Below are 45,360 nucleotides of genomic sequence, written 5' to 3' on the forward strand. Positions count from 1 at the left end.
GTTTCCCCCACTACCCCTTTCCTGATAATCTGCGCTCACCATTAAAGCCCCTCGAAGACTATGGAGAACAAGATGCCCCAATGGCTACAGTGGAGCCTAATCATTGCCGGCGCTATCGCCATCATTTTGCTGCTGGGCTTTATTCGGCGACAAATGGTAATGCTGTCTGAGAGTCGCAAGCGCCAGCAAAAAGCTGAGGCTTTTCAGGCGAAACGGCGCAAAGATATGATCGACAGCATCCGTGTTATCGCTATGGCCATCGAGGAAGATCAAGTGGAATACTCGGAGGGCTGCCTGCGCATCAAGGGCTTGCTTGATCATGTTGCGCCAGAATTAATGGAGCAACCGCCCTTTCGGGTGTTTATGGAGGTATATGAGCAGCTTCGCCATATGCCCACTCACCAGGCTCGCCAAGATACCGAAGCGCGGTTTGTAGCGAAAATGGACAAGGAGCGGTTTGCGGTAGAAAAGCGCCATGCAGATGAAATTCGCCGTGCCGCAACGGCCATCCGAAATCACAGATTTTAATCAGCTCTGAATTTGTATCTTTTTGTAACCAAAAAAACGCAAAAGACAACTTTATCAATTCAATATCAGAAGCTTGCTAAAAGCTCGAAATCTGACGGGGCGCTCAAGTTTGGCTAACTGCCTAAATTGCCTTTTCTTTTTTCAGCCCTTGTCTAAATTAATAGCAGGACGGTAAGTTTCTACTGCATCGATTACCGCCCTGCGTTGTTTCTCCTGGTACGTTCGGACGACTCTGCTATGAGCGGAAACTTGCCGGCCCTTATGGCCGGCTTTTTTGCTACTGGCTCATCATGCCGGCCATGGCCATAACGTTGTCCTTGCTGCCAACCAGCTCATCAAACTGTTCTTCTACCTGCTCGCGGTTCAGGCCAAGCTCGTCATAAATTCCCGGTTCAACGTCTGCGCCGGCACCCATTGCCACACCTCTTGCGGTCAGTAGCTGGCGGCCCAACCAAAGAAGCCTGGCGTAAACACTGTGGGCGCCCTGGTAATCGCTGTTCTTCTGGTACCTTATAGCCAGAGTAACTTCATCTGGCATCCCCCAGTTTTCCATAAGCTGGGCCGCAATCTGTTCACGGGTTATTCCTAGGAGATAGTGCTCTGTTACAGAGGAATCGATAACAGAATTGATCTCCAAAGAGCGGCACACCAGCTTAAAATGAGGTGGGAAAACCTGAGCCAGCAGAAGATAACCAAAGTTATGCAAAAGACCTGCAAGGTAAGCCAGCCCGAACGTGGGGCGCTCACCACGCGGCATCATGCTCGCCAGAATACCCGCCGACTGGGCCTGCCAAATAGCCTGCTGCCAGTAGTCTACATAACCATCTGGGTGGTCCTGGGGCTGGTTTAGCGCACGCCCAAGCGACAGCCCCATGGCCAAGTTCATCACCATATCAAACCCAAGTACTCTCGATACGGCATCGTGTACCGAGCGTACTTGCCCAGCGGCTGCGTAGAAGGATGAGGATGCCCAACTCACAATCTGGGCTGCCAGACTGGGATCACTTTCAACGATATCTACCAAATCGCCCATAACGGCATTTGGGTTTACTCGCAAGTGAATAATTCGCTGGGCGGTTTCGGGTAATGGCGGAAGTTCCAGAGTGTCTTCCAAACGCTGTTGAATGCGCAGGCTGGTGAACTTTTTGATAGCAGAGTTCAACTGGCTGCGGTCGTTGCCTGCGTCGTTCAGGTTTACCGCGATGGTTTCAGGATCTACCGCAAAAGACTGGCGAGCTGCTTTTTCAGTGAGTGTTCGAAAATCCTCAGCAGGCATCACCATGGCTAGGTTTTGCTCGCCTAGCTCCAGAGCTACGGAGGGCAAATCATCTACTCGGCTATCCACCAAGGTGGGCCAGCCGGTTAAAGAAGGCAGCGCGGGCAGTTCCCGCAACCCCGCGCGCTCTTTCACGCGAACCTGCTCCCGAGGCTTCATCAGATGGAAATTACGTTGCTGCTGCTTGTTGAGCACCTCTAGATCAATCAAATCGTCCTTGCGGCAAACGATCTGGAGATTGTCTGGTCCATCATTGAGCAACACCATTCGCAGCAGTTCGTGTCTACTGGCTTGGCCTACGTCTCTCAGCGACACGCCATTAGCAACATCACCCAAAGCCTGCTGAACCGTGACAGGTAATTCCATCATCTTCTCCCAAATATTTCTGCTTGCCATTCAGCCATTAAAAGCCACCACCGGCGTTCAGTATAGGGCAACGTGTAGGTGCAATCGTTGATATAGAGCTAATTCTTGTAGGTGCTTTTATTGCCTAACTAGACACTGACTCTACTTATACATCTCCGTAGCGTGTTTTTTCTCCAAGCCAGCGGCGGATCAGCGCTTGCGCCAGCCGCGGCTGTTTCATAAGCCCTGGCGCCATCTCTCGCACCGGCTCAATCCAGCCTTTATCTCGCTCAAAGTCTGCCAGTCTGAATTGCATCACGCCAGTCTGGCGAGTGCCCAGCACTTCACCCGGCCCGCGTATTTCAAGATCTTTTTCTGCAATCACAAACCCATCCTGGCTATCACGCAGGGCCTGCAGCCGCGCCTTACCGTTAGCCGACAGCGGTGGATGGTACATAAGCACACAGAAGCTAGCCTGTTCACCCCTACCTACCCTGCCCCGGAGCTGGTGAAGCTGGGCAAGGCCCAGGCGCTCAGGGTTTTCAATAATGATTAGCGAAGCATTGGGAACATCCACGCCAACTTCGATCACGGTAGTGGCAACCAACAAGTCCAGCTCGCCCTGTTTGAACTGCTCCATCACCGCAACTTTTTCTGCCGACTTGAGCCGCCCGTGAACCAGCCCAATTTTCAGGTTTGGCAACCGTTTGGTCAGCTCTTGTTCTGTTACCTCGGCCGCTTGGCACTGCAGGGCTTCCGATTCCTCAATTAGGGTACACACCCAATAGGCCTGGCGCCCGTCGGTACAGGCACTGCGAACTCGTTCAATAACGTCTTCCCGGCGGTTGTCGGGAATTACAATGGTTTCAATGGGCTTGCGACCCGGTGGTAGCTCGTCAATCACCGAGGTATCAAGATCTGCGTAGGCACTCATGGCAAGAGTACGCGGGATGGGGGTAGCCGTCATGATCAGTTGGTGCGGTGCAAGGGTTCCACCTACACCTTTTTCGCGCAGGGCCAAGCGTTGATGAACGCCAAACCGGTGCTGTTCATCAACAATAACCAGCGCCAACCGGTGAAACAGCACATCATCTTGAAACAGTGCGTGAGTTCCTATTACTACACTAGCAGCCCCCGTATGAACGGCGCCCAATGCTTCTTTTCGGGCTTTTCCTTTTACCTTTCCAGATAGCCAAGCGACCTGAACGCCCAAGGGCTCAAGCCAGCCACAGAAGTTTTGATAGTGCTGTTCAGCCAGTATTTCTGTCGGGGCCATCAGTGCCACCTGAGCACCCGCGCCTATGGTTTGAAGCGCGGCCAACGCAGCCACCACGGTTTTACCAGAACCCACATCACCCTGAACCAATCGCAGCATAGGCAGTGGCTGACTGAGATCCTGTCGAATCTCGCTCGCAACGTGACGCTGGGCGCCTGTGAGCGCAAACGGCAATTCTTCCAGAAAGCGTTCAGATAACTCGCCTGCAGGCAGCAAGGCCAACGCTTGCCGAGCCTGAATCTGCTCACGAACCTGTAGCATGCTCAACTGGTGCGCGAGCAACTCTTCCATAACCAATCGCTGTTGCGCTGGATGAAGCCCCTCCATCAACAGATGAACCGGGGCATTGGCCGGGGGAGAATGTACCAACTGGACAGCTTCAGTAATGCCCGGCAGCTGGTAGCCTGCCAGCAGCTCGGCTGGCAACCAATCGCGTATAGGGTGGCGCTGAAGATATCCCAGCGCTTGCTGGCACAACCCCCTTACACGGGGTTGCTGTATGCCTTCGGTTAGCGGGTAGACCGGCGTAAGGGTTGCCTGATCAGCTGCAGCCATAGGTGGCGGGTTTACTTGGTATTCTGGGTGATAGAACTCATATCCGGCACGACCTGGGCGCACTTCGCCGAAACAACGAACCCGAGTGCCTTCCGCCAGCTGGTTTTTCTGGGCTGCGTTAAAATGGAAGAACCGCATCACGAGAAACCCGCTGCTGTCTTTCAGAGTAACCTGCAGGCTGCGGCGGCGGCCCATCATCAGATCCGTCTTCATCACCTCCCCTTCCACAACAGCCACATCGCCTACCCTTAAACTGCCCATGGGGATAATGCGAGTGCGGTCTTCGTAGCGATGAGGGAGATGAAACAGCAAGTCTTGCATCGAAGCGATGCCAAGCCGCGCGAGCTTCTCAGCTAGGGCGCTTCCTACGCCCTTAAGTTCTGTGACGGGGATATCATCCAAAGACGCCATGATTGAGCTCAGTCCGTTTCGGCAGCAACCGGAGTGTCCACTTTCGCTTTTTCAATCACTCGGCACTGGTTGGCCGCAAGAGAGAGGACATCAATGGCTTTAGGTCTTGGGAAGGTTACCCGCCAGGCAAGAGCTACCGTACGGGAAGGCACTGGCGGCGCAAAAGGCCGGGTTACCAGCACATCTTTGCGATACTGCATCGCGGTAGCTGCCGAAAGCGGAAGCACGGTAATCCCTAGGCCAGAAGCCACCATGTGGCGAATGGTTTCCAGAGAACTGCCTTCGGTAACCAGCGACGGCGAGCCAGTATCAGCACGGCGGGTAACCGCATCCACCAACGGTGGGCAGGATTCAAGTATTTGATCCCGAAAGCAGTGCCCCGGGCCAAGCAGGAGCAATTGCTCGCGGGAGAGCTCTTCGCCGGTGATCTGATCTTTTTTCGCCAATGGGTGGCCTGCAGGTAGAAGCACCACAAAGGGCTCATCGTAGAGCGGCAGCGTTAGCACTTCTGCCTCTTCAAACGGCAGAGCTATAATAATGGCGTCCAGTTCTGACTGGCGCAGCTTCTGCCGCAAACTGGCGGTGTAGTTTTCTTCGATATAGAGCGGCATGTCCGGTGCCGCACGGCGCAACTCCGGCAATAAATGCGGGAACAGATAGGGCCCAATGGTGTATATCGCCCCGACTTTCAGCGGCGAATTCAGCTGGCTTTTGCCATCTTGAGCCATATCACGGATCACACCCACCTGATCCAAGACACGCTGGGCCTGCTCTACAATACGCTGGCCGGTTTCCGTAACGCGGATGCTGCTTTTGCTGCGTTCAAATAGAGGAACGCCCAACTCATCTTCCAGCTTTTTGACCGCAACGCTGAGTGTTGGTTGGCTAACATGGCAGCGTTCTGCAGCCCGGCCAAAATGCCTTTCGCGGGCGAGCGTAACGACGTATCGTAACTCGGTAAGAGTCATGGTGATCTCCGGTCAAAAGGATACGGGTCGAAGTTTCATTGATTTATGAGTTAAAGGATAAGGATTGATATTGTCTATGGCAATCGCTGATCGCAATAGTATGCCCGGAATTCTCATAGCCGGTTGCGGCAATCTCGGTGGCGCCATCGCCAGCATGCTAAAAGAGTCTGCACAGGTTTACGGGTTACGGCGCACCCCCGAGAACGTGCCAGCAGGCGTTGAGGGTGTGGGTGCAGATCTAACCCTCCCAGAAACGCTGACCGGCAAGCTACCCGAGAATCTGGATACCGTTATCTATTGCCTAACCCCTTCCAGCTACGACGAACAGGGATACCGCGATGCGTACGTTAACGGCCTGTCTAATCTCCTTGGTGCATTAGGTAAGCAACGGCTCAAGCGACTCTTTTTTATCAGCAGCACCAGCGTTTATTCCCAGAATGACGACAGCTTGGTGGATGAATCCAGCCCCACTTCTCCCTCTCGGGTCACGGGCCAGCAGATACTGGCGGGTGAACAGGTGGCACTGGATAGCGGCCACCCCACAACGATTGTCCGGTTCAGCGGCATTTACGGGCCTTCAAGAAGGCGTTTTCTCGAGGAGGTTATTGCCGGCCGCATGAACCCAATAACGCCCGCGCCGTTCAGCAACCGCATTCATGAGGCGGACGCAGCAGCGGTTGTGAACTACCTTAACGGATTAGCGCTTTCAGGAAAGCCGCTGGATAATTGCTATGTCGCCAGCGATTGTGAGCCGGTTCGCCTTGACGAGGTGGTTGACTGGGTTCGCCAGCAGATTCCCTGCGCCGAGCCAGTAGCAGAGGCCAGAAAAGGCGGCCGCGCGGGCAGCAAGCGGTGTAATAATCAGCGATTGCTGCAAACCGGGTTTAGCTTTCGCTACCCGGATTTTCGCGCCGGGTACCGTGAAATGATCGAGAAGGGCTAGGCCTAGAACGAACAAAGGCGACCCAAGGCCGCCTTTGTTCTATAGTCCTTGCTGTTCATTGCTGAATTAACTCAGCACCATCACAGCTTCCACCTCTACCGGGACACCTTTGGGCAAAGCTGAAACCTCTACAGCGGCCCGTGCTGGGTATGGCTCTGGAAAATACGTCGCCATGATTTCGTTAACCGTAGCAAAGTTCGCCAAATCGGTCACGTAAATGTTCACTTTAACAATATCCTTCAGCTCACCGCCGGCGGCTTCGCATACCGCTTTGAGGTTATCGAATACCTGGCGGGTCTTGGCTGAAAAATCCCCGGCTACCACTTCCATGGTTTCAGGAACCAGCGGAATTTGACCAGAAATATAGACCGTGTCACCTGCCTTTACAGCTTGGGAGTAGGGACCAATTGCCTGCGGTGCGTGTTCAGTCTGGATTACGGATTTGTTGGCCATACCGTGTAATTTCCTCTCGTCCAAAACACTAATCGTCGCCGTTCCACACGGGAGCTGTCAACTACCCGGCCCTGACTGGGCTCAGTATTTCACACGATTGATTGAGGTAACTGCTTTGATGTTGCGAACCCGTCGCATTACGCGAGCCAAATGCTTGCGGCCGTGCACCTTAACCACAACGCTGACCACGCCAAAACGGGCATCTTGCTCGTCCACATTGATACGCTCGATATTACCATCCGCCATGGCCACCGCGTTAGCCACCTCGGCGATCACGCCGCGCTGTCGCTCCAGCTCAACACGTAGCTCTACAGAGAACTCATCGGTAATATCCTTGGCCCAGGTGAGATGGGTCAAGCGAGAGCGGCCTTCGTTGTCTTCAGGCAAACGGGAGCAGGTGTCGGAGTGAATAACCATGCCACTGCCGGAATCCATCACCCCAACAACCGGATCCCCAGGGATTGGTTTGCAGCAGGCGGCAAAGTGAACCAGCATACCTTCGGTTCCTTTTATGGTTACCGGTGCATCATCGCCACCCTGAATGTCCTTGGCGGCCCGATTGGGGCCTTCGCTTTCAGCGCCGCTGACCAACTGACGCGCAACCAAGTACGCCATTCGATTGCCTAGGCCAATATCACTAATCAGATCATTAAAGCTGTTTACTTGGTTGTGATTGACCACGGCTTGCTTCTGAATATCATCAATATCAGACAAACGGGCACCAAACCCGTTGAGGGACTTTTTCAGCAGCGTACGCCCCAGCTCCAGCGACTCGGTATGCTTTTGACTCTTAAGAGTATGGCGAATACTGCTACTCGCCTTGCCGGTGACCACAAAACCGAGCCAGGCCGGATTCGGTCGAGCGCCAGGCGCCGTAATAATTTCTACTGTCTGGCCGCTCTGAAGCGGCCTGCTCAGCGAGCCCAGATTTCGGTTAATACGGCAGGCCACGGTCGCATTGCCAATATCCGTATGGATTGCGTATGCAAAATCTACCGGGGTTGCGCCACTGGGCAACTCCATAATTTTGCCCCTTGGGGTAAACACATAGATTTCGTCAGGGAAGAGATCTACCTTTACGTGCTCGATAAACTCGAGGGAGTCATCCGCCCGCTCACGCATTTCCATCAAACCCTTCACCCAGCGGTCTACCCGTGTTTGGTTCACACTGGTAACGCGGCTCGGCTCATTTTTGTACATCCAGTGCGCCGCAATACCATCGTTGGCAATGTTCTCCATTTCCTCAGTGCGGATCTGGATTTCAATGTTCACATGCATACCAAACAAGGTGGTGTGCAGCGACTGGTAACCGTTGGCCTTGGGCATGGCGATGTAATCTTTGAACCTGCCGGGCATCGGCTTATATAGACTGTGAACTGCCCCCAAAATCCGATAGCAGTCGTCCTCCGTACCAGTAATGATGCGAAAGGCGTATACGTCCATAATTTCGTAAAACGACTTCTGTTTGAACTTCATCTTGTTATAGATGCTGTTCAAGTGCTTCTCACGCCCGAGTATGCGACCAGGAAGGCCACGCTCTTCCAATTTTTCCTGCAATCGGCCCCGGATGTCTTCAATTATTTCACGGTGGCTACCACGCAGCTTATCAACGGCCTTGGAGATGTAGCGGGAGCGCATTGGGTGCAGGGATGAGAAACCCAAGTCTTCCAGCTCGGTGGAGATCGCGTGCATACCGAGGCGATTGGCGATGGGGGCGTATATATCGAGGGTTTCTGTGGCAATGCGCTGGCGTTTTTCATAGGGCATGGGCCCTAGAGTGCGCATGTTGTGCAGCCGATCCGCCAATTTCACCAGAATAACTCGGATGTCCCTAGCCATAGCCAAGGTCATTTTCTGGAAGTTTTCTGCCTGAGCTTCCGCGCGGGTGCGGAACTCTATTTGAGTGAGTTTGCTGACGCCGTCTACCAGCTCCGCCACATCCTCGCCGAACTGCTCGGAAAGCGCGTCTTTGGGAATGCCGGTATCTTCTATTACGTCGTGAAGCATAGCGGCCATCAAGCTCTGGTGATCGAGCTTGAGGCCAGCAAGAATATGGGCAACTGCGAGGGGATGGGTTATATAACGATCGCCGCTCTTACGCATCTGGCCTTCATGGGCCTGCTCAGCATAATAGTAGGCTCTTCGCACCTGATTAATGCGATTGGTATCTAAATAGGTACTGAGCTCACTTGCCAGTCCCTCTACCGTAGCCTCAAGCGACACCACACCTCCATCTTATGTCCGCTACGCTTTACTCTTCTTCAATTTCAGTAAGCAGATCGCGGGAAACCAAGCCGCCAGCAATTTCGCGCAGGGCGATAACCGTAGGCTTGTCGTTTTCTTCTGCGACCATCGGCTCGGCACCTTTGGTGGCAAGCTGACGGGAACGTTTAGTAGCTAGCATGACCAACTGGAAACGGTTATCTACATGTTCCAGACAATCTTCAACGGTAACTCGTGCCATAACTTCCCCGACAAAATAAAATGACTGATTTAGCAGACCGCGTAGTTTACCGCCAGCGGCACAATTTGTATACAGCAAAAGCCCGTATCACGCCGGGCTCTCGCCTGCACCAGATAGCCCCGAGAGCAACTGCCTGTGCCGGGCCTGCTGGGCAATCATTCTCAGACGTTGGCTGCGTACAATTGCCAACAGGTCCGCCAGCGCTTCCCGAAAGTCATCATTCACCACCAAGTAGTCAAACATCCCAGCATGGCTGCACTCTTCCCGGGCTTCAGATAACCGGCGCTCCACCACATCTGGCGCATCCGTGCCTCTGCCTTCCAGGCGATCTCGCAGGATTTCAGACGAAGGCGGCACGATGAACACACTCACACACTCTGGAATAAGGTGGCGCACTTGCGCAGCACCCTGCCAATCAATCTCGAGGATGACATCCCGACCACTAACCAGCATTTCCCGGACCCACACTTGAGAGGTCCCGTAGTAATTACCGAAAACATCGGCATGCTCCAGGAAGTCGCCACGGCCAATCATGGTTTCAAATTCGTTACGGCTAACAAAGTGGTAGTTAACGCCGTTTTTCTCACCTTCACGCATGGGGCGAGTGGTGTGGGACACAGACACCCCCAGCTTATGATCTGCACGCAACATTTCTGCTACAAGGCTGGTCTTGCCAGCACCCGATGGCGCAGAAACAACAAACAGCGTACCCGTTTCACCGGCCTGGCTCATGACTCGACAACTCCTGAACTGGATCTGGCCGACATTACTGCTGGCCCGGAAAACCGTCAATTATACGGCCTTTGACCAAACACCGCATCCCAGAGACTCGACAACTGGTAATATCAAGGCAGCGGCATTTGAACACCACGGAATAAAACTCAAGCACAGCAAAATGACGGAAAGGCAGCATGGATAAACTTCTGATTGTCATGGACCCGGCCCACAAGCATCAAAAGGCCCTGGCCCGGGGCATCGAACTGGCGCGCGCCACCGGCGCCCACTTGGAAATCGTGTCCTTCACCCATGAGCATCTTGGCGCTCTACCGTCAGACCCTGTGGTGCAACAGCGTGCCCGAGGCGCCCTCATTGAGCTGCGCCAGCGGTGGCTGGATCAGATGCTGGCGCTTTCGAACTGCAGCGATTTACACGTCACCACGCACACGGTTTGGGAAAAGAACATACATCAATGGATTATCGAACACTGCCACCCCAACCGCTTCAAAGCCGTGATTAAAACCGGGCGCCGATCAGAAACCTTGCTGTATACGCCTACCGATTGGCACCTGATTCGGGAGTGCCCAGTGCCGGTCATGCTGGTTGCAGAGCAGAAGTGGCACCGCGCCCACCCGATACTGGCGGCGGTAGACCTGAGCTCAACCAAGCCGGTAAAAAAAGCGCTCAATGCAAAGATCATCGAGCAGGCCAGTCTTTTAGCTAAAGCTTTAGGGGCCGACGTGCATCTGGTTCACGCACTGCATATTTCTGAAGTGCTGGCGGATCTTGAAATCGTCAATGTAGCCAAACACGAGCAAAAGCGAAAAGAAGCACTGGAGCCAACCATTACGCATCTGTGCAACACTTGGCGCCTGAGTCGCGACCAAATCCACATGACCGCGGGCCCAGCACACAAGGTTATCCCAAGTGTGGCCAGCCAGCTGAAAGCCGATATGGTGGTGATTGGCACCAGCGGTAAAACCGGCCTAAAGGCTAGAGTAATTGGCAACACTGCAGAGAAAGTACTCACTCACTTGAGAACCGACCTGCTTGCCATCAAACCCGGAGATGCCGGCCAGTAATGCGCAAAAAATTCGACATCACGACAGATCAGCCCGTAACTGCTAGTGAAGCACTGAGCCAAGCATCAGGGCTTTCGCGCCAGCGTATCAAAGACGCCATGAACAAAGGCGCTTGCTGGTGGGTGGTAAAAGGCAAGCAAGTACGGCTTCGGCGCGCAACCAAGGAACTCAAGGCAGGCACCCGGTTGCAGCTTTATTATGATGAGAATGTATTAGTGCGAAAACCTGAAGCGGCAACCTTGGTGGCAGATAACAACCGCTACAGTGTTTGGTTCAAGCCTCACGGCTTATTGGCACAAGGCTCACAATGGGGCGATCACTGCAGCTTGTTGCGCTGTGTAGAGCTTAAGCTCAAACGCCCTTGCCACCTTGTTCATCGACTGGATGCCGATGCCGCTGGGCTAATGCTCATCGCTCATGACCCGAAAGCTGCCGGCGCGCTTTCTCAATGCTTTGCCGGGCGCACCATGACCAAGCATTATCTGGCAAGTGTATCGGGCGTTATTAATACACAAGATCAACTGATCGACACACCGGTTGACGGTAAAGCCGCCATCAGTCGCGTATACACTCTACGCATCAATGAAGCGGACAAGACCAGCCTTCTGCAGGTAATCATCGAAACTGGCCGTAAACACCAGATCCGCAAACACCTGGAAAGCATTGGACACCCCATTGTTGGCGACCGACTTTACGGCAAACCGGCGCGAGTGCCCCTGCAACTACTGGCTGTCAGCCTTGAATTTGACTGCCCTCTCAGTCGGCAGCGGGTGATATTGCAGTTGCCGGAGCCGCTACACAATCTGGCGCCGGCCTGATCAGGCCGGCGCTGAATCACTCTATATTCTGCACCTGCACATTGAGCATAAAAATAAAACCCTTTAAAAACATTATAATAACAAAACTCATAACATCTGAAAACGGCACTTACTACCCAATATACTACCCAAATAGCCAGAGCACTTTCTTTCGAGACTTCTAGGGAGGGTCGAAAAAATCTACCATTAGCATCAACCCTTCAGCGACTTGTACAAACATTCAATGAAATAATCTTTAACCGGCTTCTTCCTACCCCCTCGCCCCCTTAGAAGGACCTCTTCCGGCGCCAACTCCGCAACCCTAATCTCAATCATCCTCTCAAATGAAGCAATCAGATCTTCGTCGCTCTTATCACCCCAATCGTAGCAACAGAAACGAGTTACCGTTTCTTCAGCAAGCGCCTTTAGGAGGTTTTCTGACCACTGATTGAATGTACGCTCAGTCGCTCGAGCGTTTCGCTGCTCCTTTTCCAACTCCAGCTGCAGCTTTTCGGCCCGTCGGGCGAATCGTTTGCTTCCCACATCAAAGGCATCCACACCATCGAGAACCATCTGTTCCAGCGTGTGTGTCCTTGACTGCCCTCTATCACGGGCAATTCTGTCAACCTTATCGGCTACATCCTGGGATAGCTGAAAACTAACCTGTTTAACACTTTTTTCTCGATACCTCTTCTGATACCAAGCCCCTCGCATGCGTCCAATAAATTTTTCCGACTGCCAATCACGCTGAATTAGGTCGCGCGATTTACTATCCAGGATTCTCGCCTGCACAACAGACTCTAATGCCCCCTGACCACCTATAACGGCGTGCCGATAATAACCTTCCGCAGAGACACCCTCCCCCTTCAAGTATTGGGCAAGCGCACTGTTGGATTGGGTGCGTAACAGGTAACTCACTATCCAATGCGCTTGATCTTTCTGGGACAAACTAACCCAAGAAAGCAATGTTCCAAATAACTCTCCCTGACGCTCCATTCCAGCTTCTCCAGGAAACAGATTAAACACGAGAAACTTATCAGATTTTTCTCACACTGTAATCTCACAATGTATTATGCTCCGTTCGACGCACCTATAAAATCGATCTAGGGGAGCTGCATGGAACCCAAACTACTTCATACCCCTGACTTAAAACTCAGCCCAGAAGCACGCTGGCTTTTACTCCAATGGTCGGCCTTAGCGGGACTTAAAAATGCGATAGCCAAGCCAAGGCTTAAGCTTTATCGCCAGTTCGGCATGGCTCATCGACACGCAAGATCCGCGCTAGAAGAACTGGAAAACAGGGGCATTGTCTTGGATGAAAAGGTAAGGCAAAAACAAGGTCGCCCTATTTCGCGCCTTCATATTTCAGGCGATTTTCAGCGTTACCTAGGAAACCTTGAGGCAACCCCTCGGTCGCCCCATCAACCAGAAATCGAAGCGCTACTCGAGCGAGGCATCAATACCACCTCCCCCCGAGCAGGCCACTCTCACAACCTGATGACAGGTGACGAGCGCGCAAAAAATATCGCACCGGGCACCTATTGGTTGCTAGCAGTCCTATTAGCGCACGCTAGAACACCAGGCGTCGTCACCGGTCTTGGCTTGAGACAACTGACCGCGTTAACGGGAATGACCCGAGAGAGACTACGAAGCCAGCTATCCAAACTGAAAAAGCTGGGGCTCATTAACCGCATTGTCCCTGGGGCGAGCAGCCATCAGGGCAAGAGCAGCATTCGCTCGGCTTACTTCTTCAACCTGGGTCACGAGCTCTTGATGGGCGAAGAATCGCTGGCTCTAACGACATGGGTGGGGACAGGAGGCGGGAGGAACAGCTACAACGTTATATCTGGAAGCCTCAAAGCCGCAGCTGCAAAGGCAAAGCTAATCAAACATCAAAGCGTAATAACCAAAAAAATAGAGAGTGCTTTTACCTCGTGTGATAGCGGGTATCCATTGCTCAAACCGGAGCTGCGGTCAAAGGGGGCGCTCCCATTTCTAAGGGCACTTGAATATTACCACCAAAACGTACAGTCCCTGCTCCCTCCGCTTACTCAAGAACAAGCCACAAGCTTGATAGAATTACAAAGGGTGGGAATTGAGAGTTCTGTCCATGCCCACCTGTTGGGATATGCCATGGAGTTTCTGTCGACCCACTGGGATGAGGTGACACGCAAACAACTTACTCCCCCCGCTCCAATCATTCCTGTCATTAAAGCTATCGAGCATGACTGCTCCTCTTTGGTCACGGCCGCGAGAAATGGCGAAGGCATCACCACCGGCATCTACCTCTCACTCTATCAATTAGCCTGCCACATCGCGAAAGAGATCCAACACAATTTGAAAATATGCGATAGAGACACCGACTACGCGAAGGGCTATTTCGTGATTGAACCCGCCCACATAGGAGCGCAGACATACTGGCACATCAAAGTGTACTTCCGAAATCCTGCGGGTTTTGGCTATGACGCGCCCTCTAACAGGATCTTAATGATACCGGATGTAAGACTTTCCCTGCCTCCCCTACTCCGAGCCCTGCCTCCAGAAATCACTCGCGAATTAAATTAATACTGGCCTGCGTCATGTCATGAACGAACACAGGAGTCCGTCATGAGCATGAAACTGATCCGCATCAAAGAAGTCATGAGCCGCACAGGTCTCGCCAGATCTACGATCTACAAATACATCAGTGAAGAAGCATTCCCGAAGCCAATCAAACTCGGCGCCCGTGCTGTTGCCTGGGTAGAGAGCGAGATCGATGCTTGGATACGCGGCATAATCGAATTAAGAGATAGCGAAGGCTTTTAAAGCGTTAAGACATTGATTTAATTGCAGAGCTGATATTCCACCACCTACCACCACTGAACATCAACTTCCACGCGCATCTACGATAAACAGATCATCATTTGCGACCACTGTTTAATTATTACTACCAACAATCCTCCAAGTAGGGAGGGACACCAAGCCCCGCTCCTAATCCAAGAAGAAACCTAACCATCAACCATTTGAATCCAGCACACAGCTGGTGGATTCACTGTGACTGAAACAAACGCCCACACCCAGCCATTCATGTGTGCTTACCTACATTACCGGTGATAAAAAATGCCAAAGCGACACCCGTCCAACCGCAACCTCCACCTGCATGCCTTCGACTCATTCGGCGGCATGCCCGTTCAAACAATGTTCTTACCAATGGTGACCGAGTATCTCGGGGCACTCCATACCACGCTGGTGAATGCGGTGTGTGACTACCCTCGAGTGCTAGCAGTCCGCTTTGATCCAGTCATCCCTACCGCGATCAGCGACAGGATGACAGCGGAGGATCACAAGAAACTAATCAAGCGGTTCATCGCATCCCTTAAGGCCACCATCGAGCACGACCGGGAGCGCAAATGCCAAGCAGGCTGGGCACCCGACACCAAGGTGCGCTACGTCTGGTGCCGGGAGGTTGGCACCAACGGAAAGCCTCATTATCATTTTCTTCTGATCCTTAGGCGCGATGTTTACCACATGCTCGGCAAAGCATGTTCGCCTAATGAAAACCTTTTCAATCGCATTTCCCGCTCCTGGCACAGCGCGCTAGGCTTGGAGTGGAGTCGGGAACAGCCGTTGATCTACGTATCGAGTCACCCGGTGTATTGGATCGATAGGGGCAATGACGAGCAATTCAACGAAGCTTTCCATCGCGCTTCCTACATGTGCAAGGCAGATACCAAACAATACGGCAATGGAATGCGGGCTTTTGGAACGAGTCGAAGCTGAAAAAAAATGGGGGGGGGGGGAGTTGATAAGACCTGTCATACAAGCATTTCGGCTCACCTTCGGCATGGATGCCAGGAGAACGCGACACCTGCCTAGTGGTGTGACCGCCAAGGAGAGGCTTGGCTTCGCTTTCGCTCTTCTTTTACACCCTGGAAGCGACCTCCATTCAGGCTCGTCAGTGCTCCCTAGCAACACAAAAATATTTTCAGGGCATAGAGATTTGCATCATAGGTGAAGCACGACTTCTGACGACGCTCGAAATAGGCTACTCTGACACGACAAAATTACGCAAAACCAGATAGTTGCGGATCTAGTTTGACAAGTTCAGAGAACTTCGCAAAAAAAGAGATTCAATATGATAATTTCACGCTCTTCGTTCCTTTACCCGTTGAGCGATACCTTGTGTGACAATCGCGCCGTAAATCGGATGGACCATCAACAATGAAAGCAATCAAAATCAATATTTTTGTAGGGAGCAGAAGCGATGCCTACCGTAAGTAACATTCCTACCTCCACCTCCGAATTAAGTCAGGAATTGCTTTCAAAACTACAAGACTTGATACCTTCAGCCTTTCTTGATGGTGAGATTGACGCTGAGCAGCTCCTTCTTGCACTTGGGATCACCAAACAACCTAACTCTACATTTTCATTCACCTGGCCGGGCATTGAGCAAGCCCGTATCGATGCTCGTGCCGCGACAACTGCAACCCTTGAACCCGATAAAAAAGCCTCACTAAACTGGGATACTGCTCGGGACATTCTGATCGAGGGTGACAACCTCCAGGTACTCAAGCTCTTAAAGTCAGGCTATAGCGGCGCTGCCAAGCTAATCTATATCGACCCGCCCTACAATACTGGCAACACTTTCACCTACGGCGATAACTTTTCCATTCCGGAAAGCGAGTACTTTAGACAATCTGGCCAAGTTGACGAACAGGGCAATGCCCAGACAAGCAAACTTGAGACGGCAGGCAAAAAACACTCACCCTGGCTGAGCATGATGTTTTCGCGCCTTGTCGTTGCACGTCATTTACTCCGTCGCGATGGAGTTTTCCTAGCATCGATTGATAACAATGAAGTCCACCACCTGCGACTACTTCTTGATGCAGTTTTCGGTGCCTCTAACTTCGTTGATATGTTTACGTGGCGGGGTGCACGCAAAGGCGATGCCAAACTTACGGGAGGCGGCCAAGACTACATCCTTGTTTATGCTCGTGATAGGGAGTGGTTAAGGGCCAACGATATTCGTTGGCGTGAGCGTAAGGAAGGCCTCGAGCCGATATATGCTAAGGTCGAGGAGCTTCGGGCTGCCCACGGCACCAACTATAAACTGATGACAACTCAACTTCGTGAGTGGTACAAGTCACTCTCCGACGACGACCCGTCAAAGGCTCACTCTCACTACAATCACATCGACAGCCGAGGTGTTTGGTTTTCGGATAACATATCCAGTCCGAACTACCGCGAGAACCTCGTTTACGATTGGAAAGGGTATAGCCCGCCCAAAAACGGGTGGCGCTACGAGAAGGCTAAAATGGAAGAACTCGACGCTGATGGCCGTTTGGTTTACCCAGAGGACATGTCCAAACGCGTACAAATTAAAGCCTACTTGCATTCTCGCGAGAACTGGGCGCCACCTTCAGTTTTTTATCGTGACCGCCGCGCAGCGTCCGCGAAGCTAGATGAGCTTATGGGTGCCAAGGTTTTTGACGACCCGAAGAGTACAGATGTACTGGCTCGACTCATACACTCACTAACTAACAACGGCGATCTCGTCATTGACTTCTTCGCTGGTTCCGGCTCGACAGGCCACGCCATTTGGGAGCAAAACACCCGCGAAGACCAAACTCGAAACTGGGTCTTAGTGCAGGCTCCGGAGAAACCGAACGAATCAGAGGAGTCGGGGAAAAATGCTATAAAGGCCGGCTACAAAACTATTTTTGATATTACAGCCGAGCGACTCCGTCGTGCCGCTAAGTCGATTGGAGACGACTCGCTGGGATTCCGCGTATTTCGTGCGCGCCCAACCAATCTCATCATAGAAGCGCCTGTCGTCGCCACAGAAAATCTTAGCGGGGAAGCCTATGTTCAAGAGTCATTACTCAACTACCAGATGCCCCCGGTAGTCGATGGGGCTGATGATGATGCGCTTGCATGGGAGCTCGTATTGAAGTCAACCGATACCATGCTTAATTCCCAAGTGAAGGCTCATGACATAAGCGGAGTTAAGGTCTACGAATTCTCCCCTATCGAGGGAGATGATGCTGCCTCAGGTCGCTTGTTCGTGTCGCTCAATGCTTTCACTATCGAGACAGCTGACGAGCTTAAATTAGGGAGCCGTGACACATTGATTTTGCGTGGCGACAAGGTAGAAGACTCTACGACCCTGACACTTGCACCACGCCTACAAAAGAACCTTGTTTTATTGGAGCGTGTTCCCCGTGAAGTTTCACTTTGAGAACCAACCCCATCAAACAGCCGCAATCGATGCGATTACCGAACTTTTCGAGGGAGCTCTAACTCCTCCGAAAAAGACTCTTGTTGGCCAGGCACCCGGGGCAGATGGGCATGCTCTTTACAAGCTTGACCGGGAAACCCTAACCGATCAACTAGCTGCCGTGACCGCTCGTGAGGATGGTGTCGAAAAACAGTCTCACCTCGAACTTCTTGACGTTGAAGGTGACTTGCAGGGAGCCTCCCGCAACTTTCCAAACTTCTCAGTCGAGATGGAAACCGGCACTGGAAAAACATATGTTTACATAGCCACGGCATTACAACTGGCTCAGACACACGGCCTTCGAAAATTCGTTATTCTCACGCACTCCGTGGCAATTCGAGCTGGGGTGATCAAAACCTTCGAGCAAACCGTGGAACACTTTCAACCAAAGTTTCCATCGTTAAAATACCGCTGGGGCGTTCTCGGTGAAAGCTCCGCGCTAGACGACTTTCTGGAACCTAGCAACACCATCCAATTCCTTGTTGCCAGTGTGCAGACTATTGACAAGCCAGATACGGGAGTCATATATCAAGAAGCCGAACAACCAAAACTCTGGGGGGAGTCCGGCAGTGGCATGTCATCTATTTCCGGCACTAATCCTGTAGTCATCGTTGACGAACCACAAAATTTCAAAACTGACCTTCGAAAAAAAGCTATCGCAACGCTCAATCCAATTTTCGTGCTGCGATATAGCGCCACCCATGCCGAGAAGTTTAATTTGGTGCATCGACTTGGACCGAAGGCCGCTACGGAAATGGGCTTAGTAAAGCGCGTTTCGGTGAAAGGCATTGCCGCTGCTGATTCAGGAAAACCGTATCTACGAGTAGACAAGATTCGCTCGAAGGCGAAGAGACTATTCGCCGAAATCATGATTGACATGAACTCGTCCAACGGTCCGAAGAGGACGGAGGCCGTCCTTCAGAACGGAGACGATCTCTTTGAAGTTTCCAACGGCCTTAGTCAGTACCGCGGCATGGTTGTCGATAGATTTGAGCGGAAGCCTGATAGAATTATTTTCGAGAACGGCGTAACTCTCGGTGTAGGCGAAGAAGCCGGCGTCGATCGCATGACTATCTGGCAAGATCAGATCCGTCACACGATTCGCGCTCACCTCCAGCGGCAGACTCACATTTACGATGTCGGCTATGATGTTAAAGTACTTTCTCTTTTCTTCGTGGAGCGGGTCGCTGACTACTGGCCCTCCGAAGCCCAACCAGATCCTATTCTACCAAAGTTGTTCGACAAGATTTATCGTGAAGAATGGGAGCGAGCGGGCAACGTCCCTGAAACATGCCCAGACCCCTCAACACTCAGGGTCCACTACTTCCCGTCTACAAAAACAGGCCTGTACAAAGATGCGAACGGGGCCTCAAAAGAGGCGCAGGAACAGCAAGCTCGAGCATTTGAAGAAATCATTGCCAACAAGGAATTAATTCTGACAAAGGATAATCCGCGCGCGTTCATCTTCTCACACTCTGCTCTTAGGGAGGGCTGGGATAACCCTAACGTATTTCAAGTAGGTTTTTTACGCCACAGTCGATCAGAGATCGAGCGCCGCCAACAAATAGGACGAGGTTTACGCTTGCCTGTAGATGAAAATGGGCGGCGGGTCACCGACTCGTCAATATGTCGCCTGACACTCGTGGTCGACGAAACCTTTAGCGAGTTCCGTGATGGACTTAATAAAGAATACACAGCGTCTGGCTCCGATACTGGCCCTGAGCCGAGTGACGCCGACAATACAATTACGATCAGGCGAAGAGAGGAAAAATTCCTAAGCCCTGAGTTCAAAGAAATTTGGGAGCGTATTCGTTACAAGGCTCGCTACCGAGTGAAAATTGACTCCTCAATTCTACCTTCCGTTGTCGCTGAATCTGAACATTTAGATGACATCAAATTTCTTGCCAAACGCACTAATATCGTCCAGTCGGCGGAGCTGATGTATGACGATGATGGAAAAGTTATCACCAATGATGAGGCGGTAGCTGAAAGCGCCGGAAGTTCAGTTACTATTGTAGGCCAACGACTTCCAAACATTGTTCAATTGGTCGAAGATCAGCTTCTTTCAACAAAGTTCCCCCTTCACCTAACACACCAAACAATCGCCGCAATTATCACCGCAGTTCCAAATAAGCTACAAGCGCGTGCTATTGACGATCCAGAACGGTGGGCTCGAATCCTTTCAAATGCAATTCGAACAGTCACTATTGAGGAAATGGTTAAGCACGTAGGGTACGAACCCGACAGCGAAGAAGACTGGTGGGATGCGAAGGTCGTTTTCCTCGAAGCCGAGGAGCAGAATCCTCCTCAACCTCGAAAGGGTATCGCCTTAAAGAATGGCGTCGTCAAGGCCCCAGAAGACGGGGCAAATCTCTTCGACCATGTTGTTTACGACAGCATCGTTGAACGTGATTTCGCCGCGATGCTTGAAAACAGTACAGACAAAGTGAAATTTTTCACCAAGTTGCCAAGGCGCTTTAAAATTCGCACCCCTGTTGGCGAGTATTCACCCGACTGGGCAATCGTATATGAGGATGACGGTACCGAACGCCTTTACCTAGTACGCGAGACCAAGAGTACTACTAATCTCGATGACCTAGATTGGGATGAGGCCATGAGAATCAGGTTCGCAAAAAAACACTTTGCTGCAGCGCCTGCTGGTAATGTCGACTACTTTTTTACGACCGCAAAAGCGGGTATTCGGATCAATGACGAAGAAACTGGTAGCGATTGATGCTAAGCCAGTTGCTAACCATGCTCCCAGCAAAGGTCCGCACTGTTGTTTACTTCTTATCGGCCCTCATTTCGCGCTCCTCGTGGTCATTAATGCCATCCTACAAAGAAAAACGACAAAAGCCCGCGCTTTGGACGATCAACCAGCAGCCGGGCTTTAAAATCTGGAGCTAACAGTCTTATTCAGAACCAAGCCCCATTGGGAATATGCCGACATTGTGCAGGCTAATACCTTGAAATTTAGAAATTAAAAAAAGTTTCGGAGTGTGGCCTTACAAGGCCACACTCCGAACTTTAAACAGAGGCTGATCGACTGGCATTCAGATCATTTCGTAAATTTGACACCACTGATGAGCTCTCTAAAACACTGTCTTTCGTCACGGGGGGATAAAACTCCTCAATCACCTGCGTCACTTCATCCTCATCGTACTCGAACAACGCATTCCCAAACCCCTTCGCAGCCGCACCATCCAGCGCGGCCTGATCAACTCCCTCCTCTTTCATTTGCCTGGCCTTCTCCTGTGCTTCAGCCACAGCCTCCTGCAATGACACCCCTTCCTTGATAACCAAATCCACATAGTAAATCGGCGTGCGGCGACTTTGTGTCGTGCTTTTTCCTCGTAGCTTTAACTCCAGCGGCATGTATGCCAACAAACCACCAGAGACTGCCTGGTAATAACTCAACCTGGCCGCCAGTGTCCGTATGCTATTGTAGCTCGTGGTGCGGAAGATAAACGTACCCAAGTCATCGTCATCACCCACCTTAACGTTTAAACGACCGTAGGGCTTGCATAGCCCACCTTTACCAAACTCACACAACGTTGGGCCGGGGCATGGTAACGACTGCACTCCCGACTGCGTGAGGCGCCTGCATGTATCGCCATTACCTACACAGATCGGCCGTCCGCTTTTCCGGTCGAACATGGTGTATTCCGCCCGCAGGTTGAGATCCGCTTCGTTGAACAGCATGCGCACCGGAATAGTTCGTAGCTTGCCGTTTGGCGCGTCCTTTCTCAGCTCTTCGTCCATGGGGTGGAGCACCCACCCATCCTTCTCCTGTATCTGCGAGGTGATGGTGAATTGATTGTCTTTTTGCGGAAGCCGGATGCCGTTCTTCTCAACGACTCGACCAATACTGATGCGCCCCAACACGGGCGGCGTAATCGCTAAACCTTTAATCATGATGACTCTCCTGAAAAAGGGCCACGGGGCGCTTGTCATACCCGCGTGGCCAAGGGGGTGTTTATGCTTGGATAAGGAATCGCCGACTTCCCGGCCTGGTGAGTGGATAGCGCTCCAGAAGCTCAGGCTGGTCTTGGAGCAGCTTCTTAGTATTCAGCCCAACGGAATCCTTGCTTCGTTTCCAGCTAACACTGCCGCTTGGGAAGGTGGCCTTTGAGGCCTCGCCCATCTGGCTTTGTATTCGCTGCTTGAGGTGTGATTCTGTGGACTTCAGGGTTTCCATTTCAGACCGAATAGCCAGAAGCTCGCCGAACGCCTGAGACAGCTCGTTGCACTGACTGAAGTCCAAGGTTTCGCCCTGATCTACCGGGTACAAATGACGCAATGCCCTGTCGGCAGAATCGGTTCCGTCTGCAGGTGGTGGAGTATCCGTTTCTACGAACGTCCAGAACTCACGCTCCAGCGCAATCATCGCCTCGATGAGTTCTTCATTCCGTTCAATTCGGAAGATCTTCAGCTCCTGACCACACAACAGAACGCACACATCCGCCGCCTGTTTTCCGGTGACCGCCAACTGATGCTGAACCTGACACTGGATGTAATCCGGCACACCGTCTTTCCATAGCCTTGATCCGAACTCACCTGCTGTTTTGCATTCCAGAATCTGCACTTCGTCGTCGGCGGCGACGGAGTAATCGAGGTTAGCCAGCATCCAATGCTTATCCGGATCTGGGTGCTGCAGCACCGCGTTCACTCGGCGCACCTTTCGGCCTGTCTGCTGGCTGTATTGCTCAGCTACGATGGGTTCAAGCACATGCCCCCAGTAAACCGGAGAACTAGGATCGTCAGGATCCGGTTTCGGCAACCCAGCATCCCTGCCCGTCTTGACCATCCACAGTTCAAGCTGGGATTGATAAGGATTCATGCCAATCGCAGCAGCCGCATCGCTACTGCCAATGCCTTGCTTACGCACCTTCAGCCATTCATCCCGACTGAGATCCTTGGTGGAGACCAGCCTTAATGCTGGACGTTGCTTGTGAATTGCTTTTGCAGTCATGCCCATGGTGTTTCCTCCAGACATAAAAAAAGCCCACCAGAGCGCAATGCTCCGGTGGGCTTTATGACGTTTTGGTTTTAAGTAGTGGGTTTTAGGCTACTAGCGACATGGCCTGTTCAAGCGCCCGATTCTTTACCGAAGCTCCGGTTCCAAACCAGGCAGAGTCCACTCGGTGGTCAACGGTTTTGGCCCGGCGATGGTGATCGATGAATTCCGTCACAGCACTCAGCATTCCGTAGGCTGTGCCATCGGATGACGCCAGGGCCGCGCCCATGCCCTCGCCTTCATACAGCGCCAGTGCTTTAGCCATAGAGCGTTCGTTGGTTTTGCCCACACCGTCCTTAACATCCTCAGTGAACACCTTGAGGAAGTAATTGCGGGCCTCCGTGGCTTTGACCTTGCGCTCGCTCAGCGTTTTGAGACGATACATAAAGTCATCCCAGGCAGAGACAGAGATCCCCAGCTGCTTCTTGACCAGATTCGCATCGAAGGCGGTGTTGTGCTTCACCTTCACTGCGTTTGCAGTCGCACCTTTCAGGGCTACCGCCAGGGTGTTGTTGCACACCACACGAATACTGGTGAACTGTGCCGTTGTGGCCATGGTGCCATCGCAGGCGGTCGCCAAGAGCACGTAGGCATTGGTTTGGTCATTACCCTTCAGCACACCGGATTGACCGGTACGCGCCAATGCCCACATCTTACGACCACCTTTCAGAACACCAGCCGTATCCAGCTCAAAACCGGATATCTCAGTCAGATCCCGATAGAACTCCAGGATCTCTTCTGGCTGCACAACCTTGAAGCGGTTACCGACGACCGAGAGCGGCGCTTTGGTATCCGAGCGATACAGCACTTTGGAATCCGGGTAGGACAGGATCTCGCCCAAGGTGCCTCCGGCATTGGTTACAAACCTGACGGGGCTCTCCTTGATCTGCCAGTCGAGGCCTGCCTGCCTGGCCCAGACTTCCAGCGGTTGATTGGAGGTCAGTTCATTCCCCAGGCCATGCCAAGGGGTTTGGCCAACGTAGGCCATTTGCTCGATGAGATGGGCCATAAGGTTACTCCTTTGGAAACTGGGAAGTGGGGGTACTGGGGCTTTCGTCTTCGGGCTCCGATTCTCTGCTGAAGGAGTGACCGCACTCCAGGCAGCGGTAGTTATCCAGCACCTGCTCATCCAGCACATCACCCAGAATGATGCCAGCGGAGACACCGGTGACACCGCCAAGCAAGCCGCCAATGACTGCACCACCGATCCCCGTTACCGGGCCGGCCACGGCACCAACCATCGCTCCAGTCCGAGCGCCTGCAATGGCGGACGCATAACCGCCATAAGCGCCGGCTGTCGCGCCGACGACACCAGCGGCTTTCTTGCCATAGTTGTTCTTGCCAATACGTTCGGACAGGCACTTGGGGCATTGTTCGTTCATGGGGAAAGACCTCTGTGAATGGGAGGGAAGGCACCGTTGGTGCCTTGGTTCACAGAGGTGATATAGGTTTGAGATTATTTCGAATAACGATGCATGGCCGGGCCACACCGGGGCGGATGAACTGATGATCCTGAACCTCGGACACTCTTGAAAAGCGATCGACCGAGCTCATTGCGGTGCCCTGGTGGCCACATTGGTCGCAAAGCGGACATTCAAACTCGCGGGTAACACTTGCACTGTGTGCACGCAAGAAATGAAGTCGAAGGTGCAATGTAGTGGGCGTCGCCGTTCGTTTAGGGTGACGCTATCAGGCGTCTATTGCATCGGGGGCTTGCCAAGGTTTACCGCAGCAACTCACTCAGGTTACGCTCCCAACGGCTGATAAACCCGTCTTCCGTATACTTCGAAAAGTCGTCCACATGCCAGATCGACACATGCTGAGGAACGTCAGCCAGCTTGCTGTGATCCGGCTCAAGCGTGGTAATCAGCAGCGTCGGTAACTCGCCGGTCAGCACCTGCTCGAATGCCACTTCAGGCAGGTAGCTAGCCTGGCCGAGCGGGGTCAGCTCCTGTCGCCGGACAGCGAACTGCAGGGCCTCCAGCGCGCCGATTTTGCGGTCCAGCTCCAGCTGGATGCCCCGCAACTGCTGGCTCGAGCTGTCGAAACTGCGCTTCAGGGCGTCGGCTTGCCTGGACATGGCGTCCGGGGACAGGCAGCTCTGCTCGACATACGCCAGCAGGTCCCGGTGGATAATCCCCAACATCACCAGTGCGTTGGCCGGGTTCAGCCAGAAGTATCCGGGCTCGCCGCCGGCCATATCGTTCACCGCCACGCGCTCCCCGCCCGGCATCATCGCGGTCGCGGCATCAATCGGGACCACCGAGATATTCTGCATCCGCAGGTAGGGGTAGATATTGATCTGCGGCCAGACCGAGTGAATGCTTAAAACCAGACCCGCCCGGGGGAACTGATCCGCTGGCTGGCGGTCCAGCCAACCGGGTACACGCTTTACGCTGTAACGCGACGGGGCAATGTGCAGGGTCAGAAATGCGGTGTTCCGGGTCAGTGCCGAGGCCATGCAGCGACCAAATGGGCGGGAGTTTGTCAGAGACCATGATTCAGCAAAGCATTTACCAGGCTGGTATAGGGCGCCTCCACCTCCAGAGCATCACACCGTCTGAGAACAGCTCCAGCGATACTTTCCAACTCCAATGGACGGCCTTTTTCCCGGTCAATCAGCATGGATGTTTTAATCGCGTTAAAACTACTGATCAACTCAAACATTTCTTCCAAATCTTTACGGGTCAGGTTTACACCATCCGCTTTCGATGCCTCTACCGTTTCACTCATCATCCCAAATACAACGTGCCGGAACTGGGGGTGGTGAGTCAGGCTTCGAGTATCCAGGCGTGTCAGGGCCGAGAGTGGATTTATGCCGTTGTTGATGACCAACTTGCGCCAGAGTTCATACCGGATGTTTTCAGTCATAGTGGTGGGAATACCGGCTTCATTAAAAGCAACTTCCAGAACCTTGAGAAAATCCGCACGCGGATCGTCTTTCGGTTGCTGTGCGGGCCAGGCGCCCATCACGATCTGGGCCACGCCTTCGGCAAACACCTTACCGGGTTCAGTAATATGGCCACCAATGCGCACGGCCAGGCCACCGAGCACACGCGCCTCACCCACCACTTCGGCAATCAGGGGTTCGTTATCAACGCCATTCTGCAATGACAGCACCGGTACGGAACCGGAACGCAGCCAGTCGCAAAGTTCGGTCATGAGGGCACCGGTCGCCGTGGATTTGAGGGCAATGGCAACTAGATCAAAATCGTTCGGATGGTAATCCCGAAGGAGCGTCTGATGATCACAGGCAGGAAGACCATGCCAGAGCACCCGACCTTCATAATCAACGGTCAGGCCATCCGCTTTCAGTGCCTGAAGGTGACTGCCACGCGCCGTCAGCACAACCTGGTGGCCAGCTCCAGCCAGCCTTGCGGCGTAGTAGCCTCCGATGCCGCCAGCACCGATCATCAGTATTTTTAATGCAGCCACTGCAACCTCGATACGTCAGGATGTTGGTCAGACAGGATTCATGGACAACTTCCGAGTATATCAGGACCGAAACCCAGGCAACGTTCAACTGCCTGGCCAATCGCCAGAAGCCGGCCTTCCTGCCATGGTCCTTTTAACAACTGCAAACCAACTGGCATCCCCGCTTTATCTTTCCCCACTGGCAGGGTCAGTCCACACAGGCCCAGATAGTTGGCCATGGCGGTGTTACGCAAGGCCTGTATGTTTGCCGTCGCGTAGGCCCCCGGCTCGTCCAGACTATCCACCGCAGGCGGTGTCAGCGTAACCGTCGGCGTCAGCAGAGCATCGATACCCTGCAATTCGGTGGCGGCGCTGACTGACAGGCGCTTGATGAGGTCCAGCCTGTGGATATATTTCCATGCCGGCAGCTCCTCAGCGGTGCGCAACCTTGCCGCTACGTTAGGATCCAGCGCGGGCATAATCTCCGGCAGTTCTTGCCGGATAAAAGCCGCCAGTTCCGGCGCCGCCACACCACCCTGAAGAAACAGGCTATAGATTTCATTGAGTCCCGAAAAATCAAATCGAACCAGCCGGGCACCCGCCCTTTCCAGGGACATCAAAGCCTGCTCCACGATTTCGGCAATGCCGGGGCTGCAGTCTTCCCAAAAGAACGCCGAGGGGACGCCGAAGGTGAGACTGGCAAGAACCGGGACCGCTGGCAGCTGCCTGCCTTGTTTCCCGACAACCGGGTCTAGGGCACTGAAGGCATATGCCAGGTCATCGACACGGTGCGCCAACAACCCGGGCGTGTCCAAGGTACTCGACAGGGGTACAATCTGCGATGTTGGCCATCGCCCGGCAGTCAATTTCAGCCCCGCCACGCCGGTCATCGTTGCGGGCACACGAACGGAACCGGCGGTATCGGTGCCCAGGGCCAACGCGGCAGTTCCATTGATCAGGGAAACACCCGCACCGGAACTGGAGCCACCAGGAACACGGTGAACACGCTTGTCCCAAGGGTTTCTGGGTGTTCCCCAGTGGCTATTAGTACCGAGCCCTCCGAATGCCAATTCCACGCAATGGGTTTTACCCACCACGGGCGCCAGTTGGGACTGGAGGGCGTGAATGAGGGGGCCTGCCTGCTGCCAGTGTTCTGGCAAGGCACGGGAGCAACCGGCATAGGTTGGAAAACCGGGCACACCGAACAGATCTTTCACCGACACAGGTATGCCCATCAAAGGCCCGGTGTTACCGCCTGAAGCCCTTACCTTGTCTCCGGCACGGGCAAGTTCGAGCGCAGACTCCGGGCGCCAACTGACATAGGCACCGTGATCACCCGTCTTAGCGGCATCAATGGCCGCTTCGACCAGCTCCTCACCAGTCCGGGTTCTGGACTCAAGCTGTTGTGCCAGCTGCCTTAACGGCGTTGACAATAGTGGCGCTTGAGCCATTACGATTCCTTGGCAAGGTCAATAGCTTGTGCGGCAAAACGGGCGCATTCGATGTCTTCATCTTCGCTACCCCCAGATACCCCGATGCCACCGACCAGAACGCCATCCCGGTAGAGCGGAACGCCGCCGCCAATCATGGTGAAGTCGCCGGCCTGGTTGAGGCCATCCAGCACCCTGGCAGGGGCTGAAGCCAACACGTTTTCAAGATCTACCGTGTTGAGGCCCATACCTGCCGCCGTGATGGCTTTTTTCTGCGACAGCTCGGAAGACACGAGAAAGGAGCCCGCCATTTTAAGGAAAGCCAACTGACGCCCTGAGGCATCGACAACCGACACCGTCGCCTTGATGCCCAGCTCTCCAGCCTTGTTAATGGCCGCCTGAAGCAAACTTAGCGACGCTTGTTCAGTCAAAGAAAACGAGGGTTGTACGAGTGTGAGTTCCTGGTTGTTATCCATAGTTGCTATCTCATCCAGCCAAATCCGGACAGCATCTGTGCCGCATTGTTCATTCCACTGCTGAACATCCGTTGCGGAAACTGCGAGCCCCCCAGGGTAAACGCGGCATTGAGCAGGCACACCGTCGGGTCATCCAGGCGACTGGCTTGGGCTGGCCCCGCAGTATCACCCTTGAATGACATCACGGCGACCCACTGCTGATCCTGTGCCCAGGCACTGAGTAGCTCCCGTAAATGCCGGTCGTGCAGGGAAACACCGTCTGCTTCTCTATGGCAAGGCTTGTCATCGAGGCAGATCACAAGGACATCCTGTTCCCGAAGCACCTCCAGACACCGCCCGACTCGCCGGTATTCAAGCTCACTCATACCGGTATTAAGGATGAGTTCCGTTAACTCCCCCGGCTCCTCTGCCAGAAGCACCCGGAACAACTGGTGCCTGCTCGATACGTCCCGTGAATGCACTTCCGGCTCAAAACCCTGGTCTGAGAGCAGCGCCTTTATCCTGCCCGAGGTGGAGCCGCTGCCTTTGAGCTGCAGGATTTCCGGGGCATTTTGGCCGGCACTGGAGCTGATCACCACCACGCTTTTGTACTGCTTGCCCCAGATCATCCGTGCAGGCCCTGAGCCGGCTTGTTCCCGGGACTGGATGTTGTCCGCATCGCAGGAGACAAATAACACTGGAAGTTTGCTCATTTGCCTTCTCCTAAAAATCCGCAATCATCGCCGGGGCTTATCGCCCCAGCTTCTTCGCCGACTGCCCGCCAATGCCGAAATGTTGCTTGGGCATCTCGTTGAGAATGACGCGCACACTTTCAACCGGCGCTCCGAGGGAACGGACAATGGCGTCGGTTACCTCGTGGATCAGCATCTCCTTTTGCTCGTCGGTACGACCTTCCAGGATGTTGATTTGGGCAACGGGCATATAACCTCCTTATTCGAACCGGGCCGTGACAGTACCCAGCCCCTGGTAGCGAACGCTGATGTTATCTCCGGCTTCCACCGCAATTGCCGCTGTGATTCCGCCGGTCATAATAAAAGTACCGGCCGGAATGTGTTCACCGCGCTCAGCCAGTAGGTTAGCAAGCATGGCAACGCTAGACGCCGGATGGCCCAGCACAGCAGCACCAGCGCCCACGTCTACCACTTCACCGTTCTTTTCCACCACCACTCCTAGGGTTTTAAGGTCTAGATCGGCCAAGTTCGCCATAGTGCCACCGGTGATAAACCGGCTGGAGGAGGCGTTGTCAGCCACCACGCTCACCAGGTCGAACTTGAAGTTCTCGTAGCGGGAGTCGATCACTTCCACCGCCGGGATCACGAAGTCGGTGGCGGCCAGGACGTCACCGATATGGCAACCGGGGCCATGCAGGGGCGCCTTGGTCACGAAGGCGATTTCGGCTTCGATTTTCGGATGAATCAGTTCCTTGGTGTTGACCACACCGCCGTCCGGAACGCTGAAGTAATCTGCCAGGAAACCATAGATCGGGGTTTCCACGCCCATCTGGGCCATCTTGGCCCAGGAGGTCAGGCCCATTTTCATGCCCACAACCTTGTTTCCACGCTCTTCCTTGCGACGACGGATTTCCCACTGCACGTCGTAAGCGTCTTCGAAGGTCATGTCCGGATAATCATTGGTGACCTTGGTGATATCGCGGGCGTTCAGTTCGGCGTTTTCTACGTGCTCGGCCAGGGCCAGCATCTGGTCATTGCTCAGGGTCTTACTCATGCTTTTTGCTCCTCTTGCGCCTTCAGCAGATCCAGCGCCACGTCCACGATCATGTCTTCCTGGCCACCCACCATCCGGCGTTTGCCCAATTCAACGAGAATATCCACAGTCTTCAGGCCATACTTCTGCGCCGCCACTTCGGAATGGCGCAGGAAGCTGGAGTACACGCCAGCGTAGCCCAGGGCCAGGGTTTCACGGTCAACGCGAACCGGGCGGTCCTGCAGCGGCCGTACGATGTCGTCGGCCGCGTCCATCAGGGCGTACACATCAGTACCGTGGTTCCAGCCCAGCTTGTCGAAAGCGGCAATGCACACTTCCAGCGGTGCGTTACCGGCGCCGGCGCCCATGCCAGAGAGGCTGGCGTCAATGCGGTCACAGCCTTCTTCGACGGCGACGATGGAGTTGGCGACACCCAGGGCCAGGTTATGGTGGGCGTGGATGCCGGTTTGGGTTTCCGGCTTGAGCACATCTTTCAGGGCCCGGAAGCGGTCCCGAATGTCGTTCATGTTCATGGCACCGCCGGAGTCGACCACGTACAGACAGGTGGCGCCGTAGTTTTCCATCAGCTTGGCCTGTTCGGCGAGCCCTTGCGGGGTTTGCATGTGGCTCATCATCAGGAAGCCGACGGTGTCCATGCCCAGCTTTCTTGCGTGCTCGATGTGCTGTTTGGAGACATCGGCTTCGGTGCAGTGAGTGGCGACACGAACAATGCGGGCACCGGCTTTGTAGGCGTTGTCCAGGTCGTGGACGGTACCGATACCGGGCAGCAGCAAAGTGGCAATCTGGGCGTGTTCCACCACTTCGGCCACGGCTTCGATCCACTCCAGGTCGGTGTGGGCACCGAAGCCGTAGTTAAAGCTGGAGCCTTGCAGGCCGTCGCCGTGGGCGACTTCAATGCTGTCGACTTTCGCCTTGTCCAGGGCCCGCGCGATGTCCTGCACGTTCTTGATGGAGTACTGGTGACGGATGGCGTGGCTGCCGTCGCGCAGGGTCACGTCGGAGATGTAGAGTTTTTTACCGGGATTAAAGGTCATGGTTCGGTCCTCCTCAGTTGACCAGCGATTCGGCGATGCGCTCGGCGGTACCGAGGGCGGCGGAGGTCATGATGTCCAGGTTGCCGGCGTACGCGGGCAGGTAATGGGCTGCGCCTTCCACTTCCAGGAAGATGGAGGTTTTCAGGCCACTGAAGCGACCGAGACCCGGGACGTTCATGGGCTGGTCTTCAGGAATGACGTCGAACTGCACTTTCTGCTTGAGGCGGTAGCCCGGCACGTAGGACGACACGGCTTGCACCATTTCTTCGACGGAGGCTTCGACTTCCGCCTGGTCAGCTGCATCCGACAGCACGTAAACCGTGTCGCGCATCAGCAGGGGTGGCTCAGCCGGATTCAGGATGATGATGGCCTTGCCTTTCTGGGCACCACCGACCACTTCAATAGCCTTGGAGGTGGTTTCGGTGAACTCGTCGATGTTGGCGCGGGTGCCGGGGCCAGCAGACTTCGAAGAGATCGAGGCTACGATTTCGGCGTAGTGTACCTTCGCCACGCGAGACACGGCCGCCACCATCGGGATGGTGGCCTGGCCACCGCAGGTAACCATGTTCACGTTACCTTCGTTCAGGTTCTGCTCCAGGTTCACTACCGGCACGCAGTACGGCCCGATGGCCGCCGGCGTCAGGTCCACAATCTTGATGTTTTCTTTGTGGCCACGCAGGAACACTTCGTTGTGCATGTGGGCACCAGCCGAGGTGGCATCAAACACGATGTCGATGTCGGCAAATTCCGGCATCTTAACCAGGCCGTCCACGCCTTCGTGGGTGGTGGCTACGCCCATGCGGTTGGCACGTGCCAGGCCGTCGGATTCCGGATCGATACCGACCATGGCGCCCATTTCGATGTTCTTGCCGTTACGCAGGATCTTGATCATCAGGTCGGTGCCGATGTTGCCCGAGCCGATGATCGCGGCTTTGATTTTCTTGCTCATAATCATGTCCTCGTTTGGTCCGGATCAGACAAAGCGCACAGATGCGCTGCCAATCCCGCCGATGTCCACACGCATGGTGTCGCCGGCTTTCACCGGCTCCAGCGGTACCAGGGAGCCTGACAGGATGACTTCGCCTGCCTTCAGGGAAATACCAAACTCGCCCAGGGTGTTGGCCAGCCAGGCCACGCAGTTCACCGGGGAGCTCAATGCGGCTGCGCCGGCGCCGGTGCTGATGATGGAACCGTTCTTCTCCACCACCATGCCGCAGGTCACCAGGTCGATATCCCGGGGCGAAACCGCGTTGTCGCCCAACACGAACAGACCACAGGAAGCGTTGTCGGCAATGGTGTCCTGAATGGCGATCTTCCAGTCCTGGATGCGGGAATCGACAATCTCGAAACAGGGCATCACGCATTCGGTCGCTGCCAGCACATCTGCGTTGGTGATACCCGGGCCGCTCAGATCCTTTTTCAGGATGAAGGCAATTTCGCCTTCGGCACGAGGGGCAATCAGGCGGTCGCTGATGGGCACCGCTTCACCGCTGTTGAACACCATGTCGTCGGTCAGGTAACCGAAATCCGGCTGGTGAACGTTCAGCATGTTCATCACCGCTTTGCTGGTAACGCCGATCTTCTTGCCGATTACCCGGGCACCGGCCTGCTGCCGGCGCTCAAGCATGCGCAGTGAGATGTGGTAGGCATCGTCAATGCTAATGTCTTCGCCACGGCTGGTCAGCGGCGAAATAGCTTCCCGCTTGACCATGGCTTCATACAGTTCGTCGCCAAACTGCTGGATCTTCTGCTTATCCATTACTTGTCTCCGGCAGCGGCCTGATCCGCTTCGTTCAGGAAATCGTTGACCAACCGGGCGAACCGGTCGGCGTGTTCAATCTGGGTCCAGTGGCCGCAGCGGCCGAACACGTGCAACTGGGCACGATCAATCAGCTCAGCCAACTTATATGAGGCTTCCAGGGGAATCACTTCGTCTTCGCGACCGTGGATAATCAGGGTTTCGTGCTGAAGGGCACGGATGTCATCCTCGTTGCTTGCCAGGTTGTCGACCCAGCGCTGGCGCGGGGCCGGAAACATGGCGGCAAAGGATTCCTGAAAGCCGGGGCGAACGCTTGCCTGGTAACGCATTTCTGCCAGTTCGTCGGTCAACAGCCCCTTGTTGAAGGCAAATACGTCCATCAACCGGCGCATGGTTTCCAGCGAGGGCTGGTAACCCCAGACTTCATCCAGGCCTTTGGTGATCGGAAAGCTGACCCCGGCAGAGCCCATCAGCACCAGACGGCGAACGCGCTCTGGATGCTCGATGGCCAACGACAATGACAGACCACCCCCGAAGGAGTTGCCCACCAGATCGACCTGATCAAGCCCCAGCTCGTCCATAACACCGATGGCGTGTTTTACCCAACGCTCACGGTTATAGATCTTGTCTTCCGGGCGCTCGCTGTAACCAAAGCCGAGCATGTCCGGCGCAACCACACGGCGGTGTTTGGCCAGCTCGGGAATCACCAGGCGCCAGTTGGCCCAGGCGGTTACCCCGGGGCCGGAACCGTGAATCATCATCAAGGGGAAGCCACCTTCGCCGTGATCGTGCACATTGGTCCGGTAGCCGGCCGCGCTGATCTCACGCCCGATTTCAGGGCTGTCTACAGGTACGTTCATGGCTACCTCACAGTTTGATACAGATGTTTTTGGTTTCAGTGTAGAACTCCAGACCATGCACGCCGCCCTCACGACCAATCCCTGATTGTTTGGCGCCGCCGAAGGATGTGCGCAGATCACGCAGGAACCAGGAGTTCACCCACGCCAGACCAACTTCCATCTGTTCCGCCACGCGGAGAGCCCGGGCAGAATTTTCTGTCCAGATGGCGCAGGCAAGACCGTAGCTGGTGTCATTGGCCAACTCGATGGCTTCTTCTTCGGTATCGAACGGACGGATGTGACAGCACGGACCAAAAATTTCCTCGCGGATAACACGGGCGTCTTCAGGCAGGCCGGTCCAGATGGTCGGTTCAATCCAGGCGCCATCGTTCAGCTCTGCGCCCATATCGGGAATGCCTCCACCAATCTCGACGGTTGCACCCTCTTCGCGAGCCAAGTCGTAATAGCTTTTAACTTTGTCACGATGCTCCAAGCTGACCAGCGGCCCGAAATTCGCATCGGGATCTTCTGGTCGGCCCAGTTTCAGCTTGGCCACCTCTTCTTTCATACGGGCGAGAAACTGGTCAAATATCGAACGCTCCACATAGACCCGCTCGGTGCCCAAACAAACCTGACCACAGTTGACAAACGCGGAGCGCATCGTGCCCTCCACGGCTTTTTCGAGATCGCAGTCGGCGAACACAAGGCCAGGGTTTTTTCCGCCGCACTCCATGGAAACATTACGAAGGCCCACTGCGGCGGCTTTCATAATGATCTCACCGGTACGGGTTTCACCGGTGAAGGTGATGGCATCCACTAATGGATGAGACGTCAGGAAAGCACCCGCAGAGTCAGGGCCAAAACCGTGCACCACATTAAACACACCTGGTGGCACACCACACTCGTTCATGACCTCACCCAGCAAAGTGGCCGTAGCAGGTGTTTCTTCCGACGGTTTAACAACAACCGTGTTACCACAGGCCAGCGCAGGGCCCACCTTGAAGGTCATCAACAACAGGGGAAGGTTCCATGGAGACACCACGGCAATAACGCCTTTTGGCGTCCGATGGCCTACGTTTACAGCGCCCGTGCCATCCGGGGTATCCATTCGGAAGCCTTCAGTCGGATGATTCATACTGTCAGCAAATTCTTTAAAGTTGGCTGCGCCACGGGGAATGTCGATATGGCTGGCCATTGAGCGCGGTTTGCCCGTGTCCAGGCACTCTGCGGCCAGGAATTCGTCGAAACGCTCATTAATGCGGTCTGCGATCTTGTTCAACATGGCGGCACGCTGGTTTTGGGTCAGCTTGCTCCAGGGGCCCTTAAGCGCGGCTTTAGCGGCACGAACGGCAGCATCGACTTCCGCCTCACCGGCCTCGTGAACCTGACCGATCAGGCTATTGTCCACTGGCGATCGATTTTCAAATGTTTTGCCGCTGGCCGAAGCCACGTACTCGCCGTTAATAAAATGTTTGAACTCTTTCATGGCTGCCTAGTCCTGTTAAATTGAATCACGTTCGGCCTGTTCCTAATCAGGTCAACACGGTCAGGAAGCGTTCGTTCAGCACGCGATCGTGGTAGAAAATCGCCTTACCGAGGTCTTCCGCCTTCCAGGTAATGGGTTTATGGTCCGGATAGTGATAGTCACCGCCACAGAACACTTCGTTACGGTTGCCAGACGGGTCAAAGAAATAGATGGTCTGGCCGTGGGTCAGGCCGTGACGGGTCGGGCCGATGTCGATAGAGGTATCGGTCATGGAGATCAGATCGGCAGACCGCAGCACCGCTTCCCAGGTATCCAGGAAGAAGGAGGCGTGATGAAACTTGTCTTTCTCTTCGTGGTGGATGAAGGCCACGTCGTGCTCCTTCATGGACACGGTCAGGAACTGCGCCACACGGGTGCCTTCGGGGTCCAGTACCTGCTCGGCCAGATAGAAGCCCAGCACGTTGACGAAGATGTCATACACGGCGGCCAGTTCAGGGCCGTAGAATAAGGCGTGGTCAAAACGCACGGCTTTCATGCCCTGCAGGCCACGGGGCCAGGCCTCCGGGTTGACGCTGGAGACGCCCCATTTTCCGGTGTATTTCTTGTCGGCGAAGAGTTCAAACGCGTGGCCAGAAGGCACGGTAAATCGAACGCGGCGGCCGCAGTCCTTCAGCTCGTCCGCCGGGATCCGCTCAACCTCAACGCCGTAATCAATCAGGTCTTTTTCCAGCTGCACCAGGGTGGCTTCATCCACCACCTTGAAGCTCATGAAATCGCAACCAGGCTCGTCGGCCTCGCGCAGCACAACCGAGAATTTGTCCACTTCGGTCCAGGCCTTCAGATACACACGGCCCTGGTCGTCGCGGTCGGTTTCGATCAGACCCATCAGGTCTGTGTAGTGTTTGACGGCTTCGTCCAGGTCAAGAACGCGAATCTGAATGTGGCCGGGGCGCATCACACCTTTTTTCATGACAATTACCTCTATGCTTTTGTTGTTGTCTGTTTTTCAACTGCTGCCTCCGGCAGAGGCACGCACTCTATGGTCAAATCAGTCAACGGGTAGATTCTGCAAGCCAGCACCTCACCCTTGTCGATGGCTTCCGGCGGCACATGGGCTTTACTCATCTTTCCGCACTCGAAATCACCTTCTACAATCCGAATCTTGCAGAAACCGCAGCCACCGCCACGGCACCCGACCGGCACACACTTCTTGCCTGCCTGCTCCATCGCTTTGAGGACGCTCTGGCCCTCCTGGCAAAGGAAGTGATCGCCGGTGGTCCGGTTGCTTACCTGGAATCCGGCCATGGCCCACCTCCCGGTCAGATCTTCTTGAACAGAGCGGAACGCTGGGTTTCTTCCGCACCGTCGGCCGCTGTCAGGAATTTCTCCATGAAGATGTCCCGCTCGAACAACCGGCCTTGCATCAGGACAGTGATCGCGGCATCAATCATCGGAGGTGGGCCACACAGGTAAGCCTTGTTACCGGAGAACCGGCTATCAAAGTGCTCCTTGGCGGCATCGTGCACATAGCCCCGGAAGCCCGGCCAGTCGGCGTCATCTTCGGCCTGGCTCAGGGCCGGCACGTAGGTGAAGTTGTCGTGGTCACGATCCAGTGCTTCAAACAGTTCGCGGTTGTAAAGTTCTGCGAGGTTGCGGGCGCCCTGGAACAACACGATCTTGCGTTCGTCGTTCTGCTCCAGCAGGTCGAGAATCATCGATTGCGGGCTGGAAAGCCCTGAACCACCCGCGATGAAGATCAGATCACCAGGCTGGGAACTGCGCACAAAGAACTGCCCATAGGGGCCGGACAGGTTCAGTTCATCGCCTGTTTTCAGCTGCTCGTGGATGTAGGTGGTTGCAGCGCCCCCTTCAACCAGGCGAATGTGCAGTTCCACTTCATCGGGCTTGCCTGGCGGGTTAGCGAGTGAGAACGCGCGGGCACCCTCAACTCCGGGCACTTCGATGTTGATGTACTGGCCGGCCTGGAAGGTCATCGGGCGGTCCAGTTTCAGGTGCAGACCCTTGATGGTGGGCGACAGGTCAACAATATCCGTTACTGTCGCTACGTAATCCTCCACCGGGTAGCCTTCGAAGTCCGGGTCGACATCGATATCGGCTTCGATGGTCACGTCGCTTTCCACTGTGGCGCAGCAGGCCAGCACCTTGCCTTCGCCTCGCTCCACGTCCATTAGGGCAAACGGTGAGGCGTCGCCAATCTCGACGTCGCCCTCAAGCACCTGCACCTTGCAGGTAGCACAGGTGCCGTGACCGCATGCAAACGGCAACCAGACGCCCTGGCGGAGCGCCGCCGCGAGGATGGTCTGGCCTTCCTCCACTTCGATCTGCTCGCCAATGGGTTCGATAGTTACGGTATGGCTCATAGCACTACCCTCAGTATCCGACGCCAGCCATGCCTTTGAGGTCAGGTGTTGTGACCGTCAGCATGCTTTTGTGATCAATGCCGTTATCTATCAGGCTGGCATCCGCATCTGGGGTAAACGGCTCATCGTTCAACAGCCATTCGGCATTCAGGAAATCCGCCTTGCTAGAATCCGGGTGCGCTGCAGTTGCCGGCTTGAGAATTTCTTCAATCAGGGCACGGAAGGTCATGTCCGGCTGAACCGACAACGCTAACGGCGCGCAGAACATCAGGTGATCAGGCCAGTAGACATACAACAGCTGCATGCCGTTAAAGTTCTCGACCTTGTCTTTGGGCTCGAATTTGTAGTCGTATAAAGCGTTTACACTCATGATGGTCACCTTGTTGTTTTTGTGGGTGGTTCGCCCGGCGCCAGTGGCTACCGGGCGACTCCCGGGTCAGTATCAGGCGGCGTCCTGGTTCTCATCAGCAGGCTTTTCGCCCTTGATGGCCATCCAGCGCTTGTGGTCCGGCGAACCGAGGTACTCGAAATTGTCCTCGCCGATGTTGATGTGGTAGTACTTCTGCACCACGGTCTCGATATCTTCGCCTTCGCAGTTACCCTGATAGATCTGATGCACCGGCAGCCAGGCCTGCACGTATTTTTCCGGCTCGTGCTTGAAGATGTCGCAGCATCCTTCGGAGCAGAAATGGTAACGCTCGCCTTCATGAACCAACTGACGATGGCTCAACTTGGTGGGCGCGCCCATTTCGGTGAACAGGTTCGGTACCTGGCACACCTGGCACAGTTGCGGCAGGGTGTTATTGTAGAAGCGACGGCCAGCGGCGGCCTCTTTCGCCAGGAACTCGTAGCGCGGACGGTAGTACTTGTCGAAAGTGTCCGGGTACTTTTCAGACATCCAGTCCATTTCTTCCTTCTTTGGAACCCAGGTATGGAAGTTGGTGGCATAGCTATACTGGTAGAAAGTGGTCCACAGCTGGTGGCTCAGGTGATGCTTGGCATCGTTGGCCACGTCCTGGTACTTGGGCGGACGGATGCCGTAACGCTCCAGATCCTGGAACAGGGCTCCACCGTTCTGCTCGTAATACACTTCCCAGGCCTCGGCCCAGCTCATCACCTTGTTCGGCAGCATGTAGTCCATCATCAGGCTGACCAGGCTGAGCAGGCGGAATCCGCGCCAGAACCACTTATCGATCCAGCGCTGAACAATGGGCACGTTGTCTTCGTGCTGCTCCAGGATGAACTTGATCACCTCAAGGCCCAAGGTCATGTGGCGTGCTTCGTCTGACTGGGCAGAGAAGCCGAAGGTCACGGTGGCCATGTCGCCGTTGTATGCGGCGCCCGACATAAACGGAACAAACACGAGGTTAGTCAGCAAATACTCGAACGAGAACGAAATGGCGGTCAGGAATTCGAACGGGCCAGCGGTGCGGGCATCGTCAAAGAACGACTTGGGCACCGACAGGAACCACACCCGGTCGTGCATGTGCGCAGCATCATGCAGGCCGTTAAAGTGCTTGTTGTAATGACTCATGGCGTGTTGCTGGGTCTGCGAATGACGCAACTCGTCAATCGACTGCATCTGACAAGCCACCCGCGCACCAGCACCACTGAACTGACGACCTGCCTTGGCATAACCCTGGTAGGCCCCATGTTCCAACGGAGATATGCCACCTATGAACAGCTTCAGGGCGTTGACGTAGCGAGCGTCTGAAATGTTCTGGTGGCCATTATTCTGGGCAAACGCATCAAAAATGGCGTACAGCTTCTTCTCTTTTTCCGCCTGATACTTCCAGTACGAATCCATGGTCAGACGGAATGGGTCTTCCCACTGAGACCAATCGGTAATCTTGATACCTTCAAAGTCCTCGTGCGGATAAATATCTTCTTTTTTCTGGTAGGTAGGCTCCCAATCCATGTCGCGGGTCAGATACTGGTATTTGTCTTTGAGATTCAATTTCTTGTTTTGAACAGCCATGATGATTCTCCCAATTATTTCCACTCAAGAATAAAATGGTCATCGTCCTCATCGACATTGCCGCCGATGCTGATGACATTTACGAGCATTTCCTGAACATCCCAATCGCGAGCCAGCTTTTCTTCCATCGTTTCCCGATTTATCACCAGGCGCTTCTCAGCCTGGATCCGGATCAACGCGGGCTGGTGCTGTATTTCCGCATGAGGGTTATCCTCCATAACCGCTTCGACGAGATAGCGAGAGTCGTCGTTGTCCTGAAATACAATGAATACCAACTGGCTCATGCTGAGACTCCCCTACTCTGCAGTCCGAATTTCTTCAGGCGGGTAGAAAGCTCCGCCCGGGCTTCATCCAGAGCGCCAATACCCACCGAGGCTTCTGCCAGTGGTTGGAGAGCGCTATAGACCTGCGGCTCCCACTGATCGATCCACGTCTGGAGCAGTTCGCAATTAGCTTCGCTCTCACCGGCGACGGCTTTGATCATGGCGTTGGTCCAGCGAAGGGATTCTTTGTACCAGTCGCGCATGAACTCGGTCAGCATGGAAACGTCTTCCGCACCCTGAGTCGCAAGCCAGGCATCCATTTTGTCGTACACCAGGGTGTACATCAGTCCATCCAACAGAATGTTCTGAACCAGGGTCAGTTCGAACCAGTCATCAACGACCAGGGTGTCCTCCACGAGTTTGCGCATGGGCTGCCACAGCTCGTCATCCATCCAGTAGCCTTTGGACTCGTCCAGTGCCTTACCGGAACTACCGTCAATCAACAGAGCAATGCGAGACAGGTACTGACCCATGCCCAGGCGATCCATCGCGGCGTAGATGTGCATCTGGGAAACGGTGGTGGCTACAGCGTCACCCGAGATCTTGCTGTTGTTCATGTTGGCGCCCAGTTCAACATGACGAAGGGGCACCAGCAGGCGCAGCAGCTGCTTCTGAGTCTCTTCCGGCAGGCGCGTCAACAAGTTGCGCTTGTCGCAAAAACCAAAGCTGGTCTCGGCGGACTCCTGCATTTTGGCCCGGCTGCCTACGTAGGCGCCGTAGTAGAACTGGCGGGGATCAGACACGGCGTACCAGTCGTCCATGCGGATGGCGGTACGGCGATCATCATTGAGCTCGTATCGGGAATCCCATTGGGGGCGATAGTGGAAGTTGGTTTTCGCCTCCAGGTCGTAGCTCGCTTCCTGATAGCGAGTCGCCGGCTTGTCACCAAATCGGCGCGCAATGTGGCTGTAGGTGTGACGAATGGGCTCCACCGAGGTGGTTTTGATTTCGATATTCATATCAACCTTTCCGTTTTGTTTTTGTGGATCAGATTGTGGGTGTTGCTAGCATTCAGTAACGTTGGCCGCGCTCTCCGAAGCGCCACTTCATCATGTCCTCGTCGATCTCGCGGATCATTTCCGAATCCATGTGGACTACGTTGTTGTGCTTGCAGAAAATTTCGAAGGCCTCTTTGGGTAGCACCAGTTCAACGAACAGCTCCGGATGACCAATGGCAAAGTCAAATTCCACGAATTTGTCGCCGGGCTGACTGCGGACTCGGATATAGCGAGCCATTTCGTCAAAGGTTTTCGCTTCAGATGCGTTAGTCATGAATTGCCCCGTTTGTGTTTGTGGTCGGCTAATGAAGTAGGAGCAACGCCTATGCCAGCTTTATCCAACGCTAGAACAAAAAAATGACAAGCCATTGCTTTTAAACAATTTATTTTTAACTTATTGCGCGGAATGAACAATGAGGGGCACAACGAAGACCTGATTGAGGCTCTGGCATTATTTACCAAATAATGAAAACCGACTGGCATTTAAGCAAATGATCGAGGGATGAGCAGTCTCAATTTCAAGGAAACTTTTTTACCATTTGGTTGATTTTTGACATTGATCAGGTGTTAGATAGCTAAACTGAGAGCTCATTCTGAGCCACTCCCCTCCCACAATAACTAAAAGGGGTCTCCAGCCATGGCTGTTAGTTATAAACCTCAGCTTCATTACTCTGATTTCAAAGATCTGACGGAGCAGATTCACTTTCACAGCACGGAAGGAAAAATTTGGTTTGGGGAGCAACGCATGCTGCTCATGAACCTGACCTCACTCGGCGCCTTTCGACGCGAAATTGTGAATAGCATGGGAATAGAACGAGCCAAGGGTTTTTTCCTAAGACTTGGCTACCTTTCTGGCTTAAAAGATGCCGAACTAGCCAGAAAGCTAAGGCCGCATTGCAGTGAACTCGATATTTTTCTAGCTGGGCCTCAACTTCACTCCCTGAAAGGTATGGTAAAAGTCGTTCCGCTCGAGATAGACCTTGATCAAGAAACTGGCGATTTCTACGGTCGCTTAGAATGGATTGACTCTTGGGAAGTAGAAATCTGCCAAACTGAACTCGGACAGATGAACGAGCCCGCATGCTGGGTTCTTCTTGGCTATGCCTGCGCTTACACGTCGTCCTTTATGGGCAGAGAAATCATCTTTAGAGAAGTCAGTTGTCGTGGCTGTGGAGACGAAACCTGCATGATCGAGGGGAAGCCTGCAGAGCAATGGCACGATGCGGCAGAATTTTCACGCTACTTCAAAGCCGCCCCCATCATCGAGGAGCTCTACGATCTGCATGAGCAACTCACCTCTCTTCGCAGTACGCTGCAACGTCAACAGGGGCAGTATTACGGCATAGGTCAGTCCTCCTCCTACAACAAGGTTTGCAAAATGATCGACAAAGCAGCACAGGGCAAAGTCTCCGTGCTGTTGCTTGGCGAAACAGGGGTCGGAAAAGAGGTTATTGCGAAAAGCGTGCATCTGAGAAGCGAAAGGGCAGATGGACCATTTGTTGCCGTAAATTGCGCCGCTATCCCACCAGATCTAATAGAGGCGGAGCTCTTTGGCGTTGAAAAAGGAGCTTACACGGGCGCCAATCAATCGCGGGAGGGGCGATTCGAGCGGGCAGATGGAGGAACAATATTTCTGGATGAAGTTATTGAACTCACCCCAAAAGCACAAGCCACGCTACTCAGAGTGCTGCAGGAGGGAGAACTGGAACGCGTAGGTGACAACCGTACCCGAAAGGTAAACGTGCGCGTAATTGCAGCAACTAACGAAAGCCTCGAGAAAGCCGTCGACGACAGTCGCTTTCGAGCAGACCTCTTTTATCGATTGAACGTCTTCCCTGCGAATATTCCACCGCTACGGGAGAGACTGGAGGACCTGCCATTACTTGCCAGTCACTTTTTAGCGAAGTTTCACGCTCAGTATGAAAAAAAGACGCTAGGCCTCTCAGACAAAGCCCTTGAACTTTGCATGCAATACCACTGGCCCGGAAACATCCGAGAACTGGAGAACGTGATTGAACGCGGGGTTATTCTTACCGACAACAATGAAAGCATTAGCCAAGACGCACTCTTCGTAACGCCTCCGCCGGTTGCAGAACAGACCCCAGCTGAGCATATCGACGGTCAAGGCAATATGAGAGCGGCTGGCGCCCACAGCACCGGCAGCTGGTCGGACTATATTATTGAAGAGGGAATCAGCCTCGATCAGGTTGAAGAAACTCTGATGAAACAGGCGATGGAGCAAGCTAATCAGAACGTCTCCAAGGCAGCCCGTTTGCTCGGACTGACGAGACCAGCTCTGGCCTACCGACTCAAGAAATCAGGCATCCTTACGGAGAGTTGAGAAAATTTTGATCAGCTCAATTGGCGAGAAGGACGTCGCCTCTCCAACCACCTAATCAAATAAGCAATACGTTTTTCGATTTGATCATTTGATTAAAATCAAACCCTCCTAAAATCCACGTCAACACTAAACGAACACATAAAACTCCTGATTTTTCTTCGAAGTTTCAACACACTAAAACTCAATAAATAAAATGGCACAAGCATTGCTGAACCACTGTCAGTCGCTTTACTTCACAAAAACAAAGACGGTGACAAAACAATGCAAGAAGCTCCTATTCGCGCTTTGCGCGCCTCTGCCGTTGCACTGGTGTTTGCCAGCGCAACTCCACTATTGCTGACAGGTTGCGAAGCCCCGCTCAATCTTGAGGCGGTCAGAAGCATTGAAAACCAGCCCACCAATAGAACTGACTTCTATCAGGCCATGGCCAGCAACCGGGACACGATTGTTGTCGCCGGCAACGATGGTGTCCTGCTGACCAGCAGTGATCAAGGAAAGAGCTGGAAACGGCATCCTGAAATCACGGCGAACAGCTTCCTGTCGATTACATCGTGTCCTGATCAAAGCTTCATTGCGCTTAGCTTTGACAATAACCTGTGGCATGGCGATGCGTCCGCCCAAAACTGGGTAAAAAATGCCCTCCCCAGCCAGGAACAGATGATGACTGTTGCCTGCTCGCCTGATGGCAAGTGGCTGACTGCAGGGAGCTTCACAACGTTTCAGCACAGTGCAGATCAGGGCGAATCATGGAACGAGGCTTCCCTTTACGAAGATGCCATCATCAATAACCTCCAGTTCATCAACCAAGATCAGGCCATTGCAACTGGTGAATACGGGCTTGTTCTGAAGAGCGAAGATGGTGGTGAGAATTGGGATATTGCCGGGAATGCCCCTGACGAATTCTACATTCACACCAGTTACTTCAAGGACGCCGATAACGGTTGGATAGGCGGCCTTAACGGCTTCATCTACCAGACCAACGACGGCGGTCAGAACTGGGAACAGATGTCGACAGCAACCAATGCTCCGATCTTCGGTTTCATAGCTGGAGACACCAGCCTTTATGCGTTGGCAGACAACGCCACTGTACTGCAACTGCAGCAGGATACCTGGAACAAGATCTCCGAATCCGAACAGCCGCTCTACCTCAGGGCCGGGCTGGCTCTGCCTGACCAGCGTCTTCTCGTAGCCGGAGGCCGAGGCCTGCTATTCGACATTAAACCCCAAACGGCCCTTGCCGCCAGCACAGACTGAGGTAACTGACCATGTCCAAACTGCATCGCTTCACGCACCTGATGCACCTGCTGGAAGTGTGGATATTCAACAACCCACGCAAGGTGCTCTCACTGATTGCTATTCTGACCCTGGTTTTCGCCCTGCGAATTCCCGGTTTGAAAATCTTTACCGACTTTGCTGACCTGCTGCCCCAACAACACCCCTACATTGAACTGCACAACTCCATCAAAGACAGTTTCGGTGGTGCCAATGTTTTGGTGGTAGGGGTTGAGTTTGAAGAAGGCGACATTTTCACGAATGAAAATCTCGCTCGCATCGATCGAATTACTCAGGCCGTCGATAGCCTGCCGGGTGTAAACCACAACCTGGTATCCAGTGTCACCCATCGAAACTCCCGAAAAGTATGGCTCACCGAAGTAGGTAGTATTAACTCCGAGCCCTACTACGACTCCACTCGCGGTCTGTATTCCTCCGATGAACTGGAATCCATGCGCGCTGATGTTGCCGCAAACCCGCGGGTCTATGGGCCTCTCGTGTCACCCGACTTGAAGATGGCGCTGGTCAAAGCGCAGCTGATCGAAGGCAAACTCGATTATGAAACAACGTTTGCCCAACTCCAGGAACTGCGAGCTGAAGAGGCGTCGGAAGGCGTTACCATCTATGCCACAGGCCAGCCGGTATTAGTGGGTTGGGCCTACACCTATATGGATCAGATCCTGCAAATTTTTGTGTTCACTGTGCTCGCCATGCTAGCGCTGCTCATCTTCCACTTCCGTAAAGCGTACGGTGTGCTCATTCCCCTAGCAGCCTGTCGGACTTGCACCTGACAGACAGCGTTTAAAGTGATCTTGT

44 protein-coding genes are annotated in these 45,360 nt (G+C 54.0%); 12 read left to right on the forward strand and 32 right to left on the reverse strand.

Annotation, left to right across the window (positions count from 1 at the left end; translation table 11 throughout):
• The first annotated feature begins 72 nt into the window (after positions 1-72).
• The gene (locus ACTH3S_RS05850; protein WP_441808090.1) at positions 73-528 is read left to right on the forward strand and encodes a DUF2489 domain-containing protein; all 456 of its coding nucleotides are present in this window, start codon (positions 73-75) and stop codon (positions 526-528) included.
• 277 nt (positions 529-805) lie between these two features.
• Here the strand turns inward: ACTH3S_RS05850 and ACTH3S_RS05855 are convergent, their stop codons facing one another.
• From ACTH3S_RS05855 to ACTH3S_RS05865, 3 genes are all read right to left on the reverse strand, one after another.
• Positions 806-2,170 carry an HDOD domain-containing protein gene (locus ACTH3S_RS05855; protein WP_441808091.1) on the reverse strand — a complete coding sequence of 455 codons (1,365 nt, stop codon included), beginning with the start codon at positions 2,168-2,170 and terminating at the stop codon, positions 806-808.
• Between the two features lie 145 nt (positions 2,171-2,315).
• Positions 2,316-4,391, reverse strand: coding sequence for an ATP-dependent DNA helicase RecG (recG, locus tag ACTH3S_RS05860; protein ID WP_441808092.1), 2,076 nt, complete (start codon positions 4,389-4,391; stop codon positions 2,316-2,318).
• A gap of 8 nt (positions 4,392-4,399) precedes the next feature.
• On the reverse strand, positions 4,400-5,359 hold the full coding sequence (locus ACTH3S_RS05865; RefSeq protein WP_441808093.1) for a LysR substrate-binding domain-containing protein: 960 nt from the start codon (positions 5,357-5,359) through the stop codon (positions 4,400-4,402).
• A 76-nt stretch (positions 5,360-5,435) separates the two neighbouring features.
• Between ACTH3S_RS05865 and ACTH3S_RS05870 the strand changes: the two genes are divergently transcribed.
• Entirely contained in the window at positions 5,436-6,302 is an 867-nt protein-coding gene (locus ACTH3S_RS05870; protein WP_441808094.1) for an NAD-dependent epimerase/dehydratase family protein, read from the forward strand.
• A gap of 66 nt (positions 6,303-6,368) precedes the next feature.
• Here the strand turns inward: ACTH3S_RS05870 and ACTH3S_RS05875 are convergent, their stop codons facing one another.
• From ACTH3S_RS05875 to gmk, 4 genes are all read right to left on the reverse strand, one after another.
• Complete coding sequence (locus ACTH3S_RS05875) at positions 6,369-6,755, reverse strand: RidA family protein (protein ID WP_441808095.1); 387 nt, start codon at positions 6,753-6,755, stop codon at positions 6,369-6,371.
• 81 nt (positions 6,756-6,836) lie between these two features.
• Entirely contained in the window at positions 6,837-8,978 is a 2,142-nt protein-coding gene (locus ACTH3S_RS05880; RefSeq protein WP_441808096.1) for a RelA/SpoT family protein, read from the reverse strand.
• 28 nt (positions 8,979-9,006) lie between these two features.
• Complete coding sequence (gene rpoZ, locus ACTH3S_RS05885; RefSeq protein WP_441808097.1) at positions 9,007-9,219, reverse strand: DNA-directed RNA polymerase subunit omega; 213 nt, start codon at positions 9,217-9,219, stop codon at positions 9,007-9,009.
• 87 nt (positions 9,220-9,306) lie between these two features.
• Positions 9,307-9,951, reverse strand: coding sequence for a guanylate kinase (gmk, locus tag ACTH3S_RS05890; protein WP_441808098.1), 645 nt, complete (start codon positions 9,949-9,951; stop codon positions 9,307-9,309).
• Between the two features lie 179 nt (positions 9,952-10,130).
• Between gmk and ACTH3S_RS05895 the strand changes: the two genes are divergently transcribed.
• Both ACTH3S_RS05895 and ACTH3S_RS05900 read left to right on the forward strand, forming a co-directional pair.
• Positions 10,131-11,018 (forward strand): universal stress protein, encoded by an 888-nt coding sequence (locus tag ACTH3S_RS05895; RefSeq protein ID WP_441808099.1) that lies wholly within the window; start codon positions 10,131-10,133, stop codon positions 11,016-11,018.
• On the forward strand, positions 11,018-11,836 hold the full coding sequence (locus tag ACTH3S_RS05900; RefSeq protein ID WP_441808100.1) for an RluA family pseudouridine synthase: 819 nt from the start codon (positions 11,018-11,020) through the stop codon (positions 11,834-11,836). Before ACTH3S_RS05895 ends, ACTH3S_RS05900 begins: the two co-directional genes overlap by 1 nt.
• Before the next feature lie 192 nt (positions 11,837-12,028).
• Here ACTH3S_RS05900 and ACTH3S_RS05905 read toward each other — a convergent pair whose 3' ends face one another.
• Positions 12,029-12,841 (reverse strand): ribbon-helix-helix protein, CopG family, encoded by an 813-nt coding sequence (locus ACTH3S_RS05905; protein ID WP_441808101.1) that lies wholly within the window; start codon positions 12,839-12,841, stop codon positions 12,029-12,031.
• A gap of 90 nt (positions 12,842-12,931) precedes the next feature.
• Between ACTH3S_RS05905 and ACTH3S_RS05910 the strand changes: the two genes are divergently transcribed.
• The 5 genes from ACTH3S_RS05910 to ACTH3S_RS05930 all read left to right on the forward strand — a co-directional run bounded on the left by ACTH3S_RS05910 (position 12,932) and on the right by ACTH3S_RS05930 (position 20,805).
• Positions 12,932-14,380 (forward strand): hypothetical protein, encoded by a 1,449-nt coding sequence (locus ACTH3S_RS05910; RefSeq protein WP_441808102.1) that lies wholly within the window; start codon positions 12,932-12,934, stop codon positions 14,378-14,380.
• 48 nt (positions 14,381-14,428) lie between these two features.
• Positions 14,429-14,620, forward strand: a complete 192-nt coding sequence (locus ACTH3S_RS05915; RefSeq protein ID WP_441808124.1) for an AlpA family transcriptional regulator — start codon at positions 14,429-14,431, stop codon at positions 14,618-14,620.
• Between the two features lie 294 nt (positions 14,621-14,914).
• Complete coding sequence (locus ACTH3S_RS05920; RefSeq protein WP_441808103.1) at positions 14,915-15,574, forward strand: inovirus Gp2 family protein; 660 nt, start codon at positions 14,915-14,917, stop codon at positions 15,572-15,574.
• A 484-nt stretch (positions 15,575-16,058) separates the two neighbouring features.
• Positions 16,059-18,032 carry a site-specific DNA-methyltransferase gene (locus ACTH3S_RS05925; protein WP_441808104.1) on the forward strand — a complete coding sequence of 658 codons (1,974 nt, stop codon included), beginning with the start codon at positions 16,059-16,061 and terminating at the stop codon, positions 18,030-18,032.
• Complete coding sequence (locus ACTH3S_RS05930; protein WP_441808105.1) at positions 18,016-20,805, forward strand: restriction endonuclease; 2,790 nt, start codon at positions 18,016-18,018, stop codon at positions 20,803-20,805. Before ACTH3S_RS05925 ends, ACTH3S_RS05930 begins: the two co-directional genes overlap by 17 nt.
• Positions 20,806-21,098: 293 nt before the next feature.
• Here ACTH3S_RS05930 and ACTH3S_RS05935 read toward each other — a convergent pair whose 3' ends face one another.
• From ACTH3S_RS05935 to ACTH3S_RS06050, 24 genes are all read right to left on the reverse strand, one after another.
• Positions 21,099-21,986: a recombination directionality factor gene (locus ACTH3S_RS05935; protein ID WP_441808106.1), complete on the reverse strand. Its 888-nt coding sequence runs from the start codon at positions 21,984-21,986 to the stop codon at positions 21,099-21,101.
• A 61-nt stretch (positions 21,987-22,047) separates the two neighbouring features.
• Positions 22,048-23,049, reverse strand: a complete 1,002-nt coding sequence (locus ACTH3S_RS05940; protein WP_441808125.1) for a YqaJ viral recombinase family nuclease — start codon at positions 23,047-23,049, stop codon at positions 22,048-22,050.
• Positions 23,050-23,134: 85 nt separating this feature from the next.
• Entirely contained in the window at positions 23,135-24,097 is a 963-nt protein-coding gene (locus tag ACTH3S_RS05945; RefSeq protein ID WP_441808107.1) for a DUF932 domain-containing protein, read from the reverse strand.
• 4 nt (positions 24,098-24,101) lie between these two features.
• Positions 24,102-24,470 (reverse strand): hypothetical protein, encoded by a 369-nt coding sequence (locus ACTH3S_RS05950; protein ID WP_441808108.1) that lies wholly within the window; start codon positions 24,468-24,470, stop codon positions 24,102-24,104.
• A gap of 341 nt (positions 24,471-24,811) precedes the next feature.
• Entirely contained in the window at positions 24,812-25,549 is a 738-nt protein-coding gene (locus tag ACTH3S_RS05955) for a hypothetical protein (protein ID WP_176282656.1), read from the reverse strand.
• A 26-nt stretch (positions 25,550-25,575) separates the two neighbouring features.
• Entirely contained in the window at positions 25,576-26,523 is a 948-nt protein-coding gene (locus tag ACTH3S_RS05960) for a ketopantoate reductase family protein (RefSeq protein WP_441808109.1), read from the reverse strand.
• Positions 26,524-26,561: 38 nt separating this feature from the next.
• On the reverse strand, positions 26,562-27,953 hold the full coding sequence (locus ACTH3S_RS05965) for an amidase (RefSeq protein WP_441808110.1): 1,392 nt from the start codon (positions 27,951-27,953) through the stop codon (positions 26,562-26,564).
• A complete protein-coding gene (locus ACTH3S_RS05970) occupies positions 27,953-28,408 on the reverse strand; it encodes a GlcG/HbpS family heme-binding protein (protein WP_339807257.1) in 456 nt (151 codons plus the stop codon). The genes ACTH3S_RS05965 and ACTH3S_RS05970 overlap by 1 nt, the downstream gene beginning before the upstream one ends.
• Before the next feature lie 5 nt (positions 28,409-28,413).
• Positions 28,414-29,100 (reverse strand): hypothetical protein, encoded by a 687-nt coding sequence (locus ACTH3S_RS05975; RefSeq protein WP_441808111.1) that lies wholly within the window; start codon positions 29,098-29,100, stop codon positions 28,414-28,416.
• 37 nt (positions 29,101-29,137) lie between these two features.
• Positions 29,138-29,329 (reverse strand): 2-hydroxymuconate tautomerase, encoded by a 192-nt coding sequence (locus ACTH3S_RS05980; RefSeq protein ID WP_027951160.1) that lies wholly within the window; start codon positions 29,327-29,329, stop codon positions 29,138-29,140.
• Positions 29,330-29,338: 9 nt separating this feature from the next.
• The gene (dmpH, locus tag ACTH3S_RS05985) at positions 29,339-30,133 is read right to left on the reverse strand and encodes a 2-oxo-3-hexenedioate decarboxylase (protein ID WP_441808112.1); all 795 of its coding nucleotides are present in this window, start codon (positions 30,131-30,133) and stop codon (positions 29,339-29,341) included.
• Positions 30,130-31,167, reverse strand: coding sequence for a 4-hydroxy-2-oxovalerate aldolase (gene dmpG, locus ACTH3S_RS05990; protein WP_441808113.1), 1,038 nt, complete (start codon positions 31,165-31,167; stop codon positions 30,130-30,132). Before dmpG ends, dmpH begins: the two co-directional genes overlap by 4 nt.
• A gap of 13 nt (positions 31,168-31,180) precedes the next feature.
• Positions 31,181-32,116 carry an acetaldehyde dehydrogenase (acetylating) gene (locus ACTH3S_RS05995; protein ID WP_273134315.1) on the reverse strand — a complete coding sequence of 312 codons (936 nt, stop codon included), beginning with the start codon at positions 32,114-32,116 and terminating at the stop codon, positions 31,181-31,183.
• Positions 32,117-32,140: 24 nt separating this feature from the next.
• Complete coding sequence (dmpE, locus tag ACTH3S_RS06000) at positions 32,141-32,926, reverse strand: 2-oxopent-4-enoate hydratase (RefSeq protein WP_441808114.1); 786 nt, start codon at positions 32,924-32,926, stop codon at positions 32,141-32,143.
• Positions 32,926-33,786: an alpha/beta fold hydrolase gene (locus ACTH3S_RS06005; protein WP_441808115.1), complete on the reverse strand. Its 861-nt coding sequence runs from the start codon at positions 33,784-33,786 to the stop codon at positions 32,926-32,928. The genes dmpE and ACTH3S_RS06005 overlap by 1 nt, the downstream gene beginning before the upstream one ends.
• 7 nt (positions 33,787-33,793) lie before the next feature.
• On the reverse strand, positions 33,794-35,251 hold the full coding sequence (locus ACTH3S_RS06010; RefSeq protein WP_036202313.1) for a 2-hydroxymuconic semialdehyde dehydrogenase: 1,458 nt from the start codon (positions 35,249-35,251) through the stop codon (positions 33,794-33,796).
• Positions 35,252-35,297: 46 nt separating this feature from the next.
• Complete coding sequence (locus tag ACTH3S_RS06015) at positions 35,298-36,221, reverse strand: catechol 2,3-dioxygenase (RefSeq protein WP_441808116.1); 924 nt, start codon at positions 36,219-36,221, stop codon at positions 35,298-35,300.
• A gap of 11 nt (positions 36,222-36,232) precedes the next feature.
• Positions 36,233-36,556 (reverse strand): 2Fe-2S iron-sulfur cluster binding domain-containing protein, encoded by a 324-nt coding sequence (locus ACTH3S_RS06020; RefSeq protein WP_441808117.1) that lies wholly within the window; start codon positions 36,554-36,556, stop codon positions 36,233-36,235.
• A gap of 14 nt (positions 36,557-36,570) precedes the next feature.
• Positions 36,571-37,632: an NADH:ubiquinone reductase (Na(+)-transporting) subunit F gene (locus tag ACTH3S_RS06025; protein ID WP_441808118.1), complete on the reverse strand. Its 1,062-nt coding sequence runs from the start codon at positions 37,630-37,632 to the stop codon at positions 36,571-36,573.
• A gap of 10 nt (positions 37,633-37,642) precedes the next feature.
• A complete protein-coding gene (locus tag ACTH3S_RS06030) occupies positions 37,643-38,002 on the reverse strand; it encodes a phenol hydroxylase subunit P4 (protein WP_273134304.1) in 360 nt (119 codons plus the stop codon).
• Positions 38,003-38,074: 72 nt separating this feature from the next.
• Complete coding sequence (locus tag ACTH3S_RS06035) at positions 38,075-39,610, reverse strand: aromatic/alkene/methane monooxygenase hydroxylase/oxygenase subunit alpha (protein WP_441808119.1); 1,536 nt, start codon at positions 39,608-39,610, stop codon at positions 38,075-38,077.
• A 14-nt stretch (positions 39,611-39,624) separates the two neighbouring features.
• Positions 39,625-39,894, reverse strand: coding sequence for an MmoB/DmpM family protein (locus ACTH3S_RS06040; protein ID WP_273134302.1), 270 nt, complete (start codon positions 39,892-39,894; stop codon positions 39,625-39,627).
• The gene (locus ACTH3S_RS06045; RefSeq protein ID WP_441808120.1) at positions 39,891-40,892 is read right to left on the reverse strand and encodes an aromatic/alkene monooxygenase hydroxylase subunit beta; all 1,002 of its coding nucleotides are present in this window, start codon (positions 40,890-40,892) and stop codon (positions 39,891-39,893) included. Before ACTH3S_RS06045 ends, ACTH3S_RS06040 begins: the two co-directional genes overlap by 4 nt.
• A gap of 52 nt (positions 40,893-40,944) precedes the next feature.
• Positions 40,945-41,205: a phenol hydroxylase subunit gene (locus ACTH3S_RS06050; RefSeq protein ID WP_114333285.1), complete on the reverse strand. Its 261-nt coding sequence runs from the start codon at positions 41,203-41,205 to the stop codon at positions 40,945-40,947.
• A 363-nt stretch (positions 41,206-41,568) separates the two neighbouring features.
• Between ACTH3S_RS06050 and ACTH3S_RS06055 the strand changes: the two genes are divergently transcribed.
• The 3 genes from ACTH3S_RS06055 to ACTH3S_RS06065 all read left to right on the forward strand — a co-directional run bounded on the left by ACTH3S_RS06055 (position 41,569) and on the right by ACTH3S_RS06065 (position 45,335).
• Positions 41,569-43,272 carry a sigma 54-interacting transcriptional regulator gene (locus tag ACTH3S_RS06055; protein WP_441808121.1) on the forward strand — a complete coding sequence of 568 codons (1,704 nt, stop codon included), beginning with the start codon at positions 41,569-41,571 and terminating at the stop codon, positions 43,270-43,272.
• A 261-nt stretch (positions 43,273-43,533) separates the two neighbouring features.
• Positions 43,534-44,526, forward strand: a complete 993-nt coding sequence (locus tag ACTH3S_RS06060; protein WP_441808122.1) for a WD40/YVTN/BNR-like repeat-containing protein — start codon at positions 43,534-43,536, stop codon at positions 44,524-44,526.
• A gap of 11 nt (positions 44,527-44,537) precedes the next feature.
• On the forward strand, positions 44,538-45,335 hold the full coding sequence (locus ACTH3S_RS06065; RefSeq protein ID WP_441808123.1) for a hypothetical protein: 798 nt from the start codon (positions 44,538-44,540) through the stop codon (positions 45,333-45,335).
• The last annotated feature ends 25 nt before the right edge of the window (positions 45,336-45,360 follow it).

Origin of the sequence: Marinobacter sp., from assembly GCF_052094685.1 — a bacterium.
GTDB lineage: Bacteria > Pseudomonadota > Gammaproteobacteria > Pseudomonadales > Oleiphilaceae > Marinobacter.

What these genes read in the sequence shown, in the direction of transcription:
- ACTH3S_RS05850 (WP_441808090.1), top strand. Translation starts at nt 73, where the DNA reads ATGCCCCAATGGCTACAGTGGAGCCTAATCATTGCCGGCGCTATCGCC.
- ACTH3S_RS05855 (WP_441808091.1), bottom strand. Translation starts at nt 2,170, where the DNA reads ATGGAATTACCTGTCACGGTTCAGCAGGCTTTGGGTGATGTTGCTAAT.
- recG (WP_441808092.1), bottom strand. Translation starts at nt 4,391, where the DNA reads ATGGCGTCTTTGGATGATATCCCCGTCACAGAACTTAAGGGCGTAGGA.
- ACTH3S_RS05865 (WP_441808093.1), bottom strand. Translation starts at nt 5,359, where the DNA reads ATGACTCTTACCGAGTTACGATACGTCGTTACGCTCGCCCGCGAAAGG.
- ACTH3S_RS05870 (WP_441808094.1), top strand. Translation starts at nt 5,436, where the DNA reads ATGGCAATCGCTGATCGCAATAGTATGCCCGGAATTCTCATAGCCGGT.
- ACTH3S_RS05875 (WP_441808095.1), bottom strand. Translation starts at nt 6,755, where the DNA reads ATGGCCAACAAATCCGTAATCCAGACTGAACACGCACCGCAGGCAATT.
- rpoZ (WP_441808097.1), bottom strand. Translation starts at nt 9,219, where the DNA reads ATGGCACGAGTTACCGTTGAAGATTGTCTGGAACATGTAGATAACCGT.
- gmk (WP_441808098.1), bottom strand. Translation starts at nt 9,951, where the DNA reads ATGAGCCAGGCCGGTGAAACGGGTACGCTGTTTGTTGTTTCTGCGCCA.
- ACTH3S_RS05895 (WP_441808099.1), top strand. Translation starts at nt 10,131, where the DNA reads ATGGATAAACTTCTGATTGTCATGGACCCGGCCCACAAGCATCAAAAG.
- ACTH3S_RS05900 (WP_441808100.1), top strand. Translation starts at nt 11,018, where the DNA reads ATGCGCAAAAAATTCGACATCACGACAGATCAGCCCGTAACTGCTAGT.
- ACTH3S_RS05910 (WP_441808102.1), top strand. Translation starts at nt 12,932, where the DNA reads ATGGAACCCAAACTACTTCATACCCCTGACTTAAAACTCAGCCCAGAA.
- ACTH3S_RS05915 (WP_441808124.1), top strand. Translation starts at nt 14,429, where the DNA reads ATGAAACTGATCCGCATCAAAGAAGTCATGAGCCGCACAGGTCTCGCC.
- ACTH3S_RS05920 (WP_441808103.1), top strand. Translation starts at nt 14,915, where the DNA reads ATGCCAAAGCGACACCCGTCCAACCGCAACCTCCACCTGCATGCCTTC.
- ACTH3S_RS05925 (WP_441808104.1), top strand. Translation starts at nt 16,059, where the DNA reads ATGCCTACCGTAAGTAACATTCCTACCTCCACCTCCGAATTAAGTCAG.
- ACTH3S_RS05935 (WP_441808106.1), bottom strand. Translation starts at nt 21,986, where the DNA reads ATGATTAAAGGTTTAGCGATTACGCCGCCCGTGTTGGGGCGCATCAGT.
- ACTH3S_RS05940 (WP_441808125.1), bottom strand. Translation starts at nt 23,049, where the DNA reads ATGGGCATGACTGCAAAAGCAATTCACAAGCAACGTCCAGCATTAAGG.
- ACTH3S_RS05945 (WP_441808107.1), bottom strand. Translation starts at nt 24,097, where the DNA reads ATGGCCCATCTCATCGAGCAAATGGCCTACGTTGGCCAAACCCCTTGG.
- ACTH3S_RS05950 (WP_441808108.1), bottom strand. Translation starts at nt 24,470, where the DNA reads ATGAACGAACAATGCCCCAAGTGCCTGTCCGAACGTATTGGCAAGAAC.
- ACTH3S_RS05955 (WP_176282656.1), bottom strand. Translation starts at nt 25,549, where the DNA reads ATGGCCTCGGCACTGACCCGGAACACCGCATTTCTGACCCTGCACATT.
- ACTH3S_RS05965 (WP_441808110.1), bottom strand. Translation starts at nt 27,953, where the DNA reads ATGGCTCAAGCGCCACTATTGTCAACGCCGTTAAGGCAGCTGGCACAA.
- ACTH3S_RS05970 (WP_339807257.1), bottom strand. Translation starts at nt 28,408, where the DNA reads ATGGATAACAACCAGGAACTCACACTCGTACAACCCTCGTTTTCTTTG.
- ACTH3S_RS05975 (WP_441808111.1), bottom strand. Translation starts at nt 29,100, where the DNA reads ATGAGCAAACTTCCAGTGTTATTTGTCTCCTGCGATGCGGACAACATC.
- ACTH3S_RS05980 (WP_027951160.1), bottom strand. Translation starts at nt 29,329, where the DNA reads ATGCCCGTTGCCCAAATCAACATCCTGGAAGGTCGTACCGACGAGCAA.
- dmpH (WP_441808112.1), bottom strand. Translation starts at nt 30,133, where the DNA reads ATGAGTAAGACCCTGAGCAATGACCAGATGCTGGCCCTGGCCGAGCAC.
- dmpG (WP_441808113.1), bottom strand. Translation starts at nt 31,167, where the DNA reads ATGACCTTTAATCCCGGTAAAAAACTCTACATCTCCGACGTGACCCTG.
- ACTH3S_RS05995 (WP_273134315.1), bottom strand. Translation starts at nt 32,116, where the DNA reads ATGAGCAAGAAAATCAAAGCCGCGATCATCGGCTCGGGCAACATCGGC.
- dmpE (WP_441808114.1), bottom strand. Translation starts at nt 32,926, where the DNA reads ATGGATAAGCAGAAGATCCAGCAGTTTGGCGACGAACTGTATGAAGCC.
- ACTH3S_RS06005 (WP_441808115.1), bottom strand. Translation starts at nt 33,786, where the DNA reads ATGAACGTACCTGTAGACAGCCCTGAAATCGGGCGTGAGATCAGCGCG.
- ACTH3S_RS06010 (WP_036202313.1), bottom strand. Translation starts at nt 35,251, where the DNA reads ATGAAAGAGTTCAAACATTTTATTAACGGCGAGTACGTGGCTTCGGCC.
- ACTH3S_RS06015 (WP_441808116.1), bottom strand. Translation starts at nt 36,221, where the DNA reads ATGAAAAAAGGTGTGATGCGCCCCGGCCACATTCAGATTCGCGTTCTT.
- ACTH3S_RS06020 (WP_441808117.1), bottom strand. Translation starts at nt 36,556, where the DNA reads ATGGCCGGATTCCAGGTAAGCAACCGGACCACCGGCGATCACTTCCTT.
- ACTH3S_RS06025 (WP_441808118.1), bottom strand. Translation starts at nt 37,632, where the DNA reads ATGAGCCATACCGTAACTATCGAACCCATTGGCGAGCAGATCGAAGTG.
- ACTH3S_RS06030 (WP_273134304.1), bottom strand. Translation starts at nt 38,002, where the DNA reads ATGAGTGTAAACGCTTTATACGACTACAAATTCGAGCCCAAAGACAAG.
- ACTH3S_RS06035 (WP_441808119.1), bottom strand. Translation starts at nt 39,610, where the DNA reads ATGGCTGTTCAAAACAAGAAATTGAATCTCAAAGACAAATACCAGTAT.
- ACTH3S_RS06040 (WP_273134302.1), bottom strand. Translation starts at nt 39,894, where the DNA reads ATGAGCCAGTTGGTATTCATTGTATTTCAGGACAACGACGACTCTCGC.
- ACTH3S_RS06045 (WP_441808120.1), bottom strand. Translation starts at nt 40,892, where the DNA reads ATGAATATCGAAATCAAAACCACCTCGGTGGAGCCCATTCGTCACACC.
- ACTH3S_RS06050 (WP_114333285.1), bottom strand. Translation starts at nt 41,205, where the DNA reads ATGACTAACGCATCTGAAGCGAAAACCTTTGACGAAATGGCTCGCTAT.
- ACTH3S_RS06055 (WP_441808121.1), top strand. Translation starts at nt 41,569, where the DNA reads ATGGCTGTTAGTTATAAACCTCAGCTTCATTACTCTGATTTCAAAGAT.
- ACTH3S_RS06060 (WP_441808122.1), top strand. Translation starts at nt 43,534, where the DNA reads ATGCAAGAAGCTCCTATTCGCGCTTTGCGCGCCTCTGCCGTTGCACTG.
- ACTH3S_RS06065 (WP_441808123.1), top strand. Translation starts at nt 44,538, where the DNA reads ATGTCCAAACTGCATCGCTTCACGCACCTGATGCACCTGCTGGAAGTG.